The 57671-nt window shown below is 41.0% G+C and carries 58 protein-coding genes and 1 riboswitch (2 of these 59 only partly in view); of the genes, 16 read left to right on the top strand and 42 right to left on the bottom strand.

Annotated elements, in window-relative coordinates:
- From BQ4305_RS11425 to BQ4305_RS11380, 9 genes are all read right to left on the bottom strand, one after another.
- A protein-coding gene (locus BQ4305_RS11425) for a carbon-nitrogen hydrolase family protein (RefSeq protein WP_110927898.1) crosses the window boundary here: on the bottom strand, positions 1 to 197 show its 5' portion. It extends 673 nt beyond the left edge of the window; only the first 197 of its 870 coding nucleotides appear in the window; it begins with the start codon at positions 195 to 197; the stop codon falls past the left edge of the window.
- Positions 198 to 310: 113 nt separating this feature from the next.
- On the bottom strand, positions 311 to 1045 hold the full coding sequence (locus BQ4305_RS11420) for a hypothetical protein (protein WP_110927897.1): 735 nt from the start codon (positions 1043 to 1045) through the stop codon (positions 311 to 313).
- Positions 1046 to 1142: 97 nt separating this feature from the next.
- Positions 1143 to 1373, bottom strand: a complete 231-nt coding sequence (locus tag BQ4305_RS11415; RefSeq protein WP_110927896.1) for a hypothetical protein — start codon at positions 1371 to 1373, stop codon at positions 1143 to 1145.
- A gap of 349 nt (positions 1374 to 1722) precedes the next feature.
- Positions 1723 to 3438: an ABC transporter ATP-binding protein gene (locus BQ4305_RS11405; protein ID WP_110927894.1), complete on the bottom strand. Its 1716-nt coding sequence runs from the start codon at positions 3436 to 3438 to the stop codon at positions 1723 to 1725.
- 85 nt (positions 3439 to 3523) lie between these two features.
- The gene (locus BQ4305_RS11400) at positions 3524 to 4519 is read right to left on the bottom strand and encodes a cation diffusion facilitator family transporter (RefSeq protein ID WP_110927893.1); all 996 of its coding nucleotides are present in this window, start codon (positions 4517 to 4519) and stop codon (positions 3524 to 3526) included.
- 167 nt (positions 4520 to 4686) lie between these two features.
- Entirely contained in the window at positions 4687 to 5439 is a 753-nt protein-coding gene (locus tag BQ4305_RS11395; RefSeq protein ID WP_110927892.1) for a (S)-benzoin forming benzil reductase, read from the bottom strand.
- Between the two features lie 25 nt (positions 5440 to 5464).
- Entirely contained in the window at positions 5465 to 6922 is a 1458-nt protein-coding gene (gene cls / locus BQ4305_RS11390) for a cardiolipin synthase (protein ID WP_110927891.1), read from the bottom strand.
- Positions 6923 to 7185: 263 nt separating this feature from the next.
- Positions 7186 to 7674 (bottom strand): SRPBCC family protein, encoded by a 489-nt coding sequence (locus BQ4305_RS11385; RefSeq protein ID WP_110927890.1) that lies wholly within the window; start codon positions 7672 to 7674, stop codon positions 7186 to 7188.
- A gap of 139 nt (positions 7675 to 7813) precedes the next feature.
- On the bottom strand, positions 7814 to 8416 hold the full coding sequence (locus BQ4305_RS11380) for an alpha/beta hydrolase (RefSeq protein WP_199880670.1): 603 nt from the start codon (positions 8414 to 8416) through the stop codon (positions 7814 to 7816).
- Between the two features lie 340 nt (positions 8417 to 8756).
- On the opposite strand from BQ4305_RS11380, the gene BQ4305_RS11375 reads away from it, so the two are divergent.
- Positions 8757 to 9218 carry an OsmC family protein gene (locus BQ4305_RS11375; protein ID WP_110927888.1) on the top strand — a complete coding sequence of 154 codons (462 nt, stop codon included), beginning with the start codon at positions 8757 to 8759 and terminating at the stop codon, positions 9216 to 9218.
- A gap of 20 nt (positions 9219 to 9238) precedes the next feature.
- Here BQ4305_RS11375 and BQ4305_RS11370 read toward each other — a convergent pair whose 3' ends face one another.
- Complete coding sequence (locus tag BQ4305_RS11370) at positions 9239 to 9484, bottom strand: YkuS family protein (RefSeq protein ID WP_110927887.1); 246 nt, start codon at positions 9482 to 9484, stop codon at positions 9239 to 9241.
- 97 nt (positions 9485 to 9581) lie between these two features.
- Between BQ4305_RS11370 and BQ4305_RS11365 the strand changes: the two genes are divergently transcribed.
- Positions 9582 to 9716, top strand: coding sequence for a YuzL family protein (locus tag BQ4305_RS11365; protein ID WP_110927886.1), 135 nt, complete (start codon positions 9582 to 9584; stop codon positions 9714 to 9716).
- 336 nt (positions 9717 to 10052) lie between these two features.
- Here the strand turns inward: BQ4305_RS11365 and BQ4305_RS21480 are convergent, their stop codons facing one another.
- Positions 10053 to 10202 carry a hypothetical protein gene (locus BQ4305_RS21480; RefSeq protein ID WP_199880655.1) on the bottom strand — a complete coding sequence of 50 codons (150 nt, stop codon included), beginning with the start codon at positions 10200 to 10202 and terminating at the stop codon, positions 10053 to 10055.
- A 99-nt stretch (positions 10203 to 10301) separates the two neighbouring features.
- Here BQ4305_RS21480 and BQ4305_RS11360 point away from each other — a divergent pair, with 99 nt between their 5' ends.
- The gene (locus BQ4305_RS11360) at positions 10302 to 10496 is read left to right on the top strand and encodes a hypothetical protein (protein WP_110927885.1); all 195 of its coding nucleotides are present in this window, start codon (positions 10302 to 10304) and stop codon (positions 10494 to 10496) included.
- A gap of 305 nt (positions 10497 to 10801) precedes the next feature.
- Here the strand turns inward: BQ4305_RS11360 and BQ4305_RS11355 are convergent, their stop codons facing one another.
- The 4 genes from BQ4305_RS11355 to BQ4305_RS11340 form a co-directional block, all read right to left on the bottom strand.
- The gene (locus tag BQ4305_RS11355; RefSeq protein WP_110927884.1) at positions 10802 to 11740 is read right to left on the bottom strand and encodes a magnesium transporter CorA family protein; all 939 of its coding nucleotides are present in this window, start codon (positions 11738 to 11740) and stop codon (positions 10802 to 10804) included.
- Between the two features lie 282 nt (positions 11741 to 12022).
- Positions 12023 to 13368, bottom strand: a protein-coding gene (locus BQ4305_RS11350) for an IS3 family transposase (protein WP_110927883.1) whose coding sequence is annotated in 2 segments (ribosomal slippage) — positions 12023 to 12927 and positions 12927 to 13368 — 1347 coding nt in all. Because the reading frame shifts where the segments join, the coding sequence is not laid out codon by codon here.
- A 72-nt stretch (positions 13369 to 13440) separates the two neighbouring features.
- Complete coding sequence (locus BQ4305_RS11345; RefSeq protein ID WP_110927882.1) at positions 13441 to 13719, bottom strand: hypothetical protein; 279 nt, start codon at positions 13717 to 13719, stop codon at positions 13441 to 13443.
- A gap of 67 nt (positions 13720 to 13786) precedes the next feature.
- Positions 13787 to 14866, bottom strand: coding sequence for a nitric oxide synthase oxygenase (locus BQ4305_RS11340; protein ID WP_110927881.1), 1080 nt, complete (start codon positions 14864 to 14866; stop codon positions 13787 to 13789).
- 229 nt (positions 14867 to 15095) lie between these two features.
- Here BQ4305_RS11340 and BQ4305_RS11335 point away from each other — a divergent pair, with 229 nt between their 5' ends.
- Entirely contained in the window at positions 15096 to 16043 is a 948-nt protein-coding gene (locus tag BQ4305_RS11335) for an NAD(P)/FAD-dependent oxidoreductase (protein ID WP_110927880.1), read from the top strand.
- A 104-nt stretch (positions 16044 to 16147) separates the two neighbouring features.
- Here BQ4305_RS11335 and BQ4305_RS11330 read toward each other — a convergent pair whose 3' ends face one another.
- On the bottom strand, positions 16148 to 16294 hold the full coding sequence (locus BQ4305_RS11330) for a lmo0937 family membrane protein (RefSeq protein ID WP_110927879.1): 147 nt from the start codon (positions 16292 to 16294) through the stop codon (positions 16148 to 16150).
- A gap of 150 nt (positions 16295 to 16444) precedes the next feature.
- On the opposite strand from BQ4305_RS11330, the gene BQ4305_RS21475 reads away from it, so the two are divergent.
- Together BQ4305_RS21475 and BQ4305_RS11320 are read left to right on the top strand one after the other, a co-directional pair.
- Positions 16445 to 16765, top strand: coding sequence for a YckD family protein (locus BQ4305_RS21475; RefSeq protein WP_199880654.1), 321 nt, complete (start codon positions 16445 to 16447; stop codon positions 16763 to 16765).
- A 102-nt stretch (positions 16766 to 16867) separates the two neighbouring features.
- Entirely contained in the window at positions 16868 to 17581 is a 714-nt protein-coding gene (locus BQ4305_RS11320; protein WP_110927877.1) for a TolB family protein, read from the top strand.
- A 103-nt stretch (positions 17582 to 17684) separates the two neighbouring features.
- Here BQ4305_RS11320 and BQ4305_RS11315 read toward each other — a convergent pair whose 3' ends face one another.
- From BQ4305_RS11315 to BQ4305_RS11305, 3 genes are all read right to left on the bottom strand, one after another.
- Positions 17685 to 18119, bottom strand: coding sequence for a CBS domain-containing protein (locus BQ4305_RS11315; protein ID WP_110927876.1), 435 nt, complete (start codon positions 18117 to 18119; stop codon positions 17685 to 17687).
- Between the two features lie 64 nt (positions 18120 to 18183).
- Positions 18184 to 19041 (bottom strand): MBL fold metallo-hydrolase, encoded by an 858-nt coding sequence (locus tag BQ4305_RS11310; protein WP_110927875.1) that lies wholly within the window; start codon positions 19039 to 19041, stop codon positions 18184 to 18186.
- A gap of 336 nt (positions 19042 to 19377) precedes the next feature.
- Positions 19378 to 20355 carry a bile acid:sodium symporter family protein gene (locus BQ4305_RS11305; RefSeq protein ID WP_110927874.1) on the bottom strand — a complete coding sequence of 326 codons (978 nt, stop codon included), beginning with the start codon at positions 20353 to 20355 and terminating at the stop codon, positions 19378 to 19380.
- Positions 20356 to 20644: 289 nt separating this feature from the next.
- Between BQ4305_RS11305 and BQ4305_RS11300 the strand changes: the two genes are divergently transcribed.
- Complete coding sequence (locus BQ4305_RS11300) at positions 20645 to 21553, top strand: YitT family protein (RefSeq protein WP_110927873.1); 909 nt, start codon at positions 20645 to 20647, stop codon at positions 21551 to 21553.
- Between the two features lie 41 nt (positions 21554 to 21594).
- Here the strand turns inward: BQ4305_RS11300 and BQ4305_RS11295 are convergent, their stop codons facing one another.
- The 4 genes from BQ4305_RS11295 to BQ4305_RS11280 form a co-directional block, all read right to left on the bottom strand.
- Positions 21595 to 21792, bottom strand: coding sequence for a cold-shock protein (locus BQ4305_RS11295; RefSeq protein WP_110928023.1), 198 nt, complete (start codon positions 21790 to 21792; stop codon positions 21595 to 21597).
- 626 nt (positions 21793 to 22418) lie between these two features.
- The gene (locus BQ4305_RS11290; protein WP_110927872.1) at positions 22419 to 22625 is read right to left on the bottom strand and encodes a cold-inducible protein YdjO-related protein; all 207 of its coding nucleotides are present in this window, start codon (positions 22623 to 22625) and stop codon (positions 22419 to 22421) included.
- 72 nt (positions 22626 to 22697) lie between these two features.
- Positions 22698 to 24806 carry a DNA helicase RecQ gene (recQ, locus tag BQ4305_RS11285; RefSeq protein WP_110927871.1) on the bottom strand — a complete coding sequence of 703 codons (2109 nt, stop codon included), beginning with the start codon at positions 24804 to 24806 and terminating at the stop codon, positions 22698 to 22700.
- Between the two features lie 124 nt (positions 24807 to 24930).
- Complete coding sequence (locus BQ4305_RS11280) at positions 24931 to 25725, bottom strand: 3D domain-containing protein (protein ID WP_110927870.1); 795 nt, start codon at positions 25723 to 25725, stop codon at positions 24931 to 24933.
- 250 nt (positions 25726 to 25975) lie between these two features.
- Here BQ4305_RS11280 and BQ4305_RS11275 point away from each other — a divergent pair, with 250 nt between their 5' ends.
- Genes BQ4305_RS11275 through cotJC form a run of 3 tightly spaced genes read left to right on the top strand, consistent with a single transcriptional unit; the run spans position 25976 to position 27055 of the window.
- The gene (locus BQ4305_RS11275) at positions 25976 to 26209 is read left to right on the top strand and encodes a spore coat associated protein CotJA (protein ID WP_110927869.1); all 234 of its coding nucleotides are present in this window, start codon (positions 25976 to 25978) and stop codon (positions 26207 to 26209) included.
- Positions 26210 to 26473, top strand: a complete 264-nt coding sequence (cotJB, locus tag BQ4305_RS11270; RefSeq protein ID WP_110927868.1) for a spore coat protein CotJB — start codon at positions 26210 to 26212, stop codon at positions 26471 to 26473.
- Between the two features lie 12 nt (positions 26474 to 26485).
- Entirely contained in the window at positions 26486 to 27055 is a 570-nt protein-coding gene (cotJC, locus tag BQ4305_RS11265) for a spore coat protein CotJC (protein ID WP_110927867.1), read from the top strand.
- 78 nt (positions 27056 to 27133) lie between these two features.
- Here cotJC and BQ4305_RS11260 read toward each other — a convergent pair whose 3' ends face one another.
- Positions 27134 to 28006 carry a CvfB family protein gene (locus BQ4305_RS11260; RefSeq protein WP_110927866.1) on the bottom strand — a complete coding sequence of 291 codons (873 nt, stop codon included), beginning with the start codon at positions 28004 to 28006 and terminating at the stop codon, positions 27134 to 27136.
- A 258-nt stretch (positions 28007 to 28264) separates the two neighbouring features.
- On the opposite strand from BQ4305_RS11260, the gene BQ4305_RS11255 reads away from it, so the two are divergent.
- Positions 28265 to 29434, top strand: coding sequence for an alanyl-tRNA editing protein (locus tag BQ4305_RS11255; RefSeq protein WP_110928022.1), 1170 nt, complete (start codon positions 28265 to 28267; stop codon positions 29432 to 29434).
- Positions 29435 to 29611: 177 nt separating this feature from the next.
- Positions 29612 to 30592, top strand: coding sequence for a MerR family transcriptional regulator (locus BQ4305_RS11250; protein WP_199880653.1), 981 nt, complete (start codon positions 29612 to 29614; stop codon positions 30590 to 30592).
- Positions 30593 to 30770: 178 nt separating this feature from the next.
- On the opposite strand, the gene BQ4305_RS11245 is transcribed toward BQ4305_RS11250, so the two are convergent.
- Complete coding sequence (locus BQ4305_RS11245; protein ID WP_110927864.1) at positions 30771 to 31181, bottom strand: hypothetical protein; 411 nt, start codon at positions 31179 to 31181, stop codon at positions 30771 to 30773.
- A gap of 86 nt (positions 31182 to 31267) precedes the next feature.
- Positions 31268 to 31459, bottom strand: coding sequence for a hypothetical protein (locus BQ4305_RS11240; RefSeq protein ID WP_110927863.1), 192 nt, complete (start codon positions 31457 to 31459; stop codon positions 31268 to 31270).
- Positions 31460 to 31605: 146 nt separating this feature from the next.
- On the opposite strand from BQ4305_RS11240, the gene BQ4305_RS11235 reads away from it, so the two are divergent.
- The 3 genes from BQ4305_RS11235 to BQ4305_RS11225 all read left to right on the top strand — a co-directional run bounded on the left by BQ4305_RS11235 (position 31606) and on the right by BQ4305_RS11225 (position 34563).
- The gene (locus BQ4305_RS11235; RefSeq protein WP_199880652.1) at positions 31606 to 32124 is read left to right on the top strand and encodes a GNAT family N-acetyltransferase; all 519 of its coding nucleotides are present in this window, start codon (positions 31606 to 31608) and stop codon (positions 32122 to 32124) included.
- Positions 32125 to 32395: 271 nt separating this feature from the next.
- Complete coding sequence (locus BQ4305_RS11230) at positions 32396 to 34015, top strand: ABC-F family ATP-binding cassette domain-containing protein (protein ID WP_110927861.1); 1620 nt, start codon at positions 32396 to 32398, stop codon at positions 34013 to 34015.
- Positions 34016 to 34296: 281 nt separating this feature from the next.
- Complete coding sequence (locus BQ4305_RS11225) at positions 34297 to 34563, top strand: hypothetical protein (protein WP_110927860.1); 267 nt, start codon at positions 34297 to 34299, stop codon at positions 34561 to 34563.
- Positions 34564 to 34644: 81 nt separating this feature from the next.
- Here BQ4305_RS11225 and BQ4305_RS11220 read toward each other — a convergent pair whose 3' ends face one another.
- Positions 34645 to 35430, bottom strand: a complete 786-nt coding sequence (locus tag BQ4305_RS11220) for a glucose-1-dehydrogenase (RefSeq protein WP_110927859.1) — start codon at positions 35428 to 35430, stop codon at positions 34645 to 34647.
- Positions 35431 to 35446: 16 nt separating this feature from the next.
- On the bottom strand, positions 35447 to 36310 hold the full coding sequence (locus tag BQ4305_RS11215; protein WP_110927858.1) for a GRP family sugar transporter: 864 nt from the start codon (positions 36308 to 36310) through the stop codon (positions 35447 to 35449).
- Between the two features lie 253 nt (positions 36311 to 36563).
- On the opposite strand from BQ4305_RS11215, the gene BQ4305_RS11210 reads away from it, so the two are divergent.
- A complete protein-coding gene (locus BQ4305_RS11210; RefSeq protein ID WP_110928021.1) occupies positions 36564 to 37106 on the top strand; it encodes a biotin transporter BioY in 543 nt (180 codons plus the stop codon).
- Between the two features lie 342 nt (positions 37107 to 37448).
- Here BQ4305_RS11210 and BQ4305_RS11200 read toward each other — a convergent pair whose 3' ends face one another.
- The 14 genes from BQ4305_RS11200 to BQ4305_RS11130 form a co-directional block, all read right to left on the bottom strand.
- Positions 37449 to 37847 carry a spore coat protein gene (locus BQ4305_RS11200; protein ID WP_234396933.1) on the bottom strand — a complete coding sequence of 133 codons (399 nt, stop codon included), beginning with the start codon at positions 37845 to 37847 and terminating at the stop codon, positions 37449 to 37451.
- 196 nt (positions 37848 to 38043) lie between these two features.
- Complete coding sequence (locus BQ4305_RS11195; protein WP_234396932.1) at positions 38044 to 38640, bottom strand: cell wall hydrolase; 597 nt, start codon at positions 38638 to 38640, stop codon at positions 38044 to 38046.
- A 110-nt stretch (positions 38641 to 38750) separates the two neighbouring features.
- Entirely contained in the window at positions 38751 to 39152 is a 402-nt protein-coding gene (locus BQ4305_RS11190; RefSeq protein ID WP_110927856.1) for a secondary thiamine-phosphate synthase enzyme YjbQ, read from the bottom strand.
- Between the two features lie 148 nt (positions 39153 to 39300).
- Positions 39301 to 41175: a PTS fructose transporter subunit IIABC gene (locus tag BQ4305_RS11185; protein WP_110927855.1), complete on the bottom strand. Its 1875-nt coding sequence runs from the start codon at positions 41173 to 41175 to the stop codon at positions 39301 to 39303.
- Positions 41175 to 42098 carry a 1-phosphofructokinase gene (gene pfkB, locus BQ4305_RS11180; protein WP_110927854.1) on the bottom strand — a complete coding sequence of 308 codons (924 nt, stop codon included), beginning with the start codon at positions 42096 to 42098 and terminating at the stop codon, positions 41175 to 41177. Before pfkB ends, BQ4305_RS11185 begins: the two co-directional genes overlap by 1 nt.
- Complete coding sequence (locus tag BQ4305_RS11175; RefSeq protein ID WP_110927853.1) at positions 42095 to 42847, bottom strand: DeoR/GlpR family DNA-binding transcription regulator; 753 nt, start codon at positions 42845 to 42847, stop codon at positions 42095 to 42097. Before BQ4305_RS11175 ends, pfkB begins: the two co-directional genes overlap by 4 nt.
- A 712-nt stretch (positions 42848 to 43559) precedes the next feature.
- Positions 43560 to 44918: an IS1182 family transposase gene (locus tag BQ4305_RS11165; protein WP_110927851.1), complete on the bottom strand. Its 1359-nt coding sequence runs from the start codon at positions 44916 to 44918 to the stop codon at positions 43560 to 43562.
- 282 nt (positions 44919 to 45200) lie between these two features.
- A complete protein-coding gene (gene odhB / locus BQ4305_RS11160; protein ID WP_110927850.1) occupies positions 45201 to 46463 on the bottom strand; it encodes a 2-oxoglutarate dehydrogenase complex dihydrolipoyllysine-residue succinyltransferase in 1263 nt (420 codons plus the stop codon).
- A gap of 1 nt (position 46464) precedes the next feature.
- Entirely contained in the window at positions 46465 to 49320 is a 2856-nt protein-coding gene (locus tag BQ4305_RS11155; RefSeq protein ID WP_110927849.1) for a 2-oxoglutarate dehydrogenase E1 component, read from the bottom strand.
- Between the two features lie 337 nt (positions 49321 to 49657).
- A complete protein-coding gene (locus BQ4305_RS11150) occupies positions 49658 to 50446 on the bottom strand; it encodes a DODA-type extradiol aromatic ring-opening family dioxygenase (protein ID WP_199880651.1) in 789 nt (262 codons plus the stop codon).
- A gap of 50 nt (positions 50447 to 50496) precedes the next feature.
- Positions 50497 to 51249, bottom strand: coding sequence for a polysaccharide deacetylase family protein (locus BQ4305_RS11145; RefSeq protein WP_110927847.1), 753 nt, complete (start codon positions 51247 to 51249; stop codon positions 50497 to 50499).
- Positions 51250 to 51549: 300 nt separating this feature from the next.
- Positions 51550 to 54999 carry a methionine synthase gene (metH, locus tag BQ4305_RS11140; protein WP_110927846.1) on the bottom strand — a complete coding sequence of 1150 codons (3450 nt, stop codon included), beginning with the start codon at positions 54997 to 54999 and terminating at the stop codon, positions 51550 to 51552.
- Positions 54992 to 56836, bottom strand: coding sequence for a bifunctional homocysteine S-methyltransferase/methylenetetrahydrofolate reductase (locus tag BQ4305_RS11135; protein WP_110927845.1), 1845 nt, complete (start codon positions 56834 to 56836; stop codon positions 54992 to 54994). Before BQ4305_RS11135 ends, metH begins: the two co-directional genes overlap by 8 nt.
- 85 nt (positions 56837 to 56921) lie before the next feature.
- A riboswitch (SAM riboswitch) is annotated at positions 56922 to 57027 on the bottom strand.
- 83 nt (positions 57028 to 57110) lie between these two features.
- On the bottom strand, positions 57111 to 57671 hold the 3' portion of the coding sequence (locus tag BQ4305_RS11130) for an MOSC domain-containing protein (RefSeq protein WP_110927844.1). It continues 84 nt past the right edge of the window; the window shows 561 of its 645 coding nt (coding positions 85–645); its start codon lies off the right edge, out of view; it ends in the stop codon at positions 57111 to 57113.

Below are 57671 nucleotides of genomic sequence, written 5' to 3'. Positions count from 1 at the left end.
AGTTCCTGAATCGTTAGATCCATTCCTTGTTCACTGCCAATCGACAGCAGCTGTGTTGTAAAAAATTCTGGAAATAAAACAAATTCAGCCCCAAATTCCTGCGCCGTCTTTACATAGTGCTCACATTGCTTGGCGAAATCCTCAAATGACCGGATGGACTGAAGATTATATTGAACTGCTGAAACTCGGAATTTCATTCGACTCCCCCTTACGTTTCTCTTTGATTTTGCATCGCTAATAACAATTTATAACAAGTTTAAAGGATTTTGTAAAGCGGAACGATTTGCAAAATCCTTAAAAAAAAGGCAGGTCATTCTCCCGCCTTTTTTACAATTTTAGATGGATTGTTGATTTTGTAAATAATCTCTTTATTATATTTTTTTTCAACAATTTTACCATCAAACTCCAGTTCATTTCCTTCCTCAAGTTCAAGTTTCTTTAACGTTTTACTTAAACTGCACCATGCGTCTCCTATATTAAGCAAAGGTTCCGTTACAATCTCCACTTTTTCCAATAAAATGACTTCATCTTCCTCACCGGTAAAATGATTCATCTTAGCTGAGAATTCCTTGACGGATGCTTTAAAATGAACTTTCTCAGCTGGCAAATCTAATTTGGGCTGTTTTTTATTCTTCTTCGGTTTTTCCTTACCTTTCTTTTCAGGTATGACTTTGGACGGTTCAGGCGTATCTGGCGAAACATCTGAAACACTTTCTGCTTTTTCTTTGCCTTCACCGCTCAGCAATTCCTTGCCAAAATTTTTGCTTTGCATTTCTTTTAAATAGGCAGGATGGATACAGCTGAGTGAGCCATCTTCAAATTCAATAACAATTGTATCCTGTCCGTCACCGTATTGCTCATATCCAGCTGCTTTTACTTTTTTATGTATATGGCCATTTTTATATAGCAGTTCCTTTTTAACGGAGCGGCCAGTGAATAATTTCCATTCAATTCCTTTTTCGATATAATGTTCTTCATCCATAAAACGAATAAAGTTCCCTTTTGGCGGGATTAAATGGATTCCTGCTGTTTTATCTTCTTGCATTCTTAGTCCACACTCCTACTCACATCTTATCCTTTCATTTTACCAAGACCTTTATAGATATACAATGATTGAGGTCGGAAGCACAGATTCGTACTGGTCAATTCAATTTCTCCAATCGGCTGTTATATTTTTCAGTTTCTATTCTTTTTTGTATGTATAAAGAATCTTTTAATTTACAAGCATTTTTCCGGTATCTTATCGTAATTTCCTCAATAAAGCGATTAGAATCGAATTCTTCTCCAATGTTCCCCCATTTTGTTTTCATTTCTTGTTCAAACTTTTCCAGGTCTTCTATAAAATTAGTAATCATAATGCCCCTTCGTTCCATAAGTAACACCTCCATTAACATTGAATGGGTCTATTAGATAATTATTGCAATAATGGTAACATATATGTAACAATTCTATCGAAGGTAATACCTGGAAGCGGAACCTAGACTTTTTATACTTTTCACCTGCCTTTAGCTTATGTAATCTGTTATTAAAAACAGGTTTGCCCGTTAACTAAATAAGAGTCTGGTCCAGAAGCAGATTATTACAATTGGAATCGAGGTTAATTTACGAACAGCAAAAGGAGAGACAGCAGACTTGAGCCACGCCAACTCCCTCGCTTCAGCATAATTAAAAAAATCAAATTTCTCAGAGAGAAATTTGATTTTTAAAGTTGTCCCCGCTTTCTCAGCGTTGGTATTGTACAGCATGCAGATGGGCAAAGAGCCCTCCTTTTTCTATTAATTCTTCATGGCTGCCTTCTTCTTCTATTCCATTCTCAGTCACGACTATGATTCTATCAGCATTGCGAATTGTAGCAAGGCGATGGGCAATAATAAGCGTTGTTCTATTTTGCGCCAGTTCATTCAGTGATTCTTGAATCAGCATCTCTGTTTCTGTATCTAAGGCGGAAGTTGCTTCATCCAAAATAAGAATCGGCGGATTTTTCAAGAACATTCTAGCTATTGCAATCCGCTGTTTTTGCCCTCCGGATAGTTTTAATCCCCGTTCTCCGACTTGCGTTTCATATCCATCCGGCAATTTCTCAATAAACTCTTCCATATGGGCTTTGCGGGCAGCATCGCGAATTTCTTCTTCAGTTGCATTCAGCTTGCCATAAGCGATGTTTTCTTTAAGGGTGCCTGTGAAAAGAAAAACGTCCTGCTGTACAATGCCAATTTGAGACCTCAGTGATTTCGTTGTCATCTCGCGGATATCAATCCCGTCGATCTGAATCGAACCTGAGTTCACATCATAAAACCTTGGGATCAAAGAACAAATCGTTGTTTTTCCCGCTCCAGAAGGACCGACAAAAGCAATTGTCTCTCCTGCCTTAATATCCAGGTTGATTCCCTTTAAGACAGATTTCTTATTCTCATACTTGAAGCTGACATCTTTAAATTGAATGTCACCGTGAAGAGCTTCAACTTGAATGGCATCTTTCCTATCCTTCACATCAGGCTGCACATCCAGCAGCTCTGCAAATCTTCTGAAACCTGCCATTCCTTTAGGATACAGTTCCATAATAGCGCTGATTTTATCCACTGGTTTGAACAATACGTTTACATATAAAACGAATGCAACAAGTTCTCCGTATGTAAGCTGTTCATGGAAACTGAGCCAGGCCCCTACGACTAGAACCAGAAGAGTCATAATCCGTGTCATCATATAAATGCCTGAAAGACTGAATGACATCACCTTGTAGCCTTGCAGCTTGGCTTCTCTGAATCTGCGGTTATTTTTTCTGAAGAGCCCTATTTCATGCTGCTCATTCGTAAACGATTGAACTACCCGCGCTCCAGAGACACTGTCTTCTACTCTGGCATTGACATCGGCAACTTCAGTGTACATTCGCCCCCAGGCCTTGTTCATCTTTAGATTGCTTAAAACAATGAGCAAAATTAATAACGGCAAAATACAAATGGACACAAGAGCGAGCTTGATGTTGATCGTCATCATAATCCAGAAGGCACCGATAAACGTCATAAAAGCGATAAAAATATCTTCAGGCCCGTGATGGGCAAGCTCCCCTATATCGAACAAGTCATTTGTAATCCTGCTCATAATATGGCCTGTTTTCCGATTATCAAAAAAGGAAAAAGATTGTTTCTGTACATGCTCAAACAGTTCCTGCCTCATGTCAGTCTCAATATTAATACCGAGCATATGCCCCCAATAACCGACAATGTACTGAAGGAACGTACTTAATAAATACACTGCAAGCAATAAAATGCTTACTGTGATGATTTTAGGCCAATCATCTCCCGGAATCAGTGTATCGATAAACCATTGCACTGCCATTGGAAAGGCCAGCTCAAGAAGCGCCACTATGATGGCGCTCAAAAAATCAATCATGAATAACCTCTTATGAGGCCTGTAGTACGAATAAAAACGACGAATCATCTACGTATTCCTTTCTAATGGGGATAAGTGAATTATAGGCAAATTTCAAGCTTTTATCAATCAACAAAAGACTGAATCGCCTTATTTACGCTTTTCCCTTTTCCTTTGCATTCATCTCAGCCAAAATCTTGGTCTCCCACATGGAGACTCCATCATGTTCGTCAAACTCAACTATTACATCGGTCACCCCTTTTTCCTTAGTAATAGCCGTAACGAGCCTGTCCTTAATATCATCCGCCTCTGCAATTGTTATATTAGCATCCAATTCGACTTCAAGCTCAACATGAAAACTTTCGCCTTCTTTTAAAACGGTAATTTCTTGAATATCCCTTACATCGGTATCTGCCATCACCAGGCTGCCGATTTTCCTTTTCATATCTATGTCCGACTCTCCAATTGCCCCTGCTGCATTGTCCAGAAATACTTTTCCAACTACAATAAACATCCCAATCCCGATCATGATGGAAGCAAAACCTTCAGCTGTTTTAAAGGGAGTGAAGTGTGCAAGCAAAATAGCAATAATGGCCAGCACTCCGCCGCCTGTTGCAACCAAATCTTCCATGAAAACTAGTTTTGTAGCCGGTTTGGCTCTTTTTAGCAAAGCGAAACTTTTATATGTTACAGCAAGCCCCTTGGCATCTGAACCCGTTTCATGGATTACTTCCTTCATTGCTTTAAAAAGAACAAAGGATTCAAGCAGAACAGCAATCGCCAGTACACTAAGATTAATGACAAGCCCGCTTGTTTCAGCCGGATGAAGAATATGATGATAGCCTTCCACAATTGTTTCATAAGACATGATGCCGACAATAAGAACGGCTCCAAGAAGAACTAAGTTAACCAGCCGTCCAAATCCTTCAGGAAAACGTTCCGTCGGCGCTTTTTTACTTAAAGCAGAACCTATAAAAACAAAAAATTGATTTGCCGCGTCGCCGATACTGTGAAGAGTCTCAGCAAACATCGCTACATTCCCCGTGAAGAAATAGGCAGTTCCCTTTAAAATAGCAATAACTGTATTAATAATGCTTGCTATAAATGCTGACTTGTTTCCTTGTTTCAATAATCGAAAGACTTCGCCCATTTTTCAAACAGCTCCTTTTTCTATTGGAGTTACCCATTGTAATGCGCCTTCAATCATTCTCATTGTGATTCAGGCACCATTCAGCTGCTGTTATTTTATCCCATCACTGAACGATTTATTTACGGTCAGATGAGGCAGGCAAAATTTTCAGAACGAAAACAAGGCAGTCAGATGAATTCTTTAATATCATAAAACTTACCGTTTTCCAGTTCATCATTCATAATCAAATGAACTAATTTTTGGGCAACAAATTCGGGCTTTCTCAGCAGCCCTTTCGTTTTGTAATCCCGGAACTTTTCACTGTCGGAAAAATCATCGGAATCGGCAGATCGAATGGTTTTCTGCATCCCAGTATCCATAATTCCCGGTGAAAAAGAAATCGCCTTTACCGGATAGTCTTTTGTTTCCTGTTCTGCCCCGGCTACTCTTGTGAACATTTCAAGACCCGCTTTGGTGCTGCAGTATACAGACCAGCCCTGATAAGGGTTTTTCGCAGCCCCGGAAGAAATATTGACGATCACCTTTTTGCACTCCATTCCTTCCGTTTTTTTAATAAAACAGTCCATCAGAATGACGGGGGCAAGAAAATTAACATCCATACTTTTTTCAAGACTTACATGAGGCAAATTTCCGACCGTCTTAATTGGTTCCACAAGGCCTGCATTGTTAATTAAACAGACTGAATCGCTTTTCTCATTAACTTCCAAAAACAGCTTGTCCATAAGCAAAGGAATTTCTGATGTATTTGATAAGTCTGCCTTAATGAAAGTAAGCTTTGCTCCCTGTTCACTTGCCAGCTTCTCCATATCCGGATTCGATGATCTTGACACAAGCAGGCAATGATTTTCTGTATGAAAGCATTGTTTCGCAATTTCTGCTCCAAGCCCTTTGGATGCTCCTGTAATGATAAATGTATTCATGAGCTTCTTCTCCTTATCAACAAAGTTATAAAATGGGAGACAGCAGTCTTGCCAATGACTCCTTAATCCGAATCCAACGCGGCCTTTTTTTATACTGCTCCAAGGTCAGCTGCTTAGAAAGTCCAACATCTTCATGGAATATTTGAGACAAATTTCTGGCAATCTCCTGGTCATAAATAAACGCGTTCACTTCAAAGTTCAGTTTAAAGCTTCTCACATCAATATTTGCAGTGCCAACAGAAGAAACTTCTTCATCTACAACGATTGTCTTGGCATGAATAAACCCATTATCATAAATATATACTTTGGCACCCGCCTTCAGCATCTCACCTATATAGAAGGTAGTTGCCCAGTAAACAAAAATGTGGTCAGGCTTATTCGGAATCATGATTTTCACGTCTATTCCGGAAAGACAGGCAATTTTGACAGCCTCCAATAAACTGGCATCCGGTATAAAATACGGCGTCTGAATAAGAATTGATTTTTTTGCTGAAGATATCAGCTTGATATATCCATATTTAATTTGTTCCCAATCAGAATCCGGTCCGCTCGTGACAATTTGCATTCCTGAATGGCCCTCTGTTTTTACGGGCGGAAAATAATAGGTTTGATAAACAATATCATAATCAGCGGAGGCTTGATTCCAATCAAGAATAAACCGAGTTTGGATTGCATACACCGAAGATCCTTTTACTCTTAGGTGCGTATCCCTCCAATAGCCGAATTTCGGATCCAATCCTAAATATTCATCACCGACATTAAAACCGCCTACATAGCCTATTTCGCCGTCAATGATCACAAGCTTCCTATGATTGCGGAAATTCAAACGCAGATTGATAAATTTTAATTTGGAAGGAAAAAATGCTTCTACTCTTCCACCTGCAGCCCGAAATTCCTTAAAAAAGCCCTTTGTCATTTTCCGGGAACCCATTTCATCATATAGAATTCTGACTTTCAGACCTTCTTTTGCTTTTTTTGTAAGCAATTCAACTAATTTTTTGCCCAGCTCGTCTCTTTGAAAAATATAATACTGAACATGTATATGATTTTTGGCATTATCAATGTCCTTAAAAAGCTGATCAAACTTTTCTTTTCCGTTCGTGAAAATTTCCACTTCATTATTTTCCGTTAATACTGCCCCGTTATAACGCAGATTCATATAAATTAAATCCCTGTATTCTCTTGTATGCATCTGCCTGAACGGATAATGGTTCTGCGACAGATCATGAACCTGCCGGCTGATGATCTCCTCAATCCCGACTTTTCTTTTGTCCTCCCATTGGAATAAATGAGCGTGCCTGAGGCTTCTGCCCAAAAACAAGTACAAAATAAAACCGACAATCGGAAGAAAATTCAGTACTAACAGCCAAGCCCAGGACGTGCTGGCCTCTTTTCTTTCAAAAAAGATAATAATGGTGGCAAATAATATATTTAAAACTAATATGAGACCTAGAAGAATGGAAGTTAATTCTGGAATTTGCATAATTCAAACCTTTCATGAAGAAACAAATATTCTCTTCTGCCTTTATTCAAACTGCCGTACATTCAGCGCTTCTATAGAATACCATGCAAATCAGTAATAAAAAAGAGATTGGCTCCCTACCTTTACACTGTTTTTCATAAATACCATATTCTGAATAATCACCAAAAACTGGACAATTGAGCAAAAAGTTTCAGTTTCCCAAACCTACATCCCACCGTATAACAAAAAAAGTCCGGACATAAACATCCGCACTTTTTTTGCTTTCACTTCACTCCATCCGGTTTCTCACATAATTCTTCCTGCCTATCTTTCAGCAGTTCTTCCATTCTAGCAGCTACAGCCTCTGTCAGTTCGGCCGCGAGCTTTGGAACATAGGATTTTAGCAAGGAGTTAGCTAACGGTCCTTTTGGTCCTTTCGCTTCTATCTCAATACAGCCTGTCATTTTAGTGGTTTGGTCTGTATGATATTCAGAGAGAAAGAATCCGGACCCAGAAAAGTTCTCATTCATCCCAATCAAGTCAAATGTTACTTTATCCGGTTCCTCCCAGCTGGTAATCCGAACCATAAGTTTTATCTTTTTCTTTAACAATCCAAGATCCGTTTTAAATTCCCAGGTTGATTCTTTTTCATTCAGAACGTCGTGTTGAATATAACCGGGAACGAGCGGCGCCCAGTTATTCATAGAACTGACAAAATCCCATACATCCTTTTTCTGAACGGATATTTCCCTATTGTGCGTTCCTTTTGTCATGTTAGACCCCCAATTCGAAAATACTTAACTAATATATTCACTCCAGAGAGGATTATGAATTGAAATGGGCAGATGACTGAAAGAACTCATTAAAAAGAAGGATTCCCCTGCAGGTTCCCTTCTTTTCTACATCCTCACCTTAAAATTTTCCCTTAAACCACCTGGCAGCTGCCTCTACCTCTGAACGTGTTAGCTGGTGTCCGTAGTTTTCCCATTTCACTTCCACCTGTGCACCTGCTTCCTCCAGAAGGCTTTTAAGTTCTTCTGTTTCACTTGACGGGCAAATTGGATCATTTACACCTGCTCCCATAAATACAGGCAGCCCAGTAAGTTTCGGCAATTGCACGCCTCTCCTTGGGACCATCGGGTGATGCAGAATGGCTCCTTTCAATGCATGTTCATATTGAAAAATAAGATTGGCTGCGATATTTGCCCCGTTTGAGTAGCCAATCGCTACAACATTATCTCGATTAAAATCATATTCTGATGCAGCTTCTTCCAAAAAATCATTTAGCTCGGCAGTACGGAGTTTCAAATCCTCTTCATCAAAAACCCCTTCTGCAAGCCGGCGGAAAAAACGAGGCATCCCGTTTTCAAGCACATTGCCCCTAACGCCTAAAACAGATGCTCCAGGAGCTATCATTTCTGCTAAGGGCTCTAAATCTTTTTCTGTTCCTCCGGTACCATGCAGAAGCAGCATCACAGGACCATCTTCTTTTCCTTTTTTAAAAAAATGTTTCATGTTCATCATGTATCCTCCTTTAAATATCTGAACGGCTGCACTCTCTTCCTGTACAGGCAAAAGGCCAAAAATTCTCTCTTCAATAAAGAGTTGTTCATTCAGTGCTCATTTCTTGACCCACAGCCCCCGCTGTTTATAAAACCATCAGCAAACCCATCTTTGACACCGCAAATTTAAAATGGATTGATTAGGTTTTTTAATACTTTTAGATTATATATCTCGAATTAAAGATAACTGATTGGAAGTGCTTTGTCAAATCAATTCCTCAAGAGACTCCAATTTGTTTTACATTACAATTCCAGCATCATGTCTTACAATGAGTGATAAAGGAGGAAATACAATGACAATTCACAAATTCAAATTACAGGCTGATTGGCCTGGTGAAAGAAATGGAATCGGTATGATTGCTGCTGAAAATCTTAGGACACAAATAAGTATTCCGAAGGAAATGGATGGACCAGGTATCGGAACAAACCCTGATGAAATGCTTTTAGGAGCTGCAGCAACTTGCTATATTATTACGCTTGCAGCCATGCTGGAACGGGCGAAGATCCAAAAAGAAAGCTTAGAAATGGAATCTGAGGCATATGTCGATGTGACAAACGGCGTTTTTACATATCAAAAAATTATTCACCGGCCGGTTTTAAAACTTTCCAGTGGGATTTCATTGAAAGAAGAGGAAAAAGCAAAGCGGCTTATGATAAAAGCGGAAGAAACGTGCATGATATCTAAAGCCGTGCGCGGCAACGTAATAATTGAGCTTTCACCTCTAATCGAAAAAAGCACGGCACCTGAAGTGTAATCTTCAGGTGCCTATCTGGTCTACATTTTCATTTTTCGTTCTACTTCCTCGCATACCTCGTCTGCCGACATTCCGGATGCTTCAATGACGGAACCCTGTAAGGAAGCTGTCTGGATCCCCATCATATTGGAATCCAGCCCTGTCACTACACAGCAATCCAGCCCTTTTGCATCTGATTCCTGTTTCAATTCTACAATATCATAGCCTCTTTGGCGCAAAGCGTCCTGAACATTAGTCAATGATTCTTCTACTCCGATTCTGTTCACATTTCCCACCTCCTATATAGCTAAGCTTTCCTGCAGCATGTCAAAGTATGTATAGAATGAGCAGGAAACCGGAAAAGTAAAATGGGAGGTGAAACGTATGAACGGAAAAATCAAAAAAGATCCGTCCACGATCGGACTTGGCTCATCACAAATTGAAGGACAGGGCACAACGAATAAAGAAACGGGAAGCCATACAGCTTCTTCTGCACGAAAAAAGCAAAAAAAGTCTTAAGGCTCCTTTTTAAATATGAAATAAAGGCGGATTCTGAATTGCTCAAAGTGTAAACCTAAATAAATTCTTTATTTGGGTAAAAAGTGTATAAAATAGAATCCGAATGCTTCAACATGCTTATTGCAGATTTGTTGAAGCACAGTACAGATTTTTCTTGAAGCTGATTTTTTTGTCCTTGCGGTTTTTTAGTTATCGCTGCTTGGATTGCCGTTATGTTATGTATTCAATGGGGGCAAGCAAACGCACTGCCCCCCTTCCGCTTCAATCCTTACAACAAGAATCTTTGCTTACTATGGTTTTATCCCATGCTATGAATGTTCTGTTTCTGCCTTGCCTCTAAAAATTTTGCCTTCTTACGTCTTTTTCCACTTTTCTCTCCTGTAATTGCTCTGGATCCATTTTACCTTCTGGTGCAGCCTCGGCTTGATGATTCATATCCTCCGGCAAATGATGATTGTTCGGGGCTGATTGATCATTCCATTTCATTATTGTCCTCCTCCTTTCTAACTTTACACTTCCCAAGCAAATGAAATAACATGAATAGTCTGCTCAAGAAGCTGCAAATTAAACTTGAGGTGATAATGGATGAAAGAAACGAATGCTCATCGGCGGAATGCCGAAAAATCAGGAGACAGAATGTATATTGAACCTTCTGACAGTCCGAAACTCGTGATCAAAACCAATCTTGATCCCGACAGCACAGTTGAAGAAAACCCTTATAGAGAAAAGAATGAAGCGCCTCTCACCCCTTCTTTCAAAGAGTATTTTGATGAAACGTAAGCAAAACGACGGGGGTGATATTTGAACGACCGATAAATATAGGTTTTTCAATCAAGGGGTAGATGAAGAAAATCAACGGCTGACCCGGGATTGCTTACTACAGTCTTCAGGAACCCTAATTGATCAATCGTCACATCGCACATTGATCCTTTTGAGGGGGCGACTCCAGCTGGAAAAGCGGAAAGTCGAGACCCCGGACTAAGCGCAGCGAAGGAAGCGGCTCGGCCCCGCCCGCGGGAAGCGTCCACCCGAAATGGAAATTAACCTTCACTCTCAACAAAACCGGCCATAAGGCCGGTTTTGTTTTAAAAATATTTCTTCTTCCAAAAAATAAAAGCTGTCGTTCCGGCTAATGTGATAGCAATCAGCAAGGTGAAAATAAAAGCCCATTGATTCTCTGCAAAAGGCAGTTTCACATTCATGCCGTAAAAGCTTGCCACCATTGTTGGCAATGTAAGAATAATCGTAACAGAGGTCAAAAATTTCATGGCATTATTGACATTATTAGAAATAATGGATGCGAAGGCATCCATCATGCCGCTAAGAATGGATGTATACACTTCTGCCATTTCAATGGCCTGAGTGTTTTCAATCATGACATCTTCAAGAAGATCTTTGTCTTCTTCATACATTTTCAAATAATTAAATTTCAAAATTTTATCGAGGACTACTTTATTCGATTTTAAAGAGGTGGTAAAGTAGACCAAACTTTTTTCCAACCCAAGAAATGTATAAAGTTCTTTGTTTTTCATGGATTGGTGAAGTTCTCTTTCAGCTTCATTGGTCATCTTATTAATTTGCTTTAAATACCTCAAATAATAGGATGAAATCTCAAATAATAGCTGCAGGGCAAACCTTGTTTTTTTCTGTGTATAAAAAAGCTTAATCTTATTTTTTTTGAAATTTTCCAGGATAGGTGTTTCCTTAAGAGATACTGTGAGGAAATGATTTTCAGTCACTATAATACCGATTGGGATTGTTTCATAAACCGGTGTCCCTGTTTCATCTCTGGTGATATAAGGGTAATCAACGATAATCAGCAGCGCCCCCTCTTCTCTTTCAATCCGGGGACGTTCCTCATCATCCAGTGGGTCCTTAAGAAAATCCAAAGGAATATCCAATGCCTGGCATACATACTGAATTTCGCTTTCAGTAGGGGCGGTTACATTCACCCAGCAGCCCTTTTCCAGGTTTTCAAGAACAGATATGTTCCTGTTCTCATCTGATTTAAAAATTTCTATCATTATTTTACCTCCTTTATATAAGGAAGCTTTTTAGTCTAGGCAGAGAGGATAGGTCACGAAGCCACAATCCTTGACGGTCAGATTAAAAGCCCCTTTCTTTCTTTTACTGGGTTCAGGGTCGCATGGACTGCCATTCATGGTATCACTCCCTTTCATTCGATTCTTCTATATTAATTCTATTTTTAAAAAAGTACAATAACCTCATATTTTCTTGTTATTCTTCCGTAAAAAAAAACGCCCTGGGCTTTGAAGTGAACCCAAAAAGTTAGACACTTTATTTAGTTAGGCAACCTTGAGGGCATGAACTCGGTAATCAACCGGGCTCATGCCTTTTAATTTCGTTTTAATACGTTGGTGATTGTAATAATGGATATACTCCTCTAGTTCTTGTTTGAAATGCTCCATGCTGTCGAACTCTTGTAAATAAAGTAATTCAGATTTTAGTAGCCCAAAGAAATTTTCTATAACGGCGTTATCGAGACAATTTCCCTTTCGGGACATACTTTGTGTAATGCCATGTGTCTTCAAGGATTGGGAATAGGATTTCATTTGATAATGCCAACCTTGATCTGAATGGAGAATGGGTGTATCTCCTGATTCTAAATGCTTGATGGCTTGGTCCAACATCTTGTGGACTAACGAATAGGTAGGACGTGACTCTATTTGGTAGGCGATGATTTCTCCATTAAATAAATCAAGGATGGGAGATAGGTACAATTTTTCACCATATAAATGGAATTCCGTCACGTCCGTCACCCATTTTTCATGAGGCTTGGTGGCCTTAAAATCCCTTTGGAGTAGATTAGGCGCAACCTTTCCCACCTTGCCTTTGTAAGAACGATATTTCTTCATCCTTACCATACATTTTAACCCCAGCTTATTCATTAACCGAAGCACTGTTTTATGGTTCACCTTAATCCCCCGATTACGCAATTCTAAAGTAATTCGTCGATATCCATACCTTCCTCTATGTGAATGAAAGATTTCTTCAATGACAGGCTTGATCTCTGCGTATTTATCCTGACGCCGAAAGGCGTTTATCCAATAATAATAAGTGCTCCTTGCGATATTTGCGACAGATAGAAGTAGCTTTAAGTTACATTCTGCCCTTAGTTCGTGTACTACTTTCGCTTTTTCTTGCGTGCTAATTCCTCTTTTTCCTGAACTAAGGCTCTCAACTTTTTTAAATAGGCATTCTCCACACGTAACCGTTCATTTTCTGCCTTTAAAGCCTCTAACGACCCTTCTTCAAATGGTTTCTTATTTTCTTTCCCCATAGATGGACGCCCCTTTTTCTTTGTTATAAGGGCGTCTACTCCTCCTGCTTCATATTGGCTTCGCCACTGACTGATGGTAGAAGGAGAAGAAATATTGAATAACGCAGCGGTTTCACGGATTGACGTCCCTTGTTCATTCATATATTCAAGTACTTTCAGTTTATCTTCTGCCGTATAAGTTGTATAGCATTTTTCAAATGCACGCACTCCATGATGATTATACTGATGAATCCAATTAAGTAATACTGATGGGTGAACACCAATGGACTTAGCTATAGTTTTTTGTCCCTCTATTCCTCCTAAATACCTCTGTACAGCTTGTGTTTTCTGTCGTGCTGTAAATTTAGCCATATAAAAAACTGCACCCCAATTGTTAGATGTGTCTAACAATTGGGGTGCAGTTCAGCTTACTGGACGTTTTCCCTATTGCTGAACCTTCTCATTAAAGTAGTGAACACTGTACATGGCCCCTTCATCCACCATCGATGAATCTCCGAGATCATACGGATCGGGGTGACCTGCTTTGTTGAGACCGTCCTTGAAATCAGTCCGGCTGTTCGAATAAAGCCCTTCTGCTTTATCTTTTATCTTTTGGAAGAGGGAACGCATCTTATCTCTATTCGTTTCTTCAGAAAGATAGAAGACTCCTGCAACACCTGCGCCGAGTAACACATAAGAACCTAATGTTTTGCTTAAAGGCATTTCTCTCTCCTCCTTTTTCTCGGATTACTTAAAGATACCCTTTTTCTCTATGCTTCAAACGCAGATTTTAATAAGGGGCAGACTGGTAGAAAAAGTTTGGAGACTTTATTTCATTTTTATATGGCTTATGGAAAATATGCGTGGCAGCCGGGGAAATTGGCGGAATCAGCCAGCCCCAATTACCCGTGATGTCACGGCCGCATTTTTCTTCATTTTCCTCAAACTTTCGAAATTGTTTGGCGGCCGTATGATGGTCTACAATACTGACCCTCTCTTTTTTAAAGGAAAACAGAACGGCTTCATTTAATTCAATGAGAGCCCTATCTTTCCATAAAGTTGAATCTCTCGCAATATCGAGTCCCATTTTCTTTCCTATTAAAGGAAGAAGATTATATCTGTCCGCATCTGCAAAGTTCCTTGCACCGATTTCTGTTCCCATATACCAGCCATTAAAGGGGGCAGCCGTATAGTTGATGCCGCCGATTTCAAGTTTCATGCTGGAAATGAACGGCACTCCATACCACTTTAGCCTCAGGTCCTTAAACCAGCTGAATTCGGGGTGTTCCATATGGACTTCCTTAATAAGCTCCTGAGGAATATCAAATATGGCCGGCTGGCCCCCGTCCACTTCTATCAGCAATGGAAGAACATCAAATGCATTAAATTTCGGTTTCCATCCAAAACTGATGCATTTTTTTGTTAAAACAACGGAATCCGGATCTCCAATGATCCCCTGATCCGTTTCGTAACCAGCATACCGAATGAGCTGGTGGTTCCAAATCCTGATTTTATCTTTCGGGCCTGTTTCTTGCTTAAAAATCGTGATAGCAGGAAGAACAGAGCCATTATTAGTCGCATAGGAGATATGATGGAAGAGTGCCTCTTTGATTTCGTCCGGACTGGCGGCTTCTCTTTTATCGAACACATGTAATTTATCCCAAAATAACCGGCCGATACAGCGATTGCTGTTCCTCCACGCCATCCTGGAACCAATCACCAGTTCGTCATACGTATGGGTATATGTACCTTCTCTTTCCACTTGGTTTTTCACTTCTTCTGCCCTGTCATCCGCTTCTGCTTTACTGCGGCCCATTTCCTGATAGCTTGTATAAATAAAGTCAACTGCCTGTTCCCATAATTCTGTCATTTGGTCCCTTTCCTTTCATCCCGCCATGTTCTAAAAGTCCTTATTATATCCCAGTATACGCGAAAGAAAACGATCTCGAGCTCTGCTATTTTGACAATCTTACGACACTGAGAGGATATTTATATGACCGGTACTTCTAATGACTGAACACGTTTAGTAATTTCTAACATGTGGTATATTTTCCTTTGTATGAAAAAAACTAGCTATAAACAAATAAGGCGGTGAGTGCATGCAGCAGAAAGACGCTGTAATAATCGGCGGCGGCATTGCAGGACTTCAGGCAGCCATCCAATTAGGAAGATACAACCATACCGTAACCGTTGTCGACTCTGAACAGGGCCGTTCAACCATAACGAAGGGCTATCATAATATATTAGGTTATCCAGATGGCGTAAGCGGGCAGACACTTAGGGAATTAGGGCGTGCGCACGCAAAAAAAACAGGTGTTTCTTTTCTTAATGATCAAGTGATTTCATTAGAAAAGCTGAATAACAGCTTTCATATTCAAACCAAAAACGGTAAAGAATTGGACGCCAAAACCATTTTCTTAGCTACCGGCATCACCGATCGCTTCCCTGACATCAAAAATTTCAAAGAATGCCTCGGAAAATCTATTTATATCTGTCCAGACTGCGACGGTTATGAAATCAATGATAAACAGACGATTATTATTGGCGGCGGTAATCATGGTGCAGGAATCAGTCTGGTCCTTAGATATTTTTCAACTAAATTAATTTATGTGAATCATGACTGCAGTGAAATGGATGAATCCTTTACTCATAAGCTGGCACAGGAGAATATTTCGATCTATCACCAGCGAGTCAAGGAAGTTTTAGCAGATAAAGAAGGAAATTTCAAAGGCGTAAAACTGGAGAATGGCCAAGTTATTGATGGCGAGAAAGGGTTTACCGGGTTCAGCGGAAATAAACTAAATAATACTCTTGCAAGGCAAATCGGCATTGAATGCAGGGAAAGCGGCCATGTGGTCGTAAATCCTCGAACAAAAGGAACGAATATTGAAGGGGTTTGGGCTGGCGGCGATTTGATTGCTCATTCCGAACAGGTAACGATTTCTATGGGAGACGGTTCCCAGGCCGCAATCTGGATGCACAAGTATCTTCTAGGGAAACCCGTTCCGAAGCTTCCGTTAAATATCTGGGATTATTATAGACAGTAATCGTTACATTAAAATATACATATGCCGCAAGATCATGCGCGTATGAAGAAAACAGGAGGGGAAAATGTTTTTTAATTTTCCCCTCCTGTTTTTTTAATGGTTGGCTATCTTCTTTTTCTTCCTGTAAATACTTTGATAATGATAAGAATTACAGCAATGATCAATAAAAGATGAATAAATCCTGCTGCAATTTTAAAGACGATTCCAAGAATCCAAAGAACCAGCAAAATTCCAACTACTGTCCAAAGCATATGTTTCACATCCCTCTTTCTCTTTTCACTAGAATACCCAAAGTTTCCCCCAAACAAACAAAACTGTCTGCATCCTATCTTCTTCCATCATATCCGCATAATTTGTCAGCTCCCTGCAGAAACTACTTAAAACAGAAAGGAGCTGACCCTATGAAAAAATTAATACTGCTCATCCCTCTTGCTTTGTTCTTAATCACCGGTACCATTCTTCCTGCCAGTGCGAATCATCACGAAATGGAATTCAAAAAAGTGAACTTCACTGACACACAAAAACAGGAACTAAAGAACCTTCATAAGAAGGTTGCCGATGATAAAAAGAATCTCATTCAAAAATACGCAGAATTTGGCGCCATCAGTCAGGAGGATGCTGATAAAATGATCAGTCACTTTGAAAAAAGACTGAAGTCCCTTGAGGAACATAATTATCAGTTCCCGGTTCATAAGCATGGAAAACACATGCCGCAGCGCTGACTTGTCCCGTCCCTTTTTTCGAGGGACGGGCTTTTATTATTTACAGAGTAAAAAGAATTAAGTATGGTTATATAAAATAAGCCATTCTGAAGGAGGGTTCATATGACGCATACAGGCATACAGGCTGAAGATTTATTCAAGCTAAAATCCGTATCCGATCCGCAGCTTTCCCCGGACGGAAACAAAGTCATATTTGTTCAAACTTCTATTGAAGAAGAAACAGAGTCCTATGTCTCTCATTTATTCATGTATAACATCGAAAATACATCTTTGGAACAATGGACGTTTGGAAATCACCGGGATTCTTCTCCCCGCTGGTCTCCCGATGGAAGCCACATTGCCTTTCTCTCGAACCGATCTGGAAAAAGCCAAATACACTTGCTGAATCCTCTGGGAGGCGAATCAAGAAAACTGACAGATCTAGAACATGGTTCAACGATGCCCATTTGGTCTCCTTGTTCCCAAAAGATTCTCATTTCTTCTGCACTCAAAGAAGGAAAGTTTTCTGAAAAGGATACAAACTCAAGAAAAAATCAAAGCCGCAGGGAGCCGTCAAAGTATGAACATATTTCCTATAAATCCGATTCTTCCGGATATTCTAACTGTTTATATCATCAAATAGCGATAGTAGATGTGGGTACAAGCAGAATTGAATTTCTAACAGGTGACAAACAAGATTTCCATCCAGCCTCCTGGTCTCCCGACGGCACATCTATAGCCTATACAAGTTCCAACCCTGAAGAAGCTGATTATTATTTTTTCCAGGATGTTTTTATAACCGGAGCGGATCTCCAGCCATGCGGCTTTGGCATATAACCGAAATCAGAGACTGGTTTACGAAGCATCTGCTCTAAAAAAGGCGCTGAAGTCTAAGCTTCAGCGCCTTTTTGCATTCAGAAACAAAACGGTAATTACATAATCATTGCTGGATTTCTCCGCGATCCTCTGATATTGCTTTTAAGGCCATCCCAGCTGCTAAATCTGTCTCCCTGTGAACGGCAAGGTCCTTAAGCGCTACAATTCCTGCAAGTTTCCCATTATCGATGACCGGCAATCTTCGGATCTGGGCTTCCGACATTAATTCCTCTGCTTCTTCAACCGTCATATCGGGAGTTGCCGTGATCACATTCTTTGTCATAATCTCCGTAATTCTTGAGGATCCAGGTCTTTTTGATGCAACTCCGCGAATCGCAATATCCCTATCTGTAATGATTCCTTCAATGGCCCCTGATTCATTGACCACAGGTATGACTCCGACATCCTTCTCCTTCATTTTTAATGCTGCCTCATATGAATTATCAAGAATTGTGCAATAATCAACTTCACGAGTCATAATATCCTTTATCGTTTTCATAGATATTCCCTCCATCTTCATTATTCACTTTTTCCAGTTCCTGATTTTCTTCATCTCTGAATGGCTACTCTTTTCCTTCCGCTTCATTCACATATTTTCCATAGTCCGGTTTAGCAATGATATCAAAATCCTTTACTAAAAGAGCAAGATTATCAGTAAGTTCCTGCCCTGACATGGCGTGCCCGTGTCCGGTTACTGCCAAAGACGGCCTTAAACTTTTGAGTACTGTGACAGAATGTCTGGCTGCCTCCCAATCCGTTGTTAAATAACGGGGAGGGCCGCTGATTACTTTATGCTGTGTCAGTACTTGATATAGGGACTCCTGTTTCACCGTTACAAAAGCATCGCCCGCAATCATTGCACGGTCTCTTTCACGGAACAGGGAGATATGCCCTTCCGTATGTCCCGGAGTATGAATCCACTTCCATCCATCCATTCCGGGCACCGTATAATCTCCCGGCAAATCAGAAATATGTCCCGTCAAATCGATGCCACTGTGAGGGAAAAAACCAGATAATTTAGCAACCAATCCTCCTTCTACTGAAGCATCCGGCTTTGGATAATCTTTAAACCCTGTCAGATAGGGCAGCTCAAGATGATGGGCAAACACAGGTTTGTTCCAATGCTCAATGAGCTTGACTATTGAGCCTACGTGGTCAAAATGACCATGGGTTAAAATAATGGCATTAGGCGGATTGGCTTTTCCATACAATTTCTCTGCTTCTTCAATAATTGCATCTGCAGATCGCGGCATTCCCGCATCTATTAGGGTCCAGTCGCCTCCATGTACGGGTTTACCCACAAAAATGACATTTACAATTTGTATCGGGAAATAATAAATATCTCCGGCAATCCATTCGCCTTTCTTGCTGGAAACAGATGTAAGCGGCATGATTTTTTCTCCTAAATGATGATCGTCCATTTTACTTCCTCCTCAACTAAAACCTCTTATTTAGTATGTCCACCTGTTTCATGAAACCGCCTTATTTTTTTACTTTACCCGTATTGTCAGGATTGTAACGGTATATAAGAAAGTCAAAAAATAGGCAGCAAAAAAATGCAGGGAGAGGTTCCCCTGCATTTACTTTTTCCTGTCTTTTTCTATTAAATTTTTCACTTTATCAGTCGGTATCCAGCAGTTAAATTGATATGTTGTTTTCGTTTCAAAACCTAGTCTCCTGCACAGATAGCGCATTCCCGAATCAGTCTTTAAAGCTTGAAAATGTTGACAGGTAGCACAGCAATGATAGTGTTTCACTTACTTCATCTCAACTTCGCCGATATTTTCCCGCTGGGTTTCTTGTTCTTTTTCTTCGGCCTTTTTGGACCAATAGGTAGCCAGAATAGGGCCGGAAATATTATGCCATACGCTGAAAATGGCGCTTGGCACAGCAGCCAGCGGAGAAAAATGAACACTGGCCAGAGCTGCTCCCAGCCCTGAGTTCTGCATCCCCACTTCAATAGAAACAGACTTTTGATCTTTATAGCTCAGCTTCAATACTTTGGCAGCCATGAATCCGAGAAACAGCCCCAGACAATTATGCAAAATAACGACTCCCATAATTGCCAGTCCGGATTCCATAATTTTTTCCTTATTGGACGACATCACTGCTGCTACTACCGCTACAATCGTGATTACTGATATCAATGGAAGTACCTTTGTACTTTCCTGAACTTTTTCCTTAAAAATCATCCTGACTGCCACACCGAGAATGATGGGAATCAAAACAATTTGTAAAATAGACATTAACATATCCTGTCCAGATACAGGCAGCCACTTGCTTGCCAGCAAATAAGTCAGCCCCGGTGTTATAAAAGGTGCAAGCAGCGTCGAAACAGAAGTAATAGCAACCGATAATGCCGTGTTGCCCTTTGCCAAATAGGCAATGACATTTGAAGCTGTGCCCCCTGGACAGCACCCAACTAAAATGACTCCGACAGCAACCTCAGGCGGCAAATTCAGGAGCACCGCCAGCAAATAGGCCACGCCCGGCATGATTGTAAATTGACAGATTACTCCTATGAAAACGCTCTTTGGCTCTTTAAACACAGCCTTGAAATCACCCGGGGATAAGGTAAGCCCCATTCCGAACATAATGATACCAAGCAGAATACTGATGTAAGGAGCAATCCATGTAAACCAATCAGGCATTAAAAGTGCCAGTACAGCAACTATAATAACCCAGATAGCAAATGAGTTGCCTGCTATCACACTGATCTTCGCTAATTTCTTCATATTTTCCCCGCCTTTTTTTGATAATTAAGAAAAGTATAAACCTTTTTAAGATAATTGCAACATCCTACAAAGAGATTGGCAGTTTTGACATATTTCCAGCCGCCTGTCTTTCCTTCCCCCTCTTTTTCCCGTTGCAAAAGCGGGGCTATATACATAAATGACCAGTATCCGGTGCAGAATAAAACAGGAAATAACCAGAGAGGAAAAAGCAGCGGAGTGCGTTTAACAGCTTCTTTTTTTATGAACAACCGTTTATAATAATTGAAAGGGGAAAGGAGTGGACAGAGTGATGACAGAATTATCGAAAGCGGAGGCAGCTGATATCATAACCAAAAAAGCCCAGCATAGAAGTCTGACAACCAGACAAATATTCCAGCGAGGTCTTTTAATAACCATTGGAGCTATATTAATGAGTGTAGGGCTGGAAGTCTTCCTTGTACCCAATAATGTTATTGACGGCGGTATAACTGGAATTTCCATTATGCTAGCCTATATTACCGGCTGGAAGCTCGGGGCCTTTTTATTTTTGCTGAATCTGCCCTTTTTTTTCATTGGCTATAAGCAAATAGGCAAAACCTTCGCGATTTCTACCCTTTATGGAATTATTATCCTTTCTTTAACCACCTCATTTCTCCACCATGTTCCCGCCTTTACTCAGGACATTCTGTTAGCCTCGATTTTCGGCGGCATGATTCTCGGTGTCGGCATCGGTATTGTGATCAGATACGGAGGTTCATTGGATGGAACAGAAATTATGGCCATTTTGGCCAGTAAAAAAATCCCTTTTTCAGTTGGGGAAATCGTTATGTTTTTCAACTTATTTATCTTAGGAAGCGCTGGATTTGTATTTTCCTGGGATCGGGCTATGTATTCCATATTGGCTTATTTTGTAGCTTATAAAACAATGGATGTAGTGATTGCAGGTCTTGATGAATCGAAATTCGTCTGGATCATTAGTGATGAATTCCAAGAAATCGGCGATGCGATTCTCAGCAGGCTTGGCCGGGGTGTCACATACCTATCAGGAGAAGGTGCATATTCAGGGGACGATAAAAAAGTTATTTTCTGTGTCATCAATCGGCTGGAAGAAGCGAAATTGAAGCAAATTGTGAAAGATTTTGACCCATCCGCATTTTTGGCTGTAGGAGATATCGCTGAAGTACGTGGAGGGCGCTTCAAAAAAAGAGACATACACTAAAAAAACCAGGTTTTTCAGCCCCGGTTTTTTAGTGTATAAAATTATTGATGATTACCTGGATTATTTATCGCCTGCAACATCCTGGTTCCTTCCTTCATTTCACTTCCGCATAGAGGACAGGAAGGCTTATCACTGCTAGTAAAATTGTCCCGAATCCAGCCTTTGCAATCTTCAGAGGAGCATTCCCACACCTTTGTTTCAACTGGTGGCTGTTCTTCCGTATTATTTCGTCTGTACAATACATCCCACTCCTTCAGTTTGAATAGATTCGCGCGAATTTTTTCTTCAAAAACCTTTTGAATGTATAAATAAGGTGAAAGACTGCTTTCAGGCAGATAAAAGAATGTATTCGTCACTCTTTATTATATCACATTTCTTCAAAAGATAAAAAAGCGCCCATAAATCGTATTATGGACAGCTCTGTCCCGGTTTTTCGGCTTACCGGAAAATATGTTATGAGAGTAATTTATCACTTGACTCTACCTAAAACAACGAAAGCCCTTCCTCTCTCTCATCTGTGCGGCTCCTCGGCCGCTCCCCTGAGAATCAGGTCAGCCCATTACAAAGTTTCATGTTTATTAAAACCATTGTTCATCATTGAAAAAAAGATTTGAAATATGATAGAAGAAAGTTGTACACGGAAAATAGCTGAGGGTTATGGTGAATTAACTGCGTATTTCTTTTTTTGCTTCTATAACATTCTAAACAGAATGCTGTCTTCTTAATAAAAATGGAACTTCCATAAATTACTCCTGCATGACAAAATCTCATGCTGAAAATTAATCATAACACAGGTTAAACAAGCTGTCAAATCCCCCAAAAAATCCAAACAGCCTTCATTATAAAAAAAGGGCGAAAATCGCCCTTACTTAAATGAGTTATACTCATCAGGAATTCTCGGCAGTTCCCTGGTTTCCTCCAACAGTTCACTTCCGCACATTGGACAGTTTCTGTTATCCGTGACGAATTCCTTTCTCATCCAGCCATTGCAGGAATCTGATTCACATGCGTATACAATCGTATTCTCAATGATTACTTCTGGTTCCTCTGAATTCTTTTTAGCAAAGTACATGAGAAGCCTCCTTTACCATCAGTATACGCAAGTGTTCAGTTTTCTATTTGCTTTTCTTAGATCTTAAGAAAATTACGCTCCATCACTTGCCGTTTTTTTCATAAGTGCCGCTTTTATTTGAAAGTAAGTGAGGTGTTCAGGCAGTGCTTCTTTCAGCACTTTCAACCCTTGCTCTCCCAGTTCCTCTGCTGTTTTCTCGATAAGTTCAAATTCTTCCTCTGTGAAAATTTCGTTCCATCTGATCTCTCTATTCTCTTCCATGCATTTTATTAGATGATTTTCTATAGATGCGATTGATAAATCCCGTTCCTTGGCAATTTCTTCTGTATTTTTTCCATGTTGGTATAGCTGGTACGTCAAAAGATAAGAAGGAACATGATTTTTCTCTTGTTCCGCCTTCTCACTGCCGGATTGTTCTTGAACAAAGCTGCGTATAGCCTCCAAAAAAACCGCTCCATATTTTTCAAACTTTTGAGCGCCCACTCCTTTCACTTTCAGAAAATCAGCATCGGATACCGGCAGTTTCACAGACATATCTTTCAGTGCTGCATCTGAAAAAATAATAAATGGTGCGGTATTTTCCTTTTTCGCAATCTCTTTTCGGAGCAGGCGAAGTGATTCAAACAAGGAATGGTCAAAGGAACGCTGCTCAATTTCCCGCTGTTCCTTTCGGTATACTTTCTTTGCCCCCAGCAAAACGTCTCTCCCCGCAGGTGTAATTTTCAAGACAGGAAACTGGCCGCCAGCCAATTCAATCAAAGCACTGGAAGTAAGGAAATCAATAAAATCGGCCGCTTCTTTTGCAGACCAATTGGAGAGGATCCCATATGTTGAGAGCTTCCGAAATCCAAATTCATCTATTTTCTTATTCTTCGAGCCTGTCAGTACCTGACTTACTAATGTCCTGCCAAATCTTTCTCCCATGCGGACTATACAGGATAATACTTTTTGTGCATCCGTTGTTGCATCTATACTTGATCGTTCATCTGAACAATTCTCGCAATGCCCGCAGTCTTGAGGATCTGTTTCTCCGAAATACCGTAAGATGAACGCCTGCAGGCATCCTTCTGTAAAGCAATAATCCTTCATGATATTTAACATTCGGACTTCCTGATCAAGTAACTCCCCTTCCTTATTAGATTGATCAATTAAGTAACGCTGCACTCGCAAATCCTGGGAAGAATACAGCAGGATACATTCACTGTCAAGCCCGTCTCTCCCTGCCCTTCCGGCTTCCTGATAATAATTTTCCATATTTTTTGGGATTTGATAATGAATCACAAAACGAACATTGGATTTATCAATTCCCATGCCAAATGCTGAAGTCGCAACCATGATGGATGTATCATCCTTTAAAAACCGCTCCTGTTCAAGCGTTCTTTCCTTCTCTGACATCCCCGCATGATATCTTCCTGCATTGTATCCTGATTTAACCAACCGTGTATAAAGCTGATCAACGGTCTTTCTTGTTGCCGCATAAATGATTCCGGCTTCTTCTTTATTCTTTTCCAAGTACCGTGAAAGAAACGTTTCCCTGTTTTCTTCCTTTATAATAGAGAAAAACAGATTATCTCTGGAGAAACCGGTCGCAACGGTGTTCTCTTCGGTTATTTCCAAGTGAGAGCAGATATCCAGCTTTACACGCGGAGTCGCTGTAGCCGTTAAAGCAAGAATGACCGGCTGGCTTTTAATCATTTGGACGAATGGAAAAATTCGCAGATAATTTGGCCGGAAATCATGCCCCCACTGAGACATGCAATGAGCTTCATCAATGGCAACAAGCGAAATATCCATCTCTTTCAATATTCCTAAAAAAGACTGATTTCCCAGCCTTTCAGGAGTTATGTATACTAATCTGTATTCTCCATTTTGCATCGCGTTTAAACGTTGTTCTGTTTCCGCTTCCGGAAGCGAGCTATTAATGTAAGTCGATGCTATGCCATGATGATGCAAAGCATCCACTTGATCCTTCATCAAGGATATTAAGGGAGAAATGACCAGTGTGGTCCCCTGGAAAAGCAAGGCTGGTATCTGATAGCAAATAGACTTTCCGCCGCCAGTTGGCATAATGCCTACTGTATTTCTTTTTTCTAATAAGTTTCGGATAATTGCCTCTTGTCCGGGACGGAATTTGTCATATCCAAAATATTGTTTTAAATACTGAAGTGGTTTTTCTAACAAAGTGATCCTCCTTGTATGGAACACAGCTCGTTAAGAATGGCCTATGAATAAAAAAGAGACACAGTAAGTTTCTGTGCCTTTGTTCCAACTATATTCTATTTTAACACACAAGGTGAGAAATTAATTAATTCAAGACTTTTACTTTTACGGTTTTAACTCCCCAATTCACGGCATCTTGTTTGTTCGGAACGAACACATCGATTCGATTGCCTTTAATGGCGCTGCCTGTATCTCCAGCAATGGCTGTTCCATATCCTTCTACTTCTACTTTTGAGCCTAAAGGAATAACAGATGGATCAACTGCAATGACCTTTTGTCCAGAATTTGCTTTTAAATCAAGACCTGTAGCCGTTACTCCGCTGCAGCCATCACAGCTTGCCGTATAGGCAGTAGCCGAAACTGTAATTTCTTTTTGAACTTTAGATTCAGAAGGCTTGACAGGTGTTTCAGCCGCTGGGGCCTCTGTTTTCTCTGGCTGTGATTGTTCTTCAGGCTGAGGAGATGAAACAGGCTGCGCTGCGGCCGTTTCTTTCACTTGATCAGTTGCCCCTTGAACTTTATCAGCTGCCGGCTGGATAACAAGTTGATTTCCTTCGTGAATTAAATCGCTAGATAAACCATTCCATGATTTTAAATCATTTACTGATACACCATATTTTCCTGCTATTTTACCCAATGTATCTCCTGACTTAATTATGTAGGTTTTTTCTTTAGAGATTTGAATCTGTTCTCCTGTGCGAATTGTATCTGAAGACAAATGATTCCAAGATTTTATCTGATCGACTGATACTTCATATTTTTGAGATAGCCCCCATAGAGTATCTCCCTCTTTCACTTTAACATCCTCAGCTTGCGCCGGTAAAGCGATTGTCCCGGATAGTGCAGCCGCTGCTGCTAAAGATAAGATTGATTTTTTCATATGTTTGTTACCTCCTTGTTTGCTTTGCTTTAAGCTAACGAGGTTAATACTATCACAGTTTCATTCTGTACAAAGAACAAAACGATAAAGAATAGATGACAAACATCACAGAAAAATAACGGGAAGGTAACATATATTCTGAAGATTAAAATCCTCCCTCCTTTTGGCCTGATTCACCGTTTTCTTGTCATATTAGATGCATCCTGCCATAAGTATATAAAGGCAATGTCTTTTAAGGGAGGGAAGAATTTTGGATAATGAAACACGTTTTACAAATGTAAAATCATATAAACCATTCCGTGGTCCTTTTGATCCTTGCCCGCCCATTGGCAGAAAATATTATCGTACACCCCCGAATTTATATTTAAATTTTCAGCCGCCAAACCTTGAACAATTCAGTCCTGAAGAAGCATTAAGGGCTGGGACTCTTTGGAAGGTTTTATATGACTTTTATGAAAATCCTTATCGGGAGAGGGAGACATAAATGAAAAAAAAACTGGATGCGGAGTACTACCAGCTCCTTGAACAAATTCAGGCGGCGGACTTTGTTCTGGTAGAATTATCTCTTTACCTTCATACACATCCGCACGATCAGGACGCGCTTAATCAATTCAATCAGTTTTCTCAATACTCCCAGCAATTAAAAGCGGCATTCGAGCCTAAATTCGGTCCATTACTTGGTTTCGGAGCAAGCGGAGGTTTCGATAAATGGGAATGGGGCAAACCGCCATGGCCATGGCAGGTATAAGGAGGGAAAGAGATGTGGTTATATGAAAAGAAACTTCAATATCCGGTAAAAGTAAGCCAGTGCAACCCTACTCTTGCAAAATATTTGCTGGAACAATACGGCGGGGCAGACGGTGAATTGGCCGCTGCATTGCGCTATTTGAATCAAAGATACAGCATACCTGATAAAGTAATCGGGCTTTTAACCGATATCGGGACTGAGGAATTCGCCCACTTGGAAATGATCGCTACAATGGTGTATAAACTGACAAAGGATGCCACGCCGCAGCAGATGAGAGATGCCGGCCTCGGCGATCATTATGTGAATCACGACTCCGCCCTCTTTTATCAAAACGCATCAGGTGTGCCATGGACAGCTAGTTATATTCAGGCCAAAGGCGATCCTATTGCCGATCTGTACGAGGATATTGCCGCTGAAGAAAAAGCAAGAGCCACTTACCAATGGCTGATTGATATCTCAGATGACCCTGATGTTAACGATTCTCTCCGCTTTCTGAGAGAAAGGGAAATTGTGCATTCTATGCGCTTCAGAGAAGCTGTAGAAATTTTAAAAGAAGAGAGAGACCGAAAAAAGATCTTCTAAAGAAAAACACCTATTCATTGATGGACGGGATGCATCCCACGTTCAACGAATAGGTGTTTTTTACTGTATAATTTCATTTTATTTTCGATTAGAAGAATAAGTCCAGCCGTCTTCCTGATATATCTTTCCTTCTTTCATCAGCTTGCCGAGCGCTCTTTTAAAGGAACCTTTGCTCATGCCAAAATGAAATTGAACATCTTCCGGGAGCGTTTTATCTCCATATGGCATGGCCCCTCCCCTGCTCAAGAGATATTGATAAATCGTTTCCGAATCCCCAAGCATCTTATCTTGTTTGAATGGGAATAAAGAAACATTCAAGGTACCATCCTCTTTTACATCTATTACTCTGCCTTCTACATATTCACCAAGACGAGGTTCTTTTTTTCGTTCTGTTTCATGCACAAAACAGCGGTATCCTTCCTCTGAGACAAAAAAGGAACCGACCATCAGCAGACGGTATACATGCCCTTTCACTTCCATATTGCGCATTTCTTTGCCTTTTGCCTGCGCTGACATTTCCATGATGACATCTTCTGTTGCCAGTTTCCCGAACAATCTGCCATGACGGTCTAATTTCAAAGAAATATATAGCTTGTCTCCCGGCACTGGCCATAAATGCCCTAAGTTTGGAAGATCGTCAAGGGAAACTAAAATATCCTTTGAAAGTCCGATATCTACAAAAACACCGAGTTTCCTTTGTACCTGGACAACCTCGGCCCAGCCATAGTGATCTTGGCGAACTTCGGGTATATCCATCGTTGCCGTCAGTCTGCCTTCTTTATCATGATATAAAAATACAGTCACTTCATCACCGATTTGCAGTTCTTCACCTTCAGTAACAGCCGAATCATGCAGCAGTACATCAGAATGTCCATCTGTCAGGAAAAAACCGAATTCGGCTTCCCTCTCAACTTTTAATTCAACAACCCTTCCTGCTTGAATCTCATTCATATGTCATAACCTCCTATTATGTAATGTTATTTTCCCTATTTTTGAAAAATGTATCGGCAAAACCAATCAATATCTATCGCCTTTTATAAATAAACGTAACTTGCTCAATACTGAATTCACCAAATTTGAATTTACCATTTAATTAATAAAAACACCAGGAATATCGTAATGTATCCCTTTTCTTCTAACGATTGTCTCTATCCTTCATTTAATATAGAAGGAAAAATTGTTATACTTAGGAAAAAGAAAGGATCTTCCATGACTGAAAAACTATATTACTCAAATCCCAAACTGACAAAATGGCAAACCGAAATAACGGATAAACGAGAAATTGACGATAAAAAATACATTCTTCTTAAGGAGACTGCCTTTTATCCGGAAGGCGGAGGACAGCCTTCTGACAGGGGGATAGCAGGAAACTGCAAAGTGCTGGATGTTCAAATTGAAGGAAATGAAATTCTTCATGAGGTCGATCACTGGCCTGAAACGCACGTAATCGAATGCCAAATTGACTGGAAGCGGCGCTATGATCATATGCAGCAGCATTCTGGTCAGCATCTGCTATCAGCAGTTTTCCGAGAGCTTTATCAGGCGGAAACGGTTAGTTTTCATCTAGGTGCTAATCATGTCACAATTGACATTGAGCTGCCTTTTTTGACGGAGGAGATGGAGAAGGCAGCAGAAGAACAGGTTAACACATATATTTATGAAAACAGAAGCATCCTTCCCTATTTTGTAACAGCCCGTCAGCTAGTGGAAATCCCTGTAGTCAAAAAACCAAAGGTGACAGAAAATATCCGTATTGTAGAAATCGAAGGTATCGAATTCAATCCATGCGGCGGTACTCATGTCAATATGACAGGAGAAATCGGTCCGCTGAAAATCTTCAAAACTGAAAAACAAAAAAATTCAACCCGAATATACTTTACATGCGGCTATCGATGCCTGTACGATTACACGGATAGCCTCGACACTCTTTCGCAGCTGTCTGCAAAGTTCAATGCAGGAAGGAAGGATATACTGGACAGGGTCGAGAAATTAGAAGCAGATCTAAAAAATCAAAAAGCTGAAAATCAGCATTTGAAAGAAGAAATAGCCCGCTTTCTGAGTGATTCTTTGCTTCAGAGCGAATCACCGATTGTGAGCAGTATGTTAGATAAACCATTTAGTGACATAGCAGCCCTTGCAGAAATTCTGGGTGCAAGAACTGATCGAATTATTCTGCTCGCTACCGAAAAAGATAATAAGATTCTCCTTTCGCATAACGGAAAAAATCCAATTCATTGCGGAAAATTATTTAAAGAAGAACTGCCTAACTTCTCTGGCAAAGGCGGCGGCAGCAATAAAAAAGCTCAGGCCGGCTTTACAAATACAGAAGATCTGTTGAATTTCTTTCAATTTCTTCTTAAAAAACTGATAAATAAATAAAAGTACATACAAAATGGCAAAGGATGAGTTTCCTTTGCTTTTTTTATGTCGTTTTTTATATTTTCCTCCATGATTTGCTGAAACATACACAGTTTTGATAGCTTTTGTCATGCGGAAGGGTTCGAACAAGACTTGAAGAATATGTAAATAAATAGATTATGGAAAGGAATGTGCAGAATGACAAAAAACAATATTATGAGAGCCTATTCGATTAAGGAAGTATCTAAGAAGCTCAATATTCCAAACGGAACGATTCGTCAATGGGAAAAAGACCTTCAGGGACTGATCCATATTCCCCGTTCCAAACAAGGAGCCAGATTCTATACAGACCATGAAATTTCCCTTTTACAAAAAATAAAAGAGATGAGAGAAAAGAAAATCAGCAAAGAGATGATTCGTTCCCTTCTTGAAAAACATATCAGAAGTGTTACCGAAGAACCGAAAACTTCAGCGCCAACTGTGAAAGAAACAAATGTGCCAGCAGTTCAGGAAGACAAACAAGAAACATCTATACAGCAGTCCGTTCAAGGATTGCCGGAATTGATGGATACTTATAAAGAAAATCTAGTTAACGAAATCAGATTGGCTTTGCACAACGAAAGAACCAAGATGGTTGATGAATTGAAAGAAGCGATAACAGAAGGCAATATCCAGACGATTCAGGGGATGTCTAAATCAATTGCAAGGTCCAATGACAGAAGAAAAGCAGATGTGATGCATTTGAGCGATCTTATTTCCAAAAATTCAGAGCTTACTGCTGAGTCTTTTACACAGCTTAGTGACACACTTGTCAAAGATTCAAAAGAGGCAGCTGAAAAATTCGAAAATCTCGGCAAGAATCTGGAAAAAAGTTCAAAAACTCAAACGGATATTCTGTCTAAGCAAGCAAAAGAATTCTCCAAAACAAGGGCAAATGACAGCAAGGCTCTTCTCAGCCATTTATCTAAAGCGCTCAAAGACTCAACGAAAGATACAAAAATGGTAAGCCAAAGACAGCAGGAAGAACAACTGCGGCACTTAGAAGCCATCCAAATGAATCTTGATAAAATCGCATTGGAAATTCAGCAGAGCGAAGAATCATTCCAGACAATGATCAGCTCCTATGAAGAAGCAGCTGCCTCCAAAAAAAACAAGAAATGGTGGAAGCCTTGGTCCTAATCAAACAATTGGGGCAAAAATGGAAACACCAAATTTCTCTAAGGAAATTTGGTGTTTTTCGGTTTTGTTCGGTATCTGAATCGCCTTCCGACGGGACACCCGAGCTGCAGCTTTAAAGTCTCTCCCTCGGCGGTCTCCCCTCTTCCATCCATTTCCTGCAAACAATTTCTTTCGCAGTCTATTTCTTTAGATAGTGTAAATGACGAAGACCATTTGCTGCTAACTCGCTATGATATTTTTCTTCTAATGAAATCAGCTTTTCAAAAGCTTCCTCATCAGATTCTGCCGTTGTTTCCGCTTCTTTTCTGGCAAGATAGTATGCTAGCTTATCTATGAATACCATTTCTTCATAACGTGCCAATAGTTGCTGAATCTCCTGCTCTTTTTGGGAAGAAAGATCGAAAGTACCTGTTTCTTCATTATATGAGATTTCCTCTGCCCTTTCTTCTCCCTGTGAAAAAACAGCTTGTTCCAGTTCATAGGCTTCTTGAACCGCCTCTTCGTTTTCCGCTTCAGAACTGATCCATATTCCGTATTGCATCAGCTCAACCAGTTTTTTATATTGTTTTTCTGTCAGCTTGATTTCCATATTTCTCTCCTTATCTGCACAAAAGTTTTCTTACCAAAGAATAAACCGTATTGGCGAGAAAAGCCAATACGGTTTATTCAGGAAATTTATTCTTTTAACTCAGTCACACAATAATAGGCGACTTTGTCTGTATCTACTACATAATAAGCATCGCCTTTTGTCAGATTATAATGGCGATGTTTTTGAATGACAGATATCATCTGTGTGGAATCCTCTGCTTCCGCTTCGTGTGATAGCTCCTGTCCGCCAGGAAAATAAAAACTAACCTTCAATTTCAAAATTTCTCATCCTTTCGGTCCTCTTTATATAATTCTCTCTCTTTATATACCTAACCTTATTCAAAGAAAATAAACATCGAAAGATAAATGAATGAAGGATAATTGAAAAAATGGTACTATTTATAGAAACAGAGAGGAAGAAAAGTATGCAAATTAGAAAAGCAAGCTTCAGCGATATCTCTTCTTTGGCAGAGGTTCATATCCGCAGCTGGCAGACCACATATAAAGGGATTATTCCGGACAGATACCTTTCTGCGATGAATAAAAAAAACAGAGAGAAAAGCTGGGAAAGAAACCTGAATACCCTGCATAACATCACCTATGTTGCTGAAACCGACGAAAAACAGCTCGTTGGTTTTGCTTCCGGAGGCCCGGAACAGTCTCATACTCTATCCTACCAAGGAGAAATATATGCCGTTTACCTTCTGCAAAATTACCAGAGGCGAGGAATTGGAAAAAAGCTGCTGACACCGCTCGTTCAGGATTTCATTTCTAAGGGATTCAAGGATTTGATCATTTGGGCACTGGAAGACAATCCTTCCTGTTTATTTTACGAAAAACTGGGAGGCTCCCCGATTGAACATAAAACGATGACAATTGCAGGAAAAACACTTGCAGCAGTTGGATACGTTTGGAAAGACATTTCATTATTTACTCCATCCTAAATTTGAATTGATCCATCAGCTTCGCTTTCTTCTTTCTGCTCAATTCAGAGAACCGGTTCAGAAGGAAAAGGAAGAAAGAGGTAATCTTCAGTTCGGAAGGTTTTGTTTTTAGAATTTGGATCAAGGAAATGGTGCAGACTGATGATCACTATCATCACTATCGGCTTTTTCGTCTGTATGACTGGAAAGAGTAAATGAGAAAACGAATTTCCAGTAATGGTTATTCCATGATATAATCTTAAGGATATTCGCATTGGAGGAATGTTTATAAATGATTACTGTTAATAATGTTGGTTTGCGTTTTGGCGGACGCAAACTTTTTGAAGAGGTTAATATTAAGTTCACCCCAGGCAATTGCTACGGTTTAATCGGCGCAAATGGTGCTGGAAAATCAACATTTCTTAAAATTCTGGCTGGAGAGATAGAGCCTCAAGCCGGGGATGTTCATATGGGGCCGGGAGAAAGACTGGCGGTATTAAAACAAGACCATTTTGCCTATGAAGATGAAGAAGTCTTAAAAGTTGTCATCATGGGGCATGAAAGATTATACCAAGTTATGCAGGAAAAAGACGCCATTTATATGAAAGAAAACTTTTCTGATGAAGATGGCATGAAAGCTGCTGAACTTGAAGGTGAATTTGCTGATATGAACGGCTGGGAAGCGGAATCAGAAGCTGCTATCCTATTAAAAGGCCTTGGAATCGAAGAAGAACTGCACACCAAGAAGATGGCTGAGTTGACCGGTGGAGATAAAGTAAAAGTACTTTTGGCACAGGCATTATTCGGGCAGCCAGATGTACTGCTTCTTGACGAACCTACCAACCATCTGGATTTGAAAGCTATTCAATGGCTGGAAGATTTCCTGATCAACTTTGAAAATACAGTTATCGTCGTTTCACATGATCGTTATTTCCTTAATAAAGTGTGTACACATATCGCCGATTTAGACTTTGGAAAAATTAAGATATATGTCGGCAATTATGACTTCTGGTATGAATCCAGCCAGCTTGCTCTTAAAATGGCACAAGATGCAAACAAGAAAAAGGAAGAAAAAATTAAAGAGCTTCAGGCTTTCGTTGCACGGTTCAGTGCCAACGCTTCAAAATCAAGTCAGGCGACATCCCGGAAGAAACTTCTGGATAAAATTACACTGGATGATATTCAGCCTTCATCCCGCCGCTATCCTTATGTTGCTTTCTCACCTGAACGTGAAATAGGAAATGACCTATTAAGGGTAGAGGGTTTATCTAAAACAATTGATGGTGTCAAAGTACTGGATAATATCAGCTTTGTAATGAACAAAGACGATAAAATCGCTCTGGTGGGCAATAATGAAATCGCTAAAACTGCCTTATTCAAAATCCTTGCCGGGGAAATGGAACCGGACAGCGGTTCTTTCAAATGGGGCGTAACTACCTCACAGGCCTATTTTCCTAAAGATAACGCAGAGTATTTTGAAGGATCAGACCTTTCCTTGGTTGATTGGCTTCGTCAATTCTCACCGAACGACCAAACCGAGAATTTCCTTCGCGGATTCTTGGGCAGAATGCTTTTCTCTGGAGATGAAGTACTGAAAAAAGCCAGTGTCCTGTCAGGAGGAGAAAAAGTTCGCTGCATGCTTTCAAAAATGATGCTGAGCGGTTCAAATGTTCTTATGCTGGATGAGCCTACCTCTCACCTAGATTTGGAATCTATCACTGCCCTGAACAATGGGTTAATGGCCTTCAAAGGTTCCATCATCTTTGCTTCTCACGATCACCAATTTATACAGACCATTGCCAACCGTATCATAGAAATCACTCCAAACGGTATGGTTGATAAGCAAATGACGTATGATGAATATCTTGAAAACCAAGACTTGCAAAAGCAAATAGCTGATATGTATAAGTAAAGAAAAAAATTGAACATGTTCTAAAACATCCAATTTCTCTTCTGAGAAATTGGATGTTTTTTGCTTTACTGCCTGCCTTGATTTCTGTTTCAGAAGCGTTCTTCGTGTAGAGTTCCCATCCGTTCAGTTAGATTCTTGCCCGATTCTAAAAACTTCTTCTGCCCTAGCTGCTTTTAGTTTTTATTTTTTAAATATTCTACCGAGTTTGCTTATACAATATATTCTGCTGCTGAATAAGATAAGCAGTAATTAGTTATATTGAAAAGGATGGGAGGCACGCTATGAAGAATACATGCATTCAACAACTATTTGATGATGCGGGATTTCCCTTCCTCTATGAGAAATTTCACTACCAAATTTATGTGACAGGACTGTTTGATGAACCTAAGAATTCTTACTATTTAGAACGTTTTTTATCTCATTTTCATTTTAATGAGACGGAACCTCTGTTATTTGATGAGTTTTCCTTATATTACAAGGCATTTCATTATTCACAGCAGAAAAAGTATTTAACTGGCCTTTTGGATCAAGACGGGGAGGATCTTTAGAGACTCCCTTTTCTTTATCGATTGATCTGCAGCTCCGATTATCACGTTCTCTCTTTTAAGAACTCATCCACACCTGAAAAATCACCCTTTCCCTGCCTGGAATCCTGGATATTTGGTCATCCCGCCGTCGGGATAGATAGTATTCCCCGTGACATAACTTGATTCATCAGAAGCAAGCCATACTGCACAGGCAGCCACTTGCTCGGGCTTTCCTATATAACCCATTGGTATTAATTCTTCGACGCCTTTTTTTGCAGCTGGATCATTGAATTTCTCAGCGTTTATGGGTGTATCTATAGCTCCTGGAGAGATATTATTGATCCGTATTCCTTTTGATGCATACTCTAATGCCAATGTTTCCGATAATAGTTTGACACCGCCTTTACTGGCAGCATAATGGGCAAAATGAGGCCAAGGAATTCTGTCATGTACAGATGACATATTGATAACGGCCCCTTTTATTTCATTCTTCAGCATGTATTTGATAGCTTCCCTGCTTCCTAAAAAGATTCCCGTCAAGTTAACATCCATAACTTTATTCCAATCTTCAAGCGACAATTCTTCACTGGGGACTTCATTTTCAATCCCGGCATTATTTATCATAATGTCGACCGAGCCAAAGGTATCTGCCGCCTTTTGAATCAAAGACTTTATTTCTTCTTCCTTTGTTACATCTGCTTGAACCGCAATGGCTTGACCGCCGCTTTTCTTAATTGTTTCTATTATCTCCTGATATGGCTGGTTATCAGAATGATAACTGACTACAACTTTAGCCTTTTCCTGTCCAAACCTTTCAGCAATTGCCTTGCCAAGCCCTGTTGCCGCTCCCGTAATAATCACGGTTTTATCTTTTAAATCTCTATACATGATTGTTCTCTCCTTATTAATTATTTGTCTTTGTATAGCCCAGCAGGATCCCGCCTAATATGACAAAGGCACAGCCGATAGAAATAAAAATAATTTGTTTCTTGGATTTTTTTTCACCTAAAAAGAAAATGCCGCCTAATGTAGAAATGATGATTCCGGTTTGTGATAATGCGAAAGCTACAGCTACCCCTACACGAGGATTGGCAAGCAGCAATCCGATATTACCGGATGCCCACATAACCCCGGCCAAAAGGTTGCGAAATGTATATTTATTAAATGGGCTGTGTCTTAGTCCCATAACAATCGAACAGATTGTCATTCCTGCGGCCTGAGGCAAAATAGCTGACCATCCATCAATATCAAACCACCGGACAATGATGACATATAAAACAAAGCCCGCTGTTGACAATAACAAGACAGCAAAACCTTTTTTCGGATTCTTTGTCTCATTTTCACCGTCCTTTCCTTTCCCTGCATTTGTCAGCAATACACCGGTAATGATAGAGGCAACAGCCAATAGACCGACTATAATTGTAACCGAATCCGTCCATTCCTTAAAAACAAGCACACCAAAAGCTGTCGTTCCCAATAGCTGCAGCCCCGTAGATATAGGTACGGTTTTAGATACTCCTAAATATTTAATGCTTTTAAACTGATTGGCCTGACCGAGCGCCCAGCCAATTCCGGAAATAATTCCTATAAGCCAAACAAATGCTGTTAATTCCGGCGGATTAATGAAAAACATGACCACTGCAAACAGCAGCGCTCCCGCAGATATACCTAACGTCTGGCTGTACGGAGATCCTCCTAATTTTTCACTTACTAAAACCAGGCTTCCCCATGCCAGTGCAGGAAATAAAGCATATAAAATACCTTCCATAACAAAACCCTTCTCTCTCTGTCGACTTTATCTTTGCTGTTGAAGCTTTTGGTATATTAATTCCCTAACTAAATTGCTTGAAACCACGCAAAAATTCCCATGCTTTTTCTCTTTAGGTTAAAAGCAGTTTATTCTCCTAATGATATTGACAAACGAGAAACAGAATTTTACAATCTATATATGTCAACTAATACATAATATAGGTTAACAAAAGGAGATGAAGTAATTGAAACAGACTCATGAAAGATTACGAATGTTAATTATTATTGCCCTATTTGCAGCCATTATCGGCATCTTAGCTCAAATCACGATTCCTCTTCCTCTCGTTCCGATTACCGGACAAACCCTTGCCATCGGCTTGGCCGCCACAATTCTAGGTTCCAGACATGGCACAGCGGCAGCTGCTTTATATTTAGTGATTGGTGCAGCGGGAATTCCAGTCTTTGCCGGGATGACAGGAGGCATCTCCAAAATATTCGGTCCAACTGGCGGATTTTTGCTCTCGTATATTCCTGCCGTCTTTATTACTGGACTCATATTAGAAAAAACGAAATTTTCTTTCGGCTGGGCAGTTGCAGCAAACATTGTCGGAATGTTCATCACGCTAATTATAGGAACCGTTTGGCTGAAATATATTTCAGCCATTACTTGGACAGCTGCTCTTGCCGGCGGTTTTACTCCATTTATAATTGTAGGAATTCTAAAAGCTCTACTGGCTTCTTGGATTGGGGTCATCGTTCGCTCCCGTCTTGCTGCTGCCCGGCTCCTGCCAAAGAAGGCCAGCTTTTCAGGATGAATAAAGTAAAAGAGACTGGGACATAACTAAAATGTTCATTACTAAATATGAATATTAAGGGTTTAAAAAGTTCTTTTATAGAAAAAAATCCGAACTATTCAACATTCTTATTATCGAATGATGAATCTCAGTTCGGATTTTTCTTTGGCTGAAATCTTTTGTCTCAGCCTCTTTTCTTACTTATGCTGTGTTGATTTCTGTTTCAGAGATGCTTTTCGAATAAAAGGACGAGCCTGTATGTCAGTGAAAAATGGCGGATTGCCAACAAAAAAACCTGCTGCCGGATATAAATATCCATACAGCAGGCGATAATCTTTATGCCTCTCTGTTTTCCTTCTTGTTTTATAGATCCTGGTTATAATCGTCCCTTCCGTGCCCCCCATAACCCGGATTTCCGCCATATCCTCCCTGCTGCTGGCCTACCCCGTAACCTGGATAATGCTGAAATGAGCCTTGAGGAGCACCAAACCCTGATCCTGGATAATAATTCCCCGGCTGCCCGTAAAAGCCCCCGCTATAGCCTGGCTGGCCACCATAATAACCGCCATATCCATGAAAGCCTCCATACGGATAATGTCCTCCGCTAAAACCATAACCAGGGAATCCCCCGCTGTGTCCATACTGTCCGCCGTAGCCTGGAAAGCCTCCAAAACCTGGCTGAAAATAGTTTCCGCCATAGGAAGGCTGATTCCACATACCGCCAAAACCGGATGGGTGGTTTGGCCTCATATATTCATTCATGATAATCACTCCTCCGCATAGCTTACAGTTAAAACTATGCTTTCTTATTGAAAAACATAACAATACAGCCGTGATCTGCAGGCAAAAAAAAAAGAAGCCTCAGCCTCTTTTTTGGTTCCTTATAATGAAATATCAACAATCAGAAAATAAGATATAAAAAAATTAACCAGACCCCCGGCAAAAATCACCCTATTTGTCAAATGGCAAAATGATGTCCTCCAATGATTTCGATTACCTTCCGGGTTTTCATCCATTCACTGTCGGAAATACTTGGATTCCAAAAATAAAGAGCATCACTAGCGTATCCATGTATGGCTAACGCTTCATTCACGGCTTTTTTAGCTTCTTTCCCTGCCGGTCTTCTGATGCTCCCATCATCTACCGGTGAAAATTGTCTTTTCTGATAGATCACCTGTGGTACAGTATCCGGGAAATGCTGATCTTCTATTCTATTGAGTATAACGGATGCCACGTTAACTTTGCCGCGGTACGGCTCCCCTTTTGCTTCGGCATGAACAAGCCTCGCAAGCAGTTCCTTGTCACTCGGTTTTATACTCTCCGGTATAATCAATCGATCTCCCGGCTCAGCTGCATTATTTTTATTTTTATTGACTTTTTTTAAATCCTTTATTTGCACACCATATTCTTTAGCTACATCCCAAAGAGTCTCCCCTTGCTTAACTACATGTTTTCTTTCTTTAGCCGATGCATGCTGCATCCCTCCAGGTAATAAGCCGCCTGCCAGGATGATGGTCAGTATGGATATCAATGGAAATATTGTTTTCATTTTCATTTGTACCTCCTTTTCTGAGCACCAGTAAAGGATAACAAATGTAAAGTGGTATTTCAGTGATAAATTATTTCCAAGGAAATCCAGTTATTTTTTGTTAAAAAAGAACAGATTTATCCTTCTGTTATTTTGATGAAAAATTGACGTTCTCTTGGACCATCAAATTCGCAAAAATAGATCCCCTGCCATGTACCTAACACAAGTGCACCCTGATGAATGATTAACTGCTGGGACGAACCTACAGTGCTGGACTTTAAGTGGGCAGCCGTATTTCCCTCTGCATGCAGGTCTTTTACATGATTCCAAGGATACAGTTCATCAAGCCTGCGCAGCATGTCTCTTTTCACATCTGGGTCAGCATTTTCATTAATCGTGATTCCCGCTGTCGTATGAAGACAGTACACGAGTACAGTGCCTTCAGTGATTTGTTGCTCCTGAATAAACCGTTCTACTTCATTTGTCACATCAATTAATTCATCGCGCTTCTCTGTTTTTAGCATCACTTTTTTTACCATTTGTACATCTCCTTTTTACTATCCTTTACCCGGAAACGAGGCACAGCATACCTATACTCAACCATTATCAGTTTGAAATATAAATATCAGTTTGAAATATAAAAAAGGTGTCTGCGTAAGACACCTTTTAGGGAAAACAAAACTTTCGTCAGTATTTCTTCTTTTTCCACACTCCCAGCAGAACCGCTGTAATCAGAGCGCCTGCCAAAATGGAAACAAGGTATACAATTGGATGATTGACGAGGGCAATAACGAAAAGTCCCCCATGCGGAGCCGGCAGGGTTACTCCGAAGGCCATTGTCAGAGCACCTGCAGTTGCTGCCCCAATCACGCTGCTGACGATAACCCGAAGAGGGTCTGCCGCTGCAAACGGGATCGCCCCTTCTGTAATGAATGAAGCACCGAGAAAATAATTAGTGAAGCCAGATTTCCGCTCCATTTCCGTAAATTTTGACTTGAAAAAGGTAGCGGCAAGAGCAATCCCAAGCGGAGGAACCATCCCCCCGGCCATAACGGCGGCATGCGGTCCAAAACTATGAGCTTCAATCGCTGCAATTCCGAAAGTAAATGCCGCTTTATTGAGCGGACCTCCCATATCTACCGCCATCATTCCTGCCAAAACAATTCCCAGCAAGATTGCGTTTGTGCCGGAAAGTCCATTCAGCCACCCAGTTAAACCTTTGTTTATTGCTGTGACTGGCTCGTTAATAACGAAAAGCATTATGAAACCTGTTATTAATATTCCAAAAACAGGATATAAAAGCACGGGCTTTATCCCTTCAAGCGTTTGCGGCAGGAACTGAAACAGCTTTTTCAACAGGACGACAATGTATCCTGCAAGAAATCCGGCGATTAAACCGCCGAGAAATCCGGCTCCTGCCTGTGCGGCCAGTAAACCGCCTACCATCCCAGGGGCAAAACCAGGCCGGTCTGCAATACTGCTCGCTATGAACCCTGCCAAAACAGGCACGAGGAAGAAGAAAGCCCCCATCTTATCTCCCCCGATATCATTAAGGGCTTTTGCAATTGGGTTGAAACTTTCATGTTCAGGCTTAGCTGCGTCGATTCCGAAGAAAAAGGACAGGGCAATCAATATTCCGCCGCCTACGACAAACGGCAGCATATTACTTACTCCGTTCATTAAATGTCTGTAAAAGCCCGCCCCTCCCATTTTCGATTCAGAGCATGTACTTTTTTCTTTCCTGTCCTTTGTTTTAAAGATTGGAGCATCTTGTGCGGCTGCTCTTTTCAGCAGTTCTTCAGGCTTTCTGATGGCCTGTGCAACCGGAACAATGATAACAGGTTTTCCGGCAAAACGGTCCATCTCTACTTGTTTGTCAGCTGCTACAATCACTGCTGCTGCTTTTTCGATATCTTCTGCTGTCAGAGCATTTTTTATCCCGGTTGATCCGTTCGTTTCGACCTTCAAATCGATTTCCATTTCTTTTGCTTTTGCCTTCAATGCATCTGCAGCCATATACGTGTGGGCAATGCCGGTCGGGCATGCCGTGACAGCCAGGATTTTGATTTGATCTTCGCCCGAACTGTCCTGCTGCTTTTCATCTATTTCATTTTCTTTCTGATCAATGATGGAAATAATCTCTTCAGAAGCTTTGGCCTGTAAAAGTTTCTCCCTGAAAGACATATCCATCAAAAAGGAAGAAAGCCTTGAGAGCGTTTCCAGATGAACGTCATTTGCTCCCTCGCTTGCCGCAATCATGAAAAACATATGGGCCGGCTGACCATCTAGCGACCCATAGTCAATCCCATTTAAGGAACGGCCAAAACAAATAGACGGGACCTTGACGGCAGAAGACTTGGCATGGGGAATGGCGATTCCTTCTCCAATCCCTGTAGTACTTTGATCTTCTCTTGAGAGTATCGCTTTTTTAAATTCATTCCGGTCGTTCAGCCTGCCTGCATGCGCTAATTTTTCAGCAAGCTCCTCAATCACTTCCGCCTTTGATTGAGCCTGTAAGTCCAAAATAATCGTATCTGTTCTGAGCAAATCAGTAATCTTCATTACACGCCTCCTTCTAGCTTTATCACCTTAATCTCTGGTAATAGTGCTTCCATTTTTTCTTTTGTGCCTAAATCCTCTGAAAAGGCAGTCGCACTGCCTGCTGCTATTCCATTTCTGAACGCCTGTACAAGATTGCCATATTCCAAAAAAGATCCTATAAAGCCGGCTACCATTGAATCTCCTGCACCAACAGAATTCATAACTTTTCCTGCCGGAACGGTACCTGTATAGACAGCATCTTTTGTACAAAGCACTGCCCCGTCTCCCGCCATTGATACAATTACATGCTCCGCACCCATTTCTGCAAGTTTTCTTCCATAGTGGGCTGCCTCCGAGATATTTGTAATCTTTATACCGAACAGCTCACCTAACTCATGATGATTCGGTTTTATTAAAAATGGTTTGAATGGCACCGTCTTAAGCAAGGCTTCCCCGCTGCAGTCCACAGCCACTTTAATCCCCCTCTTTCCGCATGCCGCTGTGAACGTTTCATACACATGATCCGGCAAAGTAGCCGGGATGCTTCCTGATAGAATAAGGGCATCACCAGGTTCAATTCGTTCAATCTGTTCTTTCAGCGATTGAAAGGCAGCTTCAGATATTTTCGGTCCTCCGGCATTGATTTCCGTCTCTGACTCACTTTTAAGTTTTATATTAATTCTTGTATTTTCTTCGACCTCTATAAAGCTCGTATAAATTTGTTCATTTTCCAGGCACTCTTTTAGATACCTGCCTGTAAAACCTCCAAGGAAACCGAGTGCTGTAGAAGGCTGCCCCAAACGTATAAGCACTCTGGATACATTAATTCCTTTCCCGCCTGGGAACGTCGCTTCACGTGTAGAGCGGTTTAATTCATTTATTTTTAAAGAATCCACCATGACTACGTAGTCTATTGAGGGATTCAATGTAACAGTATAAATCACGCAATCAGCACCTTTACTCGAGGATTATTTTTTAATAGGGATAATGCTTCCTGATCCAAATCATCCGTCAAAATCATGGCATCGCTTACATCAGCAACTTTAGCAAATGCTGCCTCGTTCAATTTTGAACTGTCTGCCAGAATGAATGCTTCATTGGATAATTCAATGGCTGTTTTTTTTAGGATGGCTTCTTCAGGGTCTGGAGTAGTAAATCCTAATTCCGGATGGACCCCATTCATTCCAAGAAAACATTTGTCCAACCGATAATTCTGCAAAAATTGGAGAGCTGTCGTACCTGTAACAGCGTGCGTAGATCTCTTAATCTTACCGCCAATAATCACGGTATCAATGCCGAATTCTGACAGCAACCTTAAATGCATAATTCCATTCGTCAGAACCGTAACTTCCTTCCCCGCTAAAAAAGGAATCATTTCCAGAGTAGTAGTTCCGGCATCTAAGTAGATACCATCTTTTCTTTTTATAAAAGAGGCGGCCAGCTCTGCAATCTTTTTCTTTTCAGACAAAGCTATATTCTCTTTTTCATGAATCGTAGGCTCCAGTCCTTTTCTTCGTAAAAGAGCAGCACCGCCGCGCACTCGTTTTAGCGCTTTCATTTCTTCCAATTGAATGAGATCGCGCCGGATTGTTGACTCGGAAGCATGTGTTTCTTCTGTTAACTCTTGAAGTTTTACAGTTTCTTTCCTTTTTAACATAGCTAAGATGATTTGATGCCTCTCTTCCGTCAGCAAACCCTCACCCTTCTCCTGTTGGTAAATTCATAATAAACAAAAAATACAAATAAATCAATCAAAAAAATTCATAATCTATCAAAATCAGTCAAGATTTCAATCAAATTCAATCAAAATTTGATTGATTTTAACGATAAAAAGAACTCCCGATTTTTCGGAAGTTCTTTTTTCAAGCATGGTTTTCTTTCTGGGAAACTAAAACGGCAGCCTTTGAAAAAGAGTAATAGTTATTACTAATGCAGATAAAGTTAATACAGACAGTAATGTGATCATTTTCCGCCAGTTTATCTCATTTGAAGATTTCACAGCCTCTTTAGACACAAAAATTGATACTGCCATCAAAATTATCATTATGATGAACATAACTTCTTTAGTCACTTTGACACCTCCGTTATTTATAAGAATCTCCAGACCTCTATCGTAAATTTTATTAACCTAATTGTATCATAAATGCCTAAATTTTGTAATAAATTTCCTTTTATAAGAAACCAGTAAAATGATGATATATTGCCGAAATTTCTTGAGCTTCCAAACATGCAGAAGATTCGTATCGATAAACAGACAACAAAAAAAGAGATGCAAAATGCATCTCTCAGATTGTCGACAAAAGGCCTTCAGAATGGTCTCATTCTGAAGGCCTTTTGTCTTTTTGAGATTTTTTTAGGTATTTTATAGTCTGATTTAAAGTAAAATACTCTTCGAGTATTCTATTTTAGATCATAGCCGAAGCTTGCCATGTCCAATTGGCAAGTTTCTTTAAGTTCATGGCAGCAAAAGTAAGCATCGCCTGCATGGACAATTTTTTAATCCCTCGAAGGGTTGTCCATCGCATACCATGCTTTTCTTTCGCATCCGCAAAGACACGTTCAATCGTTTCTTTACGTCTTGCATATATTTGTTTGATATCGTTTTGATGACGAAGATGATCTGCTTCCTCCACATACTGCGCCCAAATATGACGTTCAATAATTTTTCTGTGATCCTTACTATTTGTACATTGAGCTAGTAAAGGACAATTTGCACATTGAACTGGGTTCGACTTGTATTGGCGTTTGCCTTCTTTGGTGGTAGTTGAATATTTTAGAACCTGTCCTTCCGGACATAGGTAGCAATCATAGTACTCGTCATATACATAATCGTGCTTGCGTAAAAACCCATCTTTCGTTTTGGGTCTTGTATAAGGAAGTGCTGGTTGAATCTCATGTTCAAATAAGAATTTAGTAATCGCAGGAGTTTTATAAGCAGCATCTGCAGCAACAGCAAGTGGCTTCTTCACTTTTTCCATAACCTTTTCAACAAGTGGCTGAAGCATATGACTATCATGAACATTTCCAGGTGTCACAATCGCCCCAAGTATAAACCCATACCGGTCCGCAGCCGCATGGAATGAATAAGCAAACTGTTTCGTTCTTTCATCTTTTACATAATAGCCACTTTCAGGATCTGTTGTACTCTCTTTAATCTCCTTAACTTCTTCTTTTTCAAATTTATCTGGTGGGAATGGTTTCTTCCCATGATCAACTCGATCTTGATTCAATTCTTCTTGAAGTTTAGCTTCATATGCCCGAGTCTCTTTACGAACTATCTTCTTTTCGAATTTACGTTTATTCGCGCTTGCTTTAACATGTGTTGAATCGATGAAGACATGGTCAGCACTTAGTAGTCCTTTATCTGCAATTTCTTTAAGAATTCGATAGAAAATCTGTTCAAAGATATCAGTATCTTGGAAACGACGTTCATAATTTTTACCGAAGGTGGAAAAGTGCGGTACTTCTGAATGAAATCCAAACCCTAAAAACCAGCGATAGGCCATATTCGTTTCAATTTCTCTTATGGTTTGACGCATTGAACGAATTCCAAATACATATTGAATAAATGTCATTTTAATTAATACGACTGGATCAACGCTAGGTCGACCTAGTGTTGAATACAGTGATTCAACTAGTGGATAGATGAAAGAAAAATCAATAGCTGATTCAAGCTTTCTGACCAGATGATCCTGTGGTACAAGTTGTTCTATTGTAATCATTTCAATTTGATCACGTTCACTTATTTGATTTCTCGACATCATATCCATTCACCTCAGACATTTATTTAGAAGGAGTTGATTGTAGAGTAGGCGGCGACTCCTGCGGGAAAAGCGTGAAGGCCGATACCCCACAGGAGCAAAGCGACGAGGAGGATTGGGCCACGCCCGCGGAAAGCGTCCGCCGAAACGAAAATCAACTAACACTATTTTAAAAACTATTACTATTATTTTAAAAGAAAAAAGACTGTAGGCAAACTCGAAATTTCGAGTTTGTCTACAGTCTGAGAGATGCAAAATGCATCTCTTTTTTTAATTTTATTAATATCATCCTTGAAGCAATAGTTGCTCTGGATCTTCCAGCATATCTTTAATGGCAACCAAAAATCCTACCGCTTCTTTACCATCGACGATGCGGTGATCGTAAGATAAAGCCAAATACATCATTGGACGATTTTCAATCTTGTCGCCAACTGCAATTGGGCGGGTTTTGATTGTATGCATTCCGAGAATACCGACTTGAGGAGCATTTAGGATTGGTGTTGATAATAATGAACCAAATGTTCCGCCGTTTGTGATCGTGAAAGTACCGCCAGTAAGATCAGAAAGACCCAATTTATTATTACGGGCTTTTACAGCCAAATCAGCAATATCCTTTTCGATTTCTGCAAAGCTCTTTCTGTCTGCATCTCTTACAACCGGCACTACCAAACCTTCGTCTGTAGAAACGGCTACACCGATATCATAGAAATTCTTTTTCAGAATATGGTCGCCTTTAATTTCTGCATTCAATAAAGGATACTTTTTAAGCGCGCCGATTACTGCTTTTGTAAAGAATGACATGAATCCAAGCTTCACATCGAAGTTTTTAATGAAGGCTTCTTTATGGCGGGAACGCAATTGCATAACTGCTGAAAGATCGACTTCATTGAACGTAGTAAGCATTGCTGCTTCATGCTGAACTTCTACAAGACGCTTCGCAATTGTTTGGCGTCTGCGGGACATTTTAATTACTTCAATCCGATCATCGTTCACTTCTGGAGCTGCTGCTTTTTTCGGAGCAGAAGCAGCAGGCGCCGCTGGAGCAGCAGATGGCTGCGGAGCATTGCCGGCAGCTTCAACGTCCTGAACACGCACACGTCCAAGAGGATCGACTGTCTGAACTTGAGTCAGATCAATTCCTTTTTCTCTTGCAAGCTTTCTTGCTGCTGGAGATGCGATAACAGACTGTCCGCCGGCAGCTTTCTCTTCTTGAGCCTTTGGTGCTTCCTGCGCTGCTGGAGCAGCAGGTTCAGACTGAGCTGGTTCATTTTTTTCTTCTTTAGCAGTATTGCTTGCTGCTGGAGCAGCAGATCCGGACTCGTCCACAACAGCGACAGCCTGACCTACCTGAACGGTATCCCCTTCTTCAGCCAATTGATCAGTAAGAGTGCCTGCAAAGTCAGAGATAATTTCAACGTTTACTTTATCTGTTTCTAATTCTAGAAGATAATCGCCTTTCTCAACGCGGTCACCCGGCTGTTTTAGCCACTGGGCAATTGCACCTTCGGTAATTGATTCTGCTAATTCAGGAACTTTAACTTCTGCCATATTATTTTTCCCCTCCGTTACTGCGTGTAAGTGCTTCCGTGATAATACGCTGCTGCTCTTTCTTATGAACCAATGGATCTCCCTCAGCCGGACTTGAACGGCGTTTCCGTCCGATATATCCTACCTTGCTGATTCCTTTAGGTGCTGCAGCATTCAATCGTGGCTCAACAAAAGTCCAGGCGCCCATGTTTTTAGGCTCTTCCTGTACCCATACAATTTCTTTGACATTTGAATATTTTTGGAACGCTTCTTTAATGTCTTCGAATGGGAACGGGTAGAGTTCTTCTAAACTGATAATTTGAAGCCATTCATTATTTTCCTCTGCTGCTGCTTTATCCCTTAATTCAACAGCCAATTTACCAGTTGCCAAAACAATACGTTCTACTTTTTTCTTATCTTTGGCCATGGTCTCGGTCTCGATGAATGTCCGGAATGATCCCTCACTGAATTCCTTAGGTGAAGATGCCATTACTTGGTTCCGAAGCATGCTCTTAGGCGTCATGATGACAAGAGGACGCACTTCTTCCATCTCAAGTATTTTAGCCTGGCGTCTTAAAATATGGAAATATTGAGCCGCTGAACTTAAGTTCGCAACTGTCCAGTTATTTTCTGCAGCCAGCTGCAAGAATCTTTCAAATCTCGCACTTGAATGTTCAGGTCCCTGTCCTTCATATCCATGCGGCAAGAGCATAATCAATCCTGATTTTTGTCCCCATTTTGCTCTACCGGCAGCAATGAACTGATCAAAGATTACCTGTGCAGTGTTTGCAAAATCACCGAATTGCGCTTCCCAAAGCACCAAAGTTTCCGGAGCATAGACGTTATATCCATATTCGAATGCAAGTACAGACGTTTCAGTCAGCGGGCTGTTATGGACAGCAAATGAAGCTTTAGCAGATTCCAGTGTGTGCAATGGTGAATATGTATTGCCGTTTACACTGTCATGCAGAACAATATTACGCTGAGCGAACGTTCCGCGTTCTGAATCCTGGCCTGTCAATCTGATTGGCGTACCTTCTGTAATGATAGAAGCAAATGCCAATGTCTCTGCATGAGCCCAGTCCACTTTCCCGTTTTCCCCAAAAGAATCCAATCGCCGTGACAAAATTTTACCAAGCTTCTTGTTCGGAGTGAATCCATCTGGCCATTTTACAAGCTGCTCATTAATTTCCTTCAGCTGGCCGATTTCCACAGAAGTATCCAGTTTAGGAAGACCTTTTGAAACAGAATTAGGAGGATCCAATTCTACCGCTTCTTCTGGTTTATTTCCGGAAACTTTATTATAAGCATCCATAAGTTTTGCATTTGCCTGATCAGAAGCCGCTTTAATCGCCTCTTCGCTCAAAGCGCCCTGCTCACTTAATTTCGCTGCATACAGTTCTTTTACAGTCGGATGTTTATGCACAAGCGCATACATTTCCGGCTGCGTAACTAGCGGTTCGTCCATTTCGTTGTGGCCAAACCTTCTGTAGCCGATTAAATCGATCAAGAAATCCTTTTTATATTTTTCACGGTATTCATTTGCCAGTTTTACAGCGGCCAAACAAGCTTCTGGATCATCCGCATTGACATGGACAATTGGCACTTCAAAACCTTTTGCCAAGTCACTTGCATACAATGTCGAACGGGAGTCCTTGCTCTCTGTTGTAAAACCGATCGTATTATTGGCGATGATATGTATCGCACCGCCTACTTGATAACCGCGCAAACGGCTTAAGTTGAATGTTTCAGGTACAACGCCTTCTCCAGGGAATGCCGCATCGCCATGAATAAGAATAGCTAATGATTTGGATACATCCTGCTTTGGATATCCCTTTTCAGTACGGTCTTCCTGTGCTGCACGAGAGTAACCTTCAGCGATAGGACCGACAACTTCCAAGTGGCTTGGATTGTTCGCCAAAGTGACCCTTGCACTCTGTGTGTTTTCTTTCTTGATCTGCTTGTCAAGACCTAAATGATACTTCACATCACCTGTCCAGCCATACGTAACGCCAACAGACCCCTCTGAAGGCACCAAGTCTTTGTTTGGTGAGTGCTGAAACTCTGAAAAAATCATTTCATAAGGCTTTCCGAGAACATGTGCCAAAACATTCAGGCGTCCGCGGTGAGCCATTGCAATATTCACATTGGTGGTTCCGTTCTGAACCGTTTGTGAAATCATTTCATCAAGCATTGGAACAAGAGTATCCAGACCTTCAATGGAAAAACGCTTTTGCCCCACAAAAGTCCTGTGAAGGAATTTCTCGAAACCTTCTACCTCGCTTAAACGCTTAAGCAAATGCTCTTGTTTTTCCTTGGTAATCGCAGGGAACATGCTTCCTGTTTCAACCATGTCAGTAAGCCATTGTTTTTCCTCATGATCATTAACATGCTGAAATTCAAAGGCTATTGTCTTCGTATAAAGTTGTTTCAAATATTCAACAGCTTCATATCCATCCTTGACATCAGACGGAGACTGTGGAGCGATGAAATCCGCCGGAATTTTTCGTAAATCTTCTTCTGTCAGTCCATATTTTTCGATTTGAAGCTGCTCACTGTTCAAAACATGGTCCTTCAAAGGATAGATGTCTGCTGCTAAATGTCCATATGTTCTGATGTTTTCCGATAGCTTTACAGCTGCCGTAATCTTTTTCATGGATAAGCCGCTGCCGACGTGTTCCATTTGTACAGCTGCCTGACTCACCGTTCCCCCATCTTGCCTAGGAGCACCCGCTGTTTCAAAAAAACTGCGGAGTTCGGTATCTTCTACCGCTTCCGGGTTAGATTGAAAAAGCTCGTACTGCTCCATGACATACCCAAGGTTCGGACCAGAAAAAACTTTCCATGGATCGTATGCCAAAGCATCCTTGTTGGCCATTTTGTAAACCCCCAAATTTATCTCAGTATTTTCACCCGTTTTACCCATATCCCCAAATTTTCTTCGTTTGACCAGACTTCGTATAATCTATTAAATTATTTGTCAATGAATTATGAATTTTAAAAGGATAAAACGTTTTCAGATGTATATTAACACGTTTTTCGGTAAATTTCCAAAGGTAAAAATGAAAGAAAACCCTTTTCCGCACCCTACTTTCTGTCTAATTCGTCAAAATTCTCTTTTACATAGGTTTTTCGCTCACTTAAACCAGATAATAAAATAAACATTTTTAGTTAAAAAATTTATCCTGCTTTCATTTTTTTGAGAGGGCTTACACCTACATCTCCCAAGCAGCCAGACTTAGATTCCCGTATTGAAAGGAACGATGCAGTAGTCTCGGACTCTTACGTGCATGGCCAGTGCCCATGGCTATAATCAGCGGAATAAAATGCTCCTTTTCTGGCACTGCTTCAGCCGCAAAAGGTCCATGCTTCTCATAGTCAGCGAGGCTCTCCAAATCCCATTTCATGATTTTCTCATGGACCCAATCTTCAAATTGAAAAGCCCAGCCTTCACTGACATTCATATCAAATTGAAATTGGTTCCTGTTGCAAACAATTTCTCCGCTTGAAATAATCAGGATATTTTTTTCTCTTAGTATGCTTAATACCTTGCCTATTTCATATTGTTTTCTCATAGACAGATCCGGATTGATGGATATGGAAACAACAGGAACGTCATTTTCTGGATACATCAGCTCTAAGGGCACCCATGCACCATGATCCATCTTGTACGATTCGTCAAAATTTGCGAGCATCCCAATTTGCGATAAAAGGGTAAGGAGATGATCAGACAGTTCCAGACACCCTTTTGCCGGATAGTTCATTCTGTACAGTTCGTCCGGAAATCCAGCAAAATCAAATAGGATTCCATGTTCCTTCACTGCTGATACAGCAGGTTCGTTTTTTAAATAATGCGCCGAAATCATCAAGATCGCCTTCGGCTTTTGCATTGCTGCCGCATATTCCTGCAACATTTTTGTATATTCATTGCCATTTGTAGCAAGCAGCGGTGTTCCGTGTGAAATAAACAAAGAGGGCATCATGAGTTCGAGAATCCTTTCCAAAATGATCTCTTCCTTCGCCCTCTCTCCCGGACCATTCCAAAACTCCATTATTATTTAAACTGGATTTTGGGTGTATCCCGGTCAAGGACGCCGAAAGAATAGCCCTGGCTCTCTAGTGATTCTATCAGGGAAGGCAATGCTTTGACCGTATTCTTCATACTGTTAATATCATGCAGAAGAATGACACAGCGATCCATTCCTCTAGCACCTGTCAATACATTTCGAATGATTTCATCCGCACTTGTATTTGGACTGAATCCATCTTGAGAATCAACATGCCAGTCAAAATAAGTATAGCCTTTTTCGTTCAAAGAGTGCAGGATATTTTCAAATACCGGTCTTTTTGCAGCTGTGTTGCTCAGCATATTATTGCTTCCCCCCGGCAGACGCACAATCTTGCTGTGAATGCCATATCGATCAGCGAGAAACGATTCAAGCCTGTTCAGGTCCTGGAAGAAGGATTCCTTTGACCGATAGACTATGGAATAATCATGGGTATAAGAATGAAGGGCAACGACATGTCCCTGATTAACCATTTCTTTATAAGCCCGTTTGGCATAGGGCTCTTCATTTGCCTTAACAAAAAAAGTTGCTTTCACTTTATACTGATCCAATATAGTCAGGATCGACTGTGTATTAAGGGAAGGGCCGTCGTCGAATGTCAAATAGGCAATTTTTTCTTTCTCTTTCGCTTGGATCAATGGTTCTAACTCATCAGCCGTTTCGGCTTCGGCAGTTTTGTTACCTGCCGCCAAAACGCAAAACATAATCAAGAAAGCAAATAAGGTCTTTTTCTTTAACAACTGTAAGCCACCCTCTTTTTTAGCTTAGCGTATGTCAATGCTGTTTTTTCATTCAGAAAGTACTTCGGCGGTTTTGCTTTCCCTGTGAGAGGCCGCTTAAAGGCTCTTCCCTAAAATAAATAAGAGTTGTGACAGTAGTCAGTAAGCAAGTTTTTATCTGTTGAAACTCTCGGCGGCTGGCTGATGAAAAATCTGTGCAAGGCTGCAAATTAAAAGTCAATTTTTACAGATCTGATGATGTCCTTTACTCATGCCAAACGGACAAAAAGGAATTTGAATCTCCTTTTTGTCCGAACCCTGTTAAATAGAGCCGATATTAAAATATCTCGCTTCCGGATGCGCAAACACGATGGCGGAAACAGAGGCCTCCGGTTCCATCATAAATCCTTCAGTCAGCTTTATGCCGATATCATCCGGTTTTAAAAGGTTAAATAATTTTTGTTGATCCTCCAGATTCGGGCAGGCTGGATATCCAAAAGAAAATCTTTGGCCGATATACTTGGCTGCAAATCTCTCTTTCATCGTCATATCTACCGGATCGCCTATTCCCTGGGCATCTCTCATCATATGATGCACTCTTTCCGCAAACGCCTCAGCTGTTTCAAGTGCAAGTGACTGGATGGCATGACTTTTAAGAAAATCCCCTTCTTGTTTCAGATTTCTCGCCCATTCTCTTATCCCTTTGCCTGCCGTAACGGTAAAGAAGCCAACATAATCCATCGTACCGGAAGATACAGGCTGAAGATAATCAGCAAGACATAAATGCTGACCGCCTGATTGGCGGGGAAATTCAAATGTTTCGAGTGATTTTCGGCCGTTTTCCGGATGGTATACAATTATTTTGTCTCCCTCACTCTGAGCCGGAAAAAATTGATACACACCATCAAGAGAATATGACGGTTCTTTTTTCAAAAAGTCGGTTAGGCTGTCAATCAAAGCATTCAGCTCAACAGCACGTCTGTCACCTTGCTTCAGAAGCTCCGCAACCTTTCCCTTTAATCCTAAATGATGGCCAATCAGCATCTGCCTGTTCATATAGGGCTGGACAAAGTCAAAGGGATAGTCTTTTAATACATGCCGTTTCAGGTCTGCCGGGACCTTTACCGGGGCTTTACTGACTGGAGCGGCCCGTACGATCTTCCTTTCAGGCTTTCTCATCGCTGCAGCAGCCGCTGCATTGCTCTTTGCCTTGTCTCGTTTTTCTTCTATTTCCTTCAGGAAACCAGCCTTTTTATCTGAATCATGGAGGATATTCGTTACAGACAGACCATCCATGGCATCTTTTGAATAAAGGACCGGGCCATCATATTCAGAAGCAATTTTAAAGTCTGTGAACTTCCTTGATAAGGCTGCCCCCCCTACTAAAATAGGAACCTTTATCCCCGCCTGCTTTAGGTCTTGAGCCGTTATTACCATCTGCTGGGCAGATTTCACCAAAAGTCCCGAAAGTCCTATAACACTCGGTGCACACCGCCGTACCTCTTCGATGATTTGCTGCGGCGATACCTTAATTCCTAAATCAATCACATCATAACCGTTATTGGAAAGAATGATTTCCACAAGATTTTTTCCGATATCATGCACATCCCCTTTTACAGTGGCAAGCAGCACCTTTCCTTTTTTCCTGCTGGTTTCTCCTGATTCCATAAAGGGCTCCAAATAGTTCACTGCTGCTTTCATGGCTTCTGCACTTTGCAAAACTTCAGCAACAATCAACTGATTGTCATTAAATAGCCGCCCAACCTCTGACATGCCCTCCATCAAAGGGCCGTTGATAATAGCAAACGGTTCATCTCCCCGCTCTACAGAAAGCTTTAGGTCCTCTGTCAGCCCCTGTTTAGTCCCGTCAATGATGTACCGGGCAAGTCTTTCTTCAAGAGGGAGAACAGCTATATTTTGCTTTTTCTCTGTTTTTTTCCCTCTGTAATATTCCGTAAAAGCATCCAGCGATTCTTTAGTAGTATGGAATAGAAGCTCTTCCGCTAATTGAATTTCATCTTCAGGAATGGAGGCAAAACGCTCCAGCTTTTCAGTATTGACAATTGCATAATCCAGTCCGGCTTTTGTACAGTGGTAGAGAAAGACCGCATTCAATATCTCTCTCCCACGCGGCGGAAGACCAAAAGATACATTTGAAATTCCAAGAATGGTTAAGCATTCAGGGAATTCCTCTTTTATAGCCTGTATTCCTTTTACCGTTTCAAGAGCAGAACCAAGGTATTGCTCATCTCCAGTGCCAACCGGAAAAACGAGCGGATCAAAAATCAGGTCGTTTTTCGAAATACCCTGATTGACCAGCAGGCTGACTGACCGCCTGGCAATTTCCAGTTTTCTTTCTGCTGTGATAGCCATCCCTTTCTCATCTATTGTTCCGACCACGACTGCTGCTCCGTATTGGCGAATATAAGGCAGCACTTTATGGAATCTTTCTTCCCCGTCTTCCAAATTGACAGAGTTTATGATTACTTTCCCCTGTGTACGTTTCAATGCTTCTTCCAGCACTTCTTCATCTGTTGTATCGATTACAAGCGGCACTTTTACTTTCTTAACGGTTTCTGTTACAAATTCTTTCATATTCCCTAATTCATCATCATCTGGATCGGCCAGACAGATATCGATAACATGTGCTCCGTTTTTCACCTGCTCCCTGGCAACTTCGGCAGCCTCTTCGAATTTTTTCGCCTGTATTAATTCTCTAAATTTACGGGAACCTATTACATTTGTTCTTTCTCCAACAAATAAGGGTCTCATTGTTTCATCATAGATTATTGAATCAATGCCTGATATGGCATGGCCATGGGCCTGATTCGGGATCTGGCGAGGCCTTATATCTTTTGTAAGACGGGAAAGTTCTTTTATATGTCCTGGGGTAGTCCCGCAGCAACCGCCAATGATATTCACCCACCCTTTTTCAGCGAATTGTTTCATTTTTTCAGCAAGGGTATCAGGGGATTCATGATAATGACCTTCTTCGTCCGGAAGACCTGCATTCGGGTAGCAGCTGACACCGCGGTCAGCAAGCTGGGCCAATGTTCGGATATGATCTGCCATAAATTCCGGGCCTGTTGCACAGTTCAGACCGACTGCAATTGGGTTCATGTGTTCACAGGACAAGTAGAAGGCATCAATTGCCTGGCCTGCCAAGGTTGTACCCATCGGCTCAATGGTTCCGGAAATGATGAGGGGAACTTCTCGTCCGGCTGTAGAGAAGGCTGCCTTGATTCCTGCAAAGGCGGCTTTGACATTCAGCATATCCTGACAGGTTTCAAGCATTAACAAATCAACGCCCCCGTCAAGCAAACCGGCTGCCTGAATGGAATAAGACTCCTGCAAACTATCAAAAGTCGTACCGCCCGTCACGGACAAAGTTTTTGTTGTAGGTCCCATAGAGCCTGCAGCATATCTCGGCCAGTCTGCACAAGAGTACTTCTCACATGCAGACTTGGCCAGCTGCGCGGCTTCTTTATTTATTTGGTAGGCCAGGTGTCCTGATTGATATTCTTCCAGCACGATACTTGTTGCACCAAAAGTATTCGTTTCAATGATGTCCGCTCCGGCTTCCAGATATTTTTCATGTATAGAGGAAATGAGATCAGGCCGCGTAATGGTCAAATATTCATTACAGCCCTCGAATTGTTCTCCTCCAAAGTCGTCAGCAGATAGGTTTTCTGCCTGCAGCATTGTGCCCATTGCCCCATCGATTAATAATATTTTTTTCTTCATTTGGTCCTGTATCAAAGGTTTATTCATAAGCCCCCACCTCAGTTTCATGCCTTTTGTCTGCTGCTTTAATATATCGAGTCAGTTCAGCGGTCATCTCATATCTGAGAAAAGGTGTAATCAAGTAGATTCCGTTAAATTTCTCCCTTATCGCATCAATCAATTCCATGGCAATCCTCAATCCCTCTTCCTTCGCTTTAACAGGGTTGTTTCCAGCTGCTGCCATCGCCTTTCTTATAGAATCAGGCAATTTAATCCCCGGCACTTCATTATGGATAAATTCCGCATTATTGGTGCTGGTTAAAGGCATAACCCCAATAAATATGGGGGCTTTAATATGTTTCGTTGCCATATAAACTTCCTCTGCCTGTTCTAAAGAGAAGATAGGCTGAGTCAGAAAGGAATGGGCGCCGCAAGAGATCTTTTTCTCCATTCGAATCACTGCCTTGTCCAAATGCCTCACATTTGGGTTAAATGCGGCCGCAATATTAAAATTGGTTTTTCCGCCCAGACTTTGTCCCGAGTAAGAAACCCCTTTGTTAAACTGGCTGACAAGACTTATTAAATCAAACGAGGATAAATCGTATACAGATGTTGCACCCGGAAAATCCCCGATTTTTGAAGGATCCCCCGTAACCACCAGAATCTCATGAAGTCCCATTGTCTGAAGGCCCATCAAGTGGGACTGGATCCCGATTAAGTTCCGGTCCCTGCAAGTGACATGGATCATCGGATTCATTCCATACTGGTTTTTTAAAATAGAACCAAGCGCTGAATTCGAAATTCGGGGAGAGGCAAGCGAATTATCCGCCAATGTAATGGTATCTGCACCTGATTGCTTTAAAGATGCGGCTCCCTTTAAAAATTGTTCAATTCCAAGCTTCTTAGGCGGGTCCAGCTCAACAAGAATCGTCCTTTTTGTTTTTGCTTTCTCATATAATGCAGGCTGGCTTTCCTGTCTTTCTGCCAATGCTTCCACCCGCGGTACTTTGATTTCCTTTTCCAAAACCGGTTCAAGTCCTGCAACCGCATCCTTTATGGCTTCAATATGAAGCGGTGAAGTCCCGCAGCAGCCGCCTATAATGGAGGCACCCTGCTTTCGGAGCTGAAGGGCTGCAGAATGAAAATATTCTGGAACAGCCTTATAGACAAGTCTTCCGTCTTCAAAGTCCGGGAGGCTTGCATTTGGATATGCCGAGATGGCTGCATACTTCAGGAGCGGAACGGTTTCCAGCGCCCTTATCATATGATGCGGTCCAAGCCGGCAATTCAGCCCAACTGCATCAGCCCCCAATTCCTCCAATTTTTTAAAAGCTTCTGGCAAAGGAGTGCCGTCTTGTAAATTGCCGATCTCATGAAGCGAGACATTTGCCATGATGGGCAGCTCTGTTTCTTTCCGGGCAATATGCAGGACCGTTTCCAGCTCTTCGAGATCATAATATGTCTCAAGCACGATCCCTTCCGGCTCCTCAAGAAGAAGGCTGTATAATTGTTCACGAAAACCTCTTTTGATTTCACTCAACGTTAAATCCGATTTCCGAAAACTTCTGACAGCTCCAATCGTACCAAAAACAAACGCTCTCCCCGCTGCTGCCTTTTTAGCTAATTGGACGCCAGTTCGATTAAATCGGCTTACTTCATCTTCAAGTCCATAACGCTTCAGTTTAAAGAAATTGGCGCCGTATGTATTAGTCTGAATAAGATCAGCTCCTGCTTCTGCATAGGCATAATGAATATTCAGCACCTGATCAGGGGAACTCACATTCAATTCCTCATAACATCGGTCTATACCATTAGCATAAAGCATGGTTCCTATAGCTCCGTCTCCTGTAATAACTCTTGTCTTTACCGCTTCTTTAAAGGTCAAAATCTTCTAACGCCTCCTTTAGACACTTTTTTACATTTTAAAAAAAGAAAAGCCTTCTATGAGAGAAGGCTTTTCAACAAAATTCCCCTCATCTTTCAAGCGCATGCTTGCTGGATTTAGCACCTTAGCTTTTTGCAAAGCCGGTTGCTGAGGTTTCACAGGGCCAGTCCCTCCGCCTCTCTGGATAAGTATGAAACTATTCGATTTAATTTTCTGAATTTTATTTTAATTCATATTCCGTACAAATATCAAGTGCTATTTTAATTCTTTTACTCTAGATCCCCAACTGCCTCTCCTTCAACTTTTCCAGCTTCTTTTTCCATTCATCTGCAAGCGAGGAAACAGACAGCACTGACTCTATCCCCTGTATCCCATCCATGCCATTCAATAAGACATGTGTGGCATAAAAAACACTGACAGAGTTTTCGCTTCGCTCAAGAAGGAGAGGCTGATCGCCCTCTCTAATCTGCCCCTCTTCTAAGACTCTGGCAAAATAACCGCAAAAACCAGTCTCTTTTACATTTCTCAGAAAGTCCTTTTCCGCATTGAACATGGAAATCGTCGCACACGGTACCCTGCCCTGAGTAATTTGAATGACAGTTTCTCCGATTTTCAGAATATCTCCAATATACATATCTTTTTCTGTCATTCCCCGTACGGTCAAGTTCTCTCCAAAAGCCGGGAGCGGAAGTTTTTTTGAATATGTATTTTCCCAATACGGATAATGTTCATATGGATAAAAGCAAATGACCCGGTCCTTCCCCCCATGATGTTTCTTATTGCCTACATCATCACCTTCCAGTCTTTCAAATCTGACTGTAACGGATTCTATTTT

Source organism: Bacillus massiliglaciei (assembly GCF_900098925.1).
Classification (GTDB): Bacteria; Bacillota; Bacilli; order Bacillales; family DSM-1321; genus Peribacillus; species Peribacillus massiliglaciei.
The sequence above is the reverse complement of the archived record's forward strand: the minus strand, read 5'-3'. Positions and strand labels throughout refer to the sequence as shown.

Bases quoted from the DNA above. Each gene is read 5' to 3' on its own strand.
- BQ4305_RS11420 (WP_110927897.1), bottom strand. From the start codon at position 1,045: ATGCAAGAAGATAAAACAGCAGGAATCCATTTAATCCCGCCAAAAGGG.
- BQ4305_RS11415 (WP_110927896.1), bottom strand. From the start codon at position 1,373: ATGGAACGAAGGGGCATTATGATTACTAATTTTATAGAAGACCTGGAA.
- BQ4305_RS11405 (WP_110927894.1), bottom strand. From the start codon at position 3,438: ATGATTCGTCGTTTTTATTCGTACTACAGGCCTCATAAGAGGTTATTC.
- BQ4305_RS11400 (WP_110927893.1), bottom strand. From the start codon at position 4,519: ATGGGCGAAGTCTTTCGATTATTGAAACAAGGAAACAAGTCAGCATTT.
- BQ4305_RS11395 (WP_110927892.1), bottom strand. From the start codon at position 5,439: ATGAATACATTTATCATTACAGGAGCATCCAAAGGGCTTGGAGCAGAA.
- cls (WP_110927891.1), bottom strand. From the start codon at position 6,922: ATGCAAATTCCAGAATTAACTTCCATTCTTCTAGGTCTCATATTAGTT.
- BQ4305_RS11385 (WP_110927890.1), bottom strand. From the start codon at position 7,674: ATGACAAAAGGAACGCACAATAGGGAAATATCCGTTCAGAAAAAGGAT.
- BQ4305_RS11380 (WP_199880670.1), bottom strand. From the start codon at position 8,416: ATGAAACATTTTTTTAAAAAAGGAAAAGAAGATGGTCCTGTGATGCTG.
- BQ4305_RS11375 (WP_110927888.1), top strand. From the start codon at position 8,757: ATGACAATTCACAAATTCAAATTACAGGCTGATTGGCCTGGTGAAAGA.
- BQ4305_RS11365 (WP_110927886.1), top strand. From the start codon at position 9,582: ATGAACGGAAAAATCAAAAAAGATCCGTCCACGATCGGACTTGGCTCA.
- BQ4305_RS21480 (WP_199880655.1), bottom strand. From the start codon at position 10,202: ATGAAATGGAATGATCAATCAGCCCCGAACAATCATCATTTGCCGGAG.
- BQ4305_RS11360 (WP_110927885.1), top strand. From the start codon at position 10,302: ATGAAAGAAACGAATGCTCATCGGCGGAATGCCGAAAAATCAGGAGAC.
- BQ4305_RS11355 (WP_110927884.1), bottom strand. From the start codon at position 11,740: ATGATAGAAATTTTTAAATCAGATGAGAACAGGAACATATCTGTTCTT.
- BQ4305_RS11345 (WP_110927882.1), bottom strand. From the start codon at position 13,719: ATGCCTTTAAGCAAAACATTAGGTTCTTATGTGTTACTCGGCGCAGGT.
- BQ4305_RS11340 (WP_110927881.1), bottom strand. From the start codon at position 14,866: ATGACAGAATTATGGGAACAGGCAGTTGACTTTATTTATACAAGCTAT.
- BQ4305_RS11335 (WP_110927880.1), top strand. From the start codon at position 15,096: ATGCAGCAGAAAGACGCTGTAATAATCGGCGGCGGCATTGCAGGACTT.
- BQ4305_RS11330 (WP_110927879.1), bottom strand. From the start codon at position 16,294: ATGCTTTGGACAGTAGTTGGAATTTTGCTGGTTCTTTGGATTCTTGGA.
- BQ4305_RS21475 (WP_199880654.1), top strand. From the start codon at position 16,445: ATGAAAAAATTAATACTGCTCATCCCTCTTGCTTTGTTCTTAATCACC.
- BQ4305_RS11320 (WP_110927877.1), top strand. From the start codon at position 16,868: ATGACGCATACAGGCATACAGGCTGAAGATTTATTCAAGCTAAAATCC.
- BQ4305_RS11315 (WP_110927876.1), bottom strand. From the start codon at position 18,119: ATGAAAACGATAAAGGATATTATGACTCGTGAAGTTGATTATTGCACA.
- BQ4305_RS11310 (WP_110927875.1), bottom strand. From the start codon at position 19,041: ATGGACGATCATCATTTAGGAGAAAAAATCATGCCGCTTACATCTGTT.
- BQ4305_RS11305 (WP_110927874.1), bottom strand. From the start codon at position 20,355: ATGAAGAAATTAGCGAAGATCAGTGTGATAGCAGGCAACTCATTTGCT.
- BQ4305_RS11300 (WP_110927873.1), top strand. From the start codon at position 20,645: ATGACAGAATTATCGAAAGCGGAGGCAGCTGATATCATAACCAAAAAA.
- BQ4305_RS11290 (WP_110927872.1), bottom strand. From the start codon at position 22,625: ATGTACTTTGCTAAAAAGAATTCAGAGGAACCAGAAGTAATCATTGAG.
- BQ4305_RS11280 (WP_110927870.1), bottom strand. From the start codon at position 25,725: ATGAAAAAATCAATCTTATCTTTAGCAGCAGCGGCTGCACTATCCGGG.
- cotJB (WP_110927868.1), top strand. From the start codon at position 26,210: ATGAAAAAAAAACTGGATGCGGAGTACTACCAGCTCCTTGAACAAATT.
- cotJC (WP_110927867.1), top strand. From the start codon at position 26,486: ATGTGGTTATATGAAAAGAAACTTCAATATCCGGTAAAAGTAAGCCAG.
- BQ4305_RS11260 (WP_110927866.1), bottom strand. From the start codon at position 28,006: ATGAATGAGATTCAAGCAGGAAGGGTTGTTGAATTAAAAGTTGAGAGG.
- BQ4305_RS11255 (WP_110928022.1), top strand. From the start codon at position 28,265: ATGACTGAAAAACTATATTACTCAAATCCCAAACTGACAAAATGGCAA.
- BQ4305_RS11250 (WP_199880653.1), top strand. From the start codon at position 29,612: ATGACAAAAAACAATATTATGAGAGCCTATTCGATTAAGGAAGTATCT.
- BQ4305_RS11245 (WP_110927864.1), bottom strand. From the start codon at position 31,181: ATGGAAATCAAGCTGACAGAAAAACAATATAAAAAACTGGTTGAGCTG.
- BQ4305_RS11235 (WP_199880652.1), top strand. From the start codon at position 31,606: ATGCAAATTAGAAAAGCAAGCTTCAGCGATATCTCTTCTTTGGCAGAG.
- BQ4305_RS11230 (WP_110927861.1), top strand. From the start codon at position 32,396: ATGATTACTGTTAATAATGTTGGTTTGCGTTTTGGCGGACGCAAACTT.
- BQ4305_RS11225 (WP_110927860.1), top strand. From the start codon at position 34,297: ATGAAGAATACATGCATTCAACAACTATTTGATGATGCGGGATTTCCC.
- BQ4305_RS11220 (WP_110927859.1), bottom strand. From the start codon at position 35,430: ATGTATAGAGATTTAAAAGATAAAACCGTGATTATTACGGGAGCGGCA.
- BQ4305_RS11215 (WP_110927858.1), bottom strand. From the start codon at position 36,310: ATGGAAGGTATTTTATATGCTTTATTTCCTGCACTGGCATGGGGAAGC.
- BQ4305_RS11210 (WP_110928021.1), top strand. From the start codon at position 36,564: ATGTTAATTATTATTGCCCTATTTGCAGCCATTATCGGCATCTTAGCT.
- BQ4305_RS11200 (WP_234396933.1), bottom strand. From the start codon at position 37,847: ATGAATGAATATATGAGGCCAAACCACCCATCCGGTTTTGGCGGTATG.
- BQ4305_RS11195 (WP_234396932.1), bottom strand. From the start codon at position 38,640: ATGAAAATGAAAACAATATTTCCATTGATATCCATACTGACCATCATC.
- BQ4305_RS11190 (WP_110927856.1), bottom strand. From the start codon at position 39,152: ATGGTAAAAAAAGTGATGCTAAAAACAGAGAAGCGCGATGAATTAATT.
- BQ4305_RS11185 (WP_110927855.1), bottom strand. From the start codon at position 41,175: ATGAAGATTACTGATTTGCTCAGAACAGATACGATTATTTTGGACTTA.
- BQ4305_RS11165 (WP_110927851.1), bottom strand. From the start codon at position 44,918: ATGATGTCGAGAAATCAAATAAGTGAACGTGATCAAATTGAAATGATT.
- odhB (WP_110927850.1), bottom strand. From the start codon at position 46,463: ATGGCAGAAGTTAAAGTTCCTGAATTAGCAGAATCAATTACCGAAGGT.
- BQ4305_RS11155 (WP_110927849.1), bottom strand. From the start codon at position 49,320: ATGGCCAACAAGGATGCTTTGGCATACGATCCATGGAAAGTTTTTTCT.
- metH (WP_110927846.1), bottom strand. From the start codon at position 54,999: ATGAATAAACCTTTGATACAGGACCAAATGAAGAAAAAAATATTATTA.